Origin of the sequence: Methylovulum sp., assembly GCF_028687615.1 — a bacterium.
Classification (GTDB): domain Bacteria; phylum Pseudomonadota; class Gammaproteobacteria; order Methylococcales; family Methylomonadaceae; genus Methylovulum.
This window is the reverse complement of sequence record NZ_JAQTZU010000006.1, coordinates 1-57,671: the sequence shown is the minus strand read 5'-3', so window position 1 is coordinate 57,671 and position 57,671 is coordinate 1. Positions and strand designations below refer to the sequence as shown.

Below are 57,671 nucleotides of genomic sequence, written 5' to 3'. Positions count from 1 at the left end.
GCCAGTAACGGGTGTAGATTAGAAAAATCCACGCGTTTTTTTCCTGGCGGGCGCAGGACTATCGTTTTTTTTACGCCTTGATAGTACATATTGTTCAAAAAAATTGCCCGCATTTAATGGTCAAACCGCAAGACTTTATGCCACTTATAGCTGCCAATCGCATGGCAAGCGGCAAAACCGGCCTGTTGGGCAAATGTTTGCAAGGTCGATAGCGTTTCAGGAAAGTCATTATCAACAATCATGAGTACAGGGGCTAAATTTGCCGCATCCCCGCAACCTAAATCCAACAAGGTAAAATCCTGGCGGGCGGTTTGCAAAACGTTGGCAACATCTGCGTAAATTTCGCGATGGAACATATTATTAAAACTGACGATTTTTCGATAAAGCTCCCAGGTATCAAAAATATTTTCGGCTTCTTTATCCAGGTTTTCTTTCATGGCCCTTTATTCCGTATTGCAAAGACTGTGTAAAAATGCGCCTTACCATAACATAATTATGGGCTTACTTTCTTCAATCTCGTGCTGGATGTGCATTTGTCATAAATGATAGGGCTTGACTTAGTGTAAAATAGCTTCATATCTGACCACATAACAAAACACACCAGCTTTATAATTGAGATTATTACTAATCATGTTGGCTGTGGATGGTGGCGTAACCGGCGGTTGAGCTGACAACTGGATAACTTATGAAATTGAATACATTAATAAATATTGATTATTATGGCCCGTTGCGGCTGACTGGCAAGACTCCCATGCCACTGAAAAAATCCGGCCCCTTCACTAGCTGGCTAAATCGCGTGACTGCCCGTTTATTCATGTTTATTTGCCTGGGCTTATCGGCAGAAACCCTGTTGGCAGAACAGACTATTGCCGGGGAACCCTCCCCCATCGCCAAAGAAATTAGTGCGATTATTGCCAGCAAACAGCATCCTTTTTTACAACCCGGCAATTTCTCGAACCGTTCAGAAGATTTGGACGCACTTTATAAACTGGGAAACTATCAATTGTTGTGGCTAGGTACGGAAGCTTCTGAAAACAATATCGCCGCAATGCTGGAATTACTGGAAAATGCCGGTGTACATGGTTTGCAAAAAAACCATTACGATGCCGATGCCTTGCAAAATAAACTGCCCGCAATCTTGCATTCGGACACGAGTGCGTACCGTGAACTTGCCAGTTATGACACGGCATTGAGCCTGTCCCTGCTTCGGTTTTTACATGATTTACATTATGGGCGTGTCAGCCCGCAAGTGATCAATTTCAATCTCAAGCTTCGTGAAAAAAAGCTGCTTGACTTGCCCGCTTTAATCAAAACCAGTATCGAACGCCAAACTGTCAAGCAACTACCCGACCTGGTCGAACCGCAATTAAGGCAATATCAATTATTGAAAACAGCATTAGCCAATTACCGCGAACTGGCTCAAACAATCCAGCCTTTTTCTTTGGTGTTCAAAAAAACCATACGCCCAGGCGAAACGCTCCCCGAAATTAATGCCTTGCGTGATTACTTAATGGCCTTGGGCGACATGGCGAAGGCACAAAAGCCAGCAAACGATGCTAAATCAACCCGCTACGGGGATGAAACCGTTGCCGCCATGAAAAAATTCCAACGTCGGCACGGTTTATCGGCCGATGGCGTTATCGGCAAATCGACGGTAGTGGAACTCAACACAGGTATACCCAAACGGGCCGCGCAAATTGAACTGGCGATGGAAAGGCTGCGCTGGCTGCCTGAACTGAGTTCGGACCCTTCTATCATCGTCAATATCCCGGCTTTCCATTTGTGGGCGCTTAACGATGTCAATAACCTGGGTTCAAATATTACCCAAATGCGGGTTGTCGTCGGCAAGGCCATGAAAAACCAGACTCCTGTATTAATGGCGAACATGAGCTTTATTGATTTTTCACCGTACTGGAATGTGCCCTACAACATAGTCAAAGATGAAATCATCCCCAAACTCAGTTATGGTCCGGGTTATCTCGCTAAAGAAAATATGGAGCTGGTCGGTAAAAATGGGGTGGTGGGTTTTTCTGAGTCCACGATGGGGCAACTGAAACAGGGCACACTAAGGGTACGCCAAAAACCAGGCAAGAAAAATGCTTTAGGACGGGTGAAATTTCTCTTTCCCAATAAAGATGATGTGTATCTGCATGACACCCCGGCCAACGCCTTATTCAGCCGCTCACGGCGGGATTTCAGCCACGGTTGTGTGCGTGTCGATGATCCTGAAGCATTGGCTGAATTCGCCTTGAGAAATCAGCCAGGTTGGGATAAGGCGAAAATACAGTTGGCTATGAAATCACCGAAAATGCAACGCGTCATCTTAAAAAAACCGATACCGGTATTGTTTTTTTATTCCACCGCATTTTTTGATCATGATGATCAGTTGGTGTTTTATGCTGATATTTACGATCATGATACGGTTTTGCAGGAAGCGTTGAAAAATACCGAGGATTTGTCTGACCAAATGCTGTTTGTCAATGCCAACAATCAGTACAAAATTCAGGAATTGCCTGCTTTACCTGCCGTCGAGCCGATAAAAACAGTTGGCATCAGTAAATAAAGCTTACCAAGTCCTCACCTCCCCAGTGTCCAAATGCACAAAATCGGCACGGGGATAGTAACCCACCCCTCCGCGTTGCATCGCCAACGCGGCTCTTTTCAGCGTGGCGGTTGACACGCCGTCAATGCGGATATCTATCGCCCGACCCTCCATGTGCAAACTGTGTTTTGCCACGCGATGGCTTTGATGCCGTAAATTCGCATTGGTGAAGGGGGAGCGGTAACCGGAAACGACTTGGATGGGCTGACGGACACCCAATAATTGTTTCAAATCATGAAGCTGGTCGAGCAACGCCGGATCAATAGGATGCACATCGCCGGTATGGAAATCCCGTAGCAGGTGGTCAATTTCGTGCAAGGCATCTTTAAGGTATCTGCCATGTTCAAAATAGGTCAAGCTGAGCTGGTCGCCCGTTTGTGGATGGAGCAAAGCAATGGTTTTATGGGCAATAGCGTGGCTTTTTTGAACGGCTGCATTGGCGATTCCAGCATTCATTGCCAACATGGAAGCACAGAACATTTGTTTTAAAAACCGACGTCTTGCTAACACAGTGGATTGTCGGGCATTTATTGTGTGTCTGTTCATCATCAATCTCCGGGATTTATGGCTATTTTGCCCGGCATTGCCTTAACACAATCTTAAATACCCGCTTGCAAAGCAAGGTTTAGTTTCCAATAGCTAGCGTATTTATGACACGGTATTGATGGCTGACAATTTCGCTGGAAGCCAATTCTAATCCTTGCTTATAACATTGGCTGGCTTCAATTTGCTCGCCTTCGGCGGACAGCAAATCCCCCAAGAGCTGATAGGCCAGAACAGTTGGCTCAACCGCGATGCTTTGGCTTAAATAATGCCGCGCTTTTTCAATGTCAGCACATTTGATGCTTAATTTACCTAAAACGGTCAACAACACCGGATCATTTTCATGCAGGCTCAACCAGCGTTCAGCCATAGCAAGCTGCTTCAAGACATCATTCGATTGGACACTGCCAAATAACACCAGCAAGGTGGTGTCCCAGTCGATTGACAAGGCCAATGCCAGCTCATCTTCAATATCCGCCCCTGCACCGGCGTTAATCATGGCGGCAAAATAAATCGCCGAAATACCAGATATTTTTCTGATGTAATTGGGGACTTCCGCCCAGCGTTGCTGGATTTTTTCAACATCACCAGTCTCTGCCGATTGTCGTAACAGCTTGCTAAACGCTTCGGTTTCCAACAACTTGATTTCGGCTTCCATCAACACTTTATTGCTATGCAGGGAAGGCAATAATTTACGGACACTGTCCCAATCACCTATTGTTTGATAGGTCTGGTGTAACAACTTCAAGACGCTGGCATGGCTAGGCTCGATGGAATGCAATTGGGTCAGTGTTTGCAGGGCTTGGTCAAACTCGTTGCCTGATAAATGCAATTCTGCCTGGGTCAAACCGATGGCGATGGTTGAATTAGGGGATTGGGCACTGGCTTTTTTGAGATACTCATCGCGTTTGTCTATCGCACCGCGTGATTGCGCGGCTTTTGCAGCCGTCAAATAATGCAGTAAGGGGGCGCCGCTATGGGAGGCGTGTTTGATCAAGACGTTTTCGGCTTTTTCCCAATTACCTTCCGCAGAATCGACAAGACCGGCGATTAACGCTTCTTGGGAGCGGTTGAATTTTACGGATCTGGAGCGTTGCTTAAGTTGTCCAGGCAATCTGATCAGGCAACCTAGTCCTCTGAAGACAAAATATAAGATGAAAAAACCCATGATTTGGGTAACGGCAAAAACTGACAAGGTTGTTTCCAATGACCAGTGACCGATGCCCATCAGCACATAGCCAGGGGTATCAAATCCTTGTAGCCAGTTATTGGTTACAAACGCGGCAACAATAGCAGCAATAAGAGCGATTAGAAAATAAAGTATTTTTTTCATTGGAATGCTTTGGTTATTGTGCTTCCGGCGAATGTTCACCGCTAGGCTTCACTGGTCTTTTGAGCGGTGGGGCTTGGACTGGTTTGGCTAAAGGTGGCGGCGTAGGCGATACTGGCTGGGCGACGGGAGCAGGTGCTCCTTCCGTGTCCATGCCTTTATCATTTTCCAATCTCAGTTTAGTAACATCCCTCAGCATTTTAAATGATTGGCTAATATCGGGAAATTGGCCACGAATTTTAGTTGCCATCAGCCGGTCCAGCTCAGCCAGCAAAGTCCGGCTCTCATCATTTTGGGTAAAATGTTGCCCTATCCAGCCTTTTGTGTCATTCAGGCTGGCCTGATAAATAGCTTCATTACGTTCAACTAAAGCGATCTTGACTATTTCCAATTTTACCCTGAGTTGTTCACGGATAAATTCGGCTTGCTCAGGCGTTAAAATGGCTTTAATAGGTTGGTCGCTATGTCTGATCGTGACAATGCCTTCCAATTGGTCAATGGCTGATTGCAACAGATCATGCTCTTGTTCGGATTTATCTGCATGGCTGTGTATTTCTGTTGAAGGCGTCAACGCTTTTCCTGAATACGGCAATAGTAAAGAAAGCTTCTCCGCAAGACTTTCCAAGCCTTGTATTGACGCATAAAGACCGACTATATCGGGCATGTCAACGCTACGGATAACGGCAAGATCTTTAGCGATTTGCTCACGGACTTTAATGACCCCGACATCACCACTTTCACGCAAACGCTGGTCAGCCGCCTCCAAGGCTTCGCGCGTGGTATTTACATCCCCGATCAAATGCAGCCTTTCATTCGCTACGCTTAACAAATATTCGGCATCGGCGACCAGCCAATCACCACGCGTTTTACCCAATTGCCGTTGAAGATGCTGGATGGATTCGTTTAATTCTTTGCGGGTGCTATCGAGCTTTTCATTATGTAATTGGGAGAAATCGGCCAAGGTTTGGGTGAAATGGTTATCCTTGCCGCTAATCTCCGTTTCCAATGCCGCCAACTGGTTTTGAATGGCGGTCAACTGGCTTTGGTAATCGGCGAGCTGTTTGGACATCTCCCCTTTCACTTCCCCGCCCAAACCTTCCTGCCTATCCCGCAACTGCGTAAATAAGAAAAAACCGGCACCAGCAACACTGGCAATTATCAGTAATATAAAAATGCCAAACCAGAATCCATTTCGTGACCGGTGGGGTTTTATGGTTGCGCCCACTTCTTGTTCTTGTTGTCCGCTCAATTCTGCCACGCTATTTCCCCGTTAAAGATATAGTTACCGCCACCATAATTGCTATGTCGGCAGGATACTCCGCCGCCACAATTTGTTTAAATCCCAGATCACCCGCCATTTGTGCAATCCTGCCGCTCACCACGATAATGGGTATCGCCAACAACATCGGGTGATACGGTTGCGGGATCATTATCAAAAGATTCTGCAAGGCTTCACCGCTAGTGATAGTGATTGCGTCAAGCTTCCGTTGCCCTAACAACCTCAGCACTTCAGAATTATCAACCGTAGGGACGACTCTTTTGTATACATTTAGATAACCTACCTCAGCCCCCCTACCCCGCAACACCGATGCCAGCTCTTCGCGTCCGCCTTCCCCCCGCACAATCAAAAAACGCAGGCCGTTGACTTGTTGTAACTGTGGCGTCGCCAGCAGGGCTTCACTGCTATATCCATCAGACACCAAATCGACTGATACCCCCGCATCTGCCAATGCCCTGGCGGTGGATTGGCCGACGGCGGCAAAACGCACTGAATTTGATCTGGGTATTTTGCCACCATTCGCCTTGAGCGCAAAATTTACCGCATTGGCACTAATAAAAATAAGCCATTGAATTTTTCGTGAATTCGCCAAGATATTTTGCACATGCCCAGGGTCAAGGACCGCTTGAATATCCAGCGTAGGAAATCGGATAGCCTTACCACCCTGGATTTCAATCAACCTGCATAAATTTTCTGCCTGATGTGCAGGCCGCGTCACTAAAATATGGGCGTTGTTTAGATTATTCATCCCGCGAACAACGCCTGCAGAATTTTATCTGCACCTTGGCTTAACAAATCTTCGGCTATCCATTGTCCGAGTGCTTCCGCCTGGTCCAATCCCGCTGTGCGTTCGCTACGGTACAACACACTGCCGTCAGGGTCGCCGACCAAGCCGCGCATAAATAATCGCCCGTCTTGTATGACGGCAAACCCGGCAATAGGCACTTGACAGCCGCCTTGCAAACGGGCGTTCATCGCGCGTTCCGCCATGACACATAGGCCGGTTTCCCTATCGTGCAAGGCCGCCAGCATCGCGTTGATTTGGGTGTCATCAACTCGGCATTCTATGCCTATTGCACCCTGCCCAATGGCTGGCAGGCTAATGCAAACATCCAAAGATTGGCTGATACGCCCCGCCAAACCTAATCGTTTTAAACCCGCAGCAGCCAAAATGATGGCGTCATAATCACCAGCATCGAGTTTCGCTAGGCGCGTATTGACATTGCCTCTAAGCGGAATAATTTCGGCATCAGGAAAGCGTTGTTTTATTTGGCATTGCCTACGAAGGCTGGAGGTGCCGATGCGGGCATTGCCAGGTAATTGGTCAATGCTTGGATAGCGATGGGAAACCCAAGCATCCGCCGGGTCTTCACGCAGCAAAATGGCCGCTAAATGCAGGCCTTCAGGAAAATCGATCGGGACATCTTTCATCGAATGCACGGCAATATCCGCAATCCCCTCCAACATGCCTTGCTCCAGTTCCTTTACAAACAAGCCCTTGCCGCCAATTTTAGCCAATGGCGCATCGAGGATTTTATCTCCCCGAGTGACCATTTTCACCAGTTCCGTGCATATTTCAGGAAACAGTTGTTCCAAGCGGAAGGCGACATGTTCTGCTTGCCATACTGCCAAAGGACTTTGCCGCGTGGCGATACGGATGATTTTTTTAGCCAAGAGTCAAAACTCACAATTTTAAAAATAAATGCCGCTATTGTAACCTGCTTGTATTAATTGTCCCATTTGTTCTTGCACAGTACATACGATACTACTGTGCAAGAACAAACGGGACAATTAATACGCCTATTCAATAAGTTATTAATCGTTGCATAAGTGCTTGCCGAAATGGTTTTGGCGTGAATTTGCACATCTTTTACGCAAGCACTTATGCAACGATTAATAGTGAACTCTTAAATGCAATTGGCACTATCTGCCCTCGATATTTTTCGAGGGGACATTAAACGACCTGCAAGATCCAATACTTCCCCACCTATCCGTCTATAGGCCAGGGTAATCAGATTCATCGTAAATAAGTTGGGGGGAAGAAGTTGAGAGACTGTGAAAGTATTTGGTTTTGGAGTAAAAAAACATGTTTTTTTACTCCGCTGACTAATAAAAATCAATGCCTTACAATATGGCATTCGGGAAATTTCTGAATACTTTCACAGTCTCTTAAGGTTATCAATCAGCAGGCTTGCTCAGCAATTTGCTGACAGTATTGAAGTACAATTGAATATTTTTCGTAAGCCATTTACTTTATTGCATGATTTTTCAACCGACTTGACCGGAATGGCAGATCACTTGCTATAAACTATCGGCATTTATCCAAGCAGGAATACTAAACCCAACAGGTATTTGGCGAAGCCTTAAGCAAGTTGCACAGGAATGGACGAAGCAGAGCGCAACACTTCGTTTTTTTCGTTGAAATAGACCAACACCGGTTTATGCTGATCGGCTTCTTGTTGGTCCAAGCCGGCATACGCACAAACAATGATCAAATCACCAGGACAAGCCAAGCGCGCAGCCGCGCCATTGACGGAAAAAATCCCGGAACCGGCTTCGGCTCGTATGGCATAAGTAGTGAAACGTGCGCCATTATTGATGTTGTAAATCTGGATCTGCTCATATTCCCTGATGCCCGACAAGTCAAGAATGGCACCGTCAATCGCGCATGATCCTTCATAACCCAGTTCCGAACGGGTCACTGTCGCTCTATGTAACTTCGCCTTAAGCATCGTAATTTGCATAATAAAATACTATAAAATACGTTAAAAAAACGGGAAATTATCCCTTAATTTAAAAACTGCATCAACTTTTTGACTGGCATTACTGTAGTTGCCGCATAAAACTGATGTTGTCAATTAAGCGCGTCTTACCCAACTTTGCTGCGGCGAGGATCACCAATTCGGCATCTTCCGGTGCCGCCGCCCGTAAATCCTGGCGGCGGCAAATGCTAAAATAATCCGGTTGAAAACCGGCTCCTTGTAAAAAGCACATGGCTTGCCGTTCTATCTCCGAATTCGCTTGATTGCCTGTCAAAACGGCATCACGGGCGGTACACAACGATTGATACAACAAAGCGGCAAGGTTTTTTTCTTCTGCGCCCAGGTAATTGTTTCTGGAACTCATTGCCAGACCGCTGGCTTCCCGCACCGTGGCGACGCTACGAATATCAACGGGCATGTTCAAATCCCTGACCATTTCACGTATCACCGCCAATTGCTGGAAATCCTTTTCACCGAACACGGCTATATCCGGTTGCACGATATTGAACAGCTTGCACACTATGGTGGCAACACCTGAAAAATGCCCTGGCCTGGAAGCACCACAATATTGGTCGGAAATGCCGGTAACTGAAACGACAGTTTGTGCATTGGGGCGGTACATTTCCGCAATAGTCGGCATAAACAGCAAATCAGTGTCGATTTCCTGAAGTTTTTGCTGATCTTCCTGTTCGGTACGCGGATAGCTATCGAAATCTTCACCTGCACCAAACTGGGACGGGTTGACAAAGATACTGACGACAACCCGATTGGCGCGGTTTTTCGCGTCTTCAACCAACTTCAAATGACCGTCATGCAAATTCCCCATAGTCGGTACAAAAGCGATGATTTCACCCGCCTGCCGCCATATTTTCAGTGCGGCTTGCAAAGCGGGGATGGTTTTAACAATCTGCATAAATTAAAAACTGTGTTCAGCAGCCGGAAACTGGCCTTGTTTGACTGCTTGGTGGTAATTTTGAAGCGCGGCTAAAATACTGCCCGCATCCTGCATAAAATTTTTCGCAAATCGTGGAATTTTACCGATGCTGATGTCCAGCATATCCTGCAAAACCAACACTTGCCCATCACAATCAACACCCGCGCCTATGCCGATAACGGGAATTTGTAACTGGACAGAAATGGCTTTCGCCAGTTGCGCAGGCACACACTCTAACACCAAAAGTGCCGCTCCTGCCGATTCCAAGCTCAGCGCGTCAGCCATGATTTTATCGGCGGCAACAGGTTCTTTGCCTTGTACAGCATAACTACCCAGTTGGTTGATAGATTGGGGCAATAATCCCAAATGCCCGCACACGGGAATGCCTTGTGCGGCCAAAAAACTGACAATTTCAGTCCTGGCGCCTTCCAGCTTGACCATTTGCACACCGTTTTGCATCAATTTTGCCGCATTATCAGCGGCCTTAGCGATAGTGCTGTAAGTCATGAACGGCAAATCGGCGACCACAAACGCCCGTTGCCGCGCTTGGCTGACACAACGGGCATGATAGGCCATATCGTTTATAGTCACTGGCAAGGTGCTGACGTGGCCTTGAATGGTCATGCCCAAGGAGTCGCCGACCAGCATGATGTCGATGCCCGCCTTGTCAATCAACGCGCTAAAACTGGCATCATAAGCCGTCAGGCAAGTGATTTTTTCACCGCGCTGTTTCATTGCCGCCAAGTCATTGATAGACAGTGGTTTTATTAAAGATTGGGTCATTTCAGTCCAGGCGTTGAAGTCCGGTCATAGGACAGTTTACCAGCAAATCATCAATACGGCCCTTACCTGGAATAATCAAATGAGGGGCTATTTCCGATAAAGGCATCAGCACAAAAGGCCGCTCGGCAATGCCGTTATGGGGCACCACCAATTCCGGCAAATCAATAAAAAGTTCGCCATAGAGCAATATATCCAAATCCAGGGTCCTAGCTCCCCAGCGTTGCCCTTTGCGTTCACGTCCATGCGCTTTTTCAATGGCTTGCAGATTCTGCAACAAGGCTTGGGGCGATAAACGGGTGCTTATCGCCATCACGGCATTGATATAATCCGGCTGGTTTTGTGGGCCCATAGGCAAACTGCGGTATAAACTGGAGCAGGCAAGCTCATTTACACCGCTAATCCGCGCTATGGCATGTCGGGCGGATTTGACCTGCTCGACCGGTTCGGCAAGATTGCTGCCCAACCCCAAATAAACTAGGGTCGTTTCAGAATTGGGTTGGTTCATGATTCAACATAATGGGATCTACGGTGGCTTGCAACAATATGCAGTGATTCATATACAAGACTTTTTAGCCTTGCACTTCAGTGCCAGTGGAGATAGTGGTGGATTTTTTCCGGTAACTTCTTTTGCGTCCCGACTTGCTATTGGGGTTTTTGCGGGATGGCTGGGTCATTTTTCTTTGTTCGGTTTCACTGGCATTTTGGTAAATGTCCCACCACTGTGCCAATTCAGGATCAGCCCCGCCAGTTGCAGCGCGTAACAACAGAAAATCATAGCCCGCCCGAAAGCGCGGATGCAATATCAGACGGCTAGGTTTGGAACCAGTACAGTTATTGAATTTAGGTTGCAGGCTCCAAACTTCACGGATCGCCAGGCTAATATGCCGGGGCAAGGCAGTATATCTAAGCTGCCTGGCAATAATTTCGCTCGCGGCATCTTGGTAGGCCATGTATTCGACCTGCCCTTCGGTCATTTTTTGGGTCGCCAGCAAACGTACCGGTTCCCATAAAAACGCCGCAAACAGAAAATAAGCGGTCACCGATTTGCCATCGGCGATACGGTTGTCAGAATTCTCCAGGGCCTTGATCAAAAGCAAGCGGGGGAAGCCGTTGTCTTCATTGGCAAGGCTGCGCTCAGTATCAGGGAACAATATCTGGAACAAACCATAATGCCTTAAGCTTTCAAAAGTTTGTAAGGCATATCCATACAAAAACAATTTCAGCACTTCATCATAAAGCCGTGCGGCAGGGATGCTTGCCAACAACTCTGCGGCCCCGTGCAATGCTTTTTCACAATCAGGTTCTAGTTTAAAGCCTAGCTTTACGGAAAAACGCACCGCCCGCAACATCCTCACCGGATCTTCACGGAAACGGGTATGCGGGTCACCGATGAGCCTGAGCGTGGCATTTCTGTGGTCTTCCATACCCCGCACATAATCCACGACAGAAAAATCTTTGATATTGTAGTAAAGGGCGTTGACGGTAAAATCCCGGCGCCAAACATCTTCTTCAATCGTGCCATAGACATTGTCACGCAATAAACGACCTTCGTTGTTCAGCACCTGGCCGTCGTTTTGTGACTCGCCAGCACCACGGAACGTCGCCACCTCTATCACTTCCCTGCCAAAATGGACATGTGCCAGACGGAACCGCCGCCCGATAATCCGGCAATTGCGGAACACTTTACGGACTTGTTCTGGATCGGCGTTGGTCACCACATCAAAATCTTTAGGTTCACGTCCCAGTAATAAATCCCGTACACAGCCACCCACCAAATAAGCATCGAAACCTTCTTTCTGTAGGCGATACAGGACTTTTAACGCATTTTCACTAATTTGGGCGCGAGAAATAGTATGCTCCGAACGTGCATAAACCCTAACTTTCCCAATCTCTGGAGGCGAAATCTGGCCTATAGCCGATTGAATTATTTTTTTGAACAGATTTAAAATGAGTGTTACACCAATGTTAATTTTTCTAATTATATTAATCATACCATTTGAACGGATTCTAGCCCACCATAGCAAGTTTCTTTTCTTTTACATTCCCCTTTTGATTATAGTAGAATCATTGTTCTGGTTTTTTATCAAGCCCGCTGATTTTTTAAAGCCTAGCGTGCATTTAACCAGATAAAAGATCAGCGAACCATTTTTTTACACACTCGCACCCTTCAATGTGCTTGACGGAATTATTATGTTTAAGAAAATTATTTGTGGTTTTATTGACCACCCAGTTCTCACCAGTATTTTTGCAGCAGATTTTTTTATCCTTCTGTTCCACAGGCCGCCTTTCCTGTTTTCTTTGGCGATGCTCGCCGGATTAATGGCTATGTGCCTATATTTTGGTCAGAAACTCGCTTTGTTTAAGAACTGATTGTCCCTTCAACAAGAAACTCAAACCTCCCTGTCAGGCTCAAATCCTCAGCCTGTCCCAGGTTTTTGGCGCAGATTAGCAGCAGTTATTTACGATCTTATCCTACTGATTGCTGTTTTTTTTGTCGCCACTGCATTGTTATTGCCGCTAAACTCAGGCGAAGCTTTCACCCGCCAACAATTTCTCTACCCCCTATACCTGCTGGCCATCAGTTTTATTTTTTATGGCTGGTTCTGGACCCACGGCGGACAAACCTTAGGTCTAAAAGCCTGGAAAATGAGGGTTTTGACACTTGAGCACAAGCCGTTAAACTGGACGCAAGCATTCATACGTTTTGTTACCTCCTTGCTATCCTGGGGGATTTTCGGGCTGGGTTTTTTGTGGATACTTTTCGATAAAAACCAGCGTGGCTGGCACGATCACCTATCCAAGACAGCAGTGTTTTTTGACGCTCAAAAAAAATAATAACAACGATTCCGTTATCATCACCTTAACGTAACCATGAGCCTATTCCTTTAACCATGAAAAATCCATTACTCACCGACAGCCTTTTACCGTTATTTTCAGAAATAAAACCGGAACACGTTGAACCCGCTATCGACCAGTTACTAGCCGAAGCCCGCACCGTTGTTGAGGCTTGCCTGCAAAGCAAACAGAATTTCACCTGGGATAAACTGGTCGCACCGATAGCGGATGCCGAAGACCGCCTGAACAAAGCCTGGTCCCCCGTCAGCCATCTGAACTCTGTCTGCAACAACGAAGAACTGCGTGCCGCCTATAACGCCTGCCTGCCTAAACTCAGCGCGTATGCAACCGAAATGGGGCAAAACAAGCGGCTGTTCTATGCATATCGGCTAATCGCCAAACATTCCGAATTTTCTACATTCGACAGCGCACAACAAAAAATCATCCGCAACGCCTTGCGTGACTTCCGCTTGTCCGGCGTCGCCTTAAGCGAAGAAAAAAAGCAACGCTACAAAGAAATTTGCCAGGAATTAAGCCGGCACACCAGCCATTTTGAAGAAAATGTCCTCGATGCCACCAATGCCTGGAACAAGGTCATCAGCAACAAACGCGACCTGGTCGGCCTGCCCGAATCCGCCATCGCGGGGGCGAAACAAGCCGCCGTACAGGCAGGTGAAGAAGGCTATTTATTGACCTTGCAATTCCCATCTTACATCGCGGTCATGACGTATGCCGACAGCCGCGAATTGCGCCGCGAAATCTACGAGGCCAACGCAACCCGCGCATCCGAAATCGGCCCGTATGCCGGATATTTTGACAACGGCCTGTTGATGGAACAGATTTTGTCGTTGCGCCATGAAAAAGCCAGGCTCTTAGGTTTCAATAACTACGCGGAATTGTCGCTGACCACCAAAATGGCGAAGAAACCCGAAGATGTGGTCAACTTCCTCGAAGATTTGGCGACCAAATCCTGGCGGCAAGCGCGTAATGACCTGATCGAACTACAAGAATACGCCAAAGAACATCATGCCTTCATTGAAATGGAAGCTTGGGACATCAGCTATTTTTCTGAAAAAATGCGCCAGCATTTCTACCAACTCTCACAAGAAGAAGTTAAAAGCTATTTTCCTGTCACCCGCGTCCTGCCTGGTTTGTTCGCCGTCGTCGAGCGTCTGTATGGTTTAAAAATCACCGAACTACTCGAATTTGATACATGGCATCCTGACGTACAGTTTTTCCAGATCCACGATAAAGACGGTAATCTGCGCGGACAGTTTTATATCGACCTCTACGCCCGCCCCAAAAAACGCGGCGGCGCATGGATGGACGATTGCGTAGGCCGCAAAAAATCCGGTGACAGCATCCAAATTCCGGTCGCTTACCTGACCTGCAATTTCACGCCACCCACCGCCGACACCCCCGCCTTGTTGACCCACGACGAAGTCACCACGCTGTTTCACGAATTCGGCCACGGCCTGCACCACATGCTGACCCAAGTCGATCACTTGGGCGTGTCCGGCATCAATGGCGTGGAATGGGATGCGGTGGAATTGCCCAGCCAATTCATGGAAAACTGGTGCTGGGAAAAGGACGCGCTGGCGTTAATGTCCGGCCATTACCAAACTGGCGAGCCCTTGCCCGATAGCTTATTTGAAAAAATGCTCGCGGCAAAAAACTTCCAGGCCGGCATGTTCATGGTCAGGCAATTGGAATTCAGCCTGTTCGATTTTCGGATGCACCTGGAATACGACCCGAACAAAGGCGGGCGCATCTACGAAATCCTCGAACAAGTCAGAAACCAAGTCGCCGTCATCCATCCCCCCAAATTCAACCGCTTCCCGCACAGCTTCACGCATATTTTCGCAGGCGGCTACGCGGCGGGATATTACAGTTACAAATGGGCGGAAGTGTTATCCAGCGACGCCTATTCCTTGTTTGAAGAACAGGGCATTTTCGACCAACAAACCGGCTTGTCATTCCTGAACAATATCCTAGAAAAAGGCGGCAGCCAAAACGCGATGGACTTGTTCATCAACTTTCGTGGGCGCGAGCCGAATATTGACGCATTGCTCCGCCACAATGGCATAGAAGCTTAATTTTCTTTTCTATCGGCATGAAAAAAATCAATCCATCTCCAAAAAATCGCGTTAGCTTACTAGACCGTCTGGCAGTTGCATGGCTCTCAGGTGTAACATCTGCGATTACTGGAGGAATATTTTATGCTGGATGGATAAATTTTAATGCAGATAATGAGAATTCCGACGTTGCCACTAACACTCTAATTGGTTTCGTTTTAATTATGACGGTACTTGGTTTTTTCTTGCTGGAAAATCTGCTTGCCAGAATTCTGGGTTGGTTATGGTCTTTATTGGCAACAAATGGCTGAAATTTAGTTAGTGCCAATCTCTTAACTATCTAGGATATTTAATTTTAATAAGCTCATGAAATATAGAGACTTGCGTGACTTTATCGCGCAACTGGAAAAACAGGGCGAGCTAAAACGCATCACCATTGAAGTCGATCCCTACTTGGAAATGACTGAAATCTGTGACCGTGTCTTAAAGCAAGGCGGCCCCGCCCTGCTTTTTGAAAACCCCAAAGGCTCGCACACGCCCGTGCTGGCGAACCTGTTCGGCACACCACGCCGCGTCGCGATGGGCATGGGCGCGGAAGATGTCAGCGAATTGCGCGGCATCGGCGAATTGCTGGCTTATTTGAAAGAGCCGGAACCGCCCAAAGGCATGAAAGATGCGTTTGAAAAAATCCCGGTGTTCAAACAAGTGCTGAACATGGCCCCGAAACTGGTCAAATCGCCACCGTGCCAGGAAATCAGCCGTATTGGCAATGAAGTCGATTTGGGCGATTATCCCATCCAAACCTGTTGGCCCGAAGATGCCGGGCCGTTGATCACTTGGCCCTTGGTCATCACCAAAGGCCCGCACAAAGAGCGGCAAAACCTCGGCATTTACCGCCAGCAAGTCATCGCCAAAAACAAAGTCATCATGCGTTGGCTCGCGCACCGTGGTGGCGCCTTGGATTTTAAGGAATGGCAAACCGCCCACCCTGGCGAGCCGTTTCCGGTGGCGGTCGCACTGGGTGCCGACCCAGCGACGATTCTTGCCGCCGTCACGCCCGTACCCGATAGCTTGTCGGAATATGCGTTTGCAGGTCTATTGCGCGGCGGCAAGACTGAAGTCGCCAAATGCCTGACACATGATTTGCAAGTGCCCGCCAGCGCGGAAATTGTCCTGGAAGGCTTTATCTACCCAGGCGAAACCGCCCTCGAAGGCCCGTTCGGCGACCACACCGGTTACTACAACGAAGTCGATGAATTCCCTGTTTTCACGATAGAGCGCATCACCCAACGCACCGCGCCGATTTACCACAGCACGTTCACGGGCAGACCACCGGATGAACCGGCTATCTTGGGCGTGGCCTTAAATGAAGTGTTTGTGCCGATCTTGCAAAAGCAATTTCCTGAAATCACTGATTTTTACCTGCCGCCGGAAGGCTGCTCCTACCGCATGGCGGTCATCAGCATGAAAAAGCAATACGCCGGACACGCCAAACGCGTCATGCTCGGCACATGGTCGTATTTGCGCCAGTTCATGTACACCAAGTTTGTGATTGTCGTTGACGATGACGTGGATGTCCGCAACTGGCAAGATGTGATCTGGGCCATCACCACGCGCATGGATCCGGCACGGGATTTGACGATACTGGAAAACACGCCGATTGATTATCTGGATTTTGCCTCGCCCGTGTCCGGTTTAGGTTCCAAAGTCGGTTTTGACGCCACCAACAAATGGCCCGGCGAAACCCACCGCGAATGGGGACGGACCATTGCCATGAACCCTGATGTAATCAAAAAAGTTGACGGACTTTGGGCGACATTGTTTTGATGGGCGGGTAAAAAGACAATCGTGGAGAAGTTGCAGCTTTTATGAGTTATAGATTTGGATTTCTTTAACCATTGATGCAGAGCTTGCAATGCCACATCCCTACCCCCATAAATAGCATTATGAAAAGATTCTTCTTACTGATGCTGTCGCTTTGGAAACAGCAGCTCAAACTCTACGCCGCCGCCGCGTTGATCGGTGCGGCAATCGGCGTGTTCATCCTCGCCCCCAGCTACAATTTCGTTTATTCGCGGGAAAACACCAACAACAAGCTCTCTTCTTTGGAATATGTGTTCAGCGAGTTGGTCTCGATTTTTGATGGCAATATCGCCGAAGACAATCTGATCTTATTTTATGCTGAAATCGGCGCGATGCTGGGCCTGTTTTCGGTGGGCATTTATGGAGTTTTACACAAACGGCTGACCCGTATCGAATCTTTAAAAGCCGAATTGCAAAAAGATTTGGCGCCGATTATCGCCCAAGGCGAGGGCCCGCATCTGGAATTCAAATCGTCGTTCCGTTGGGATTTGGAACAATCCCGTATCAACCGCACCCTGGAAGGGGTCGTGCTAAAAACCTTGGCGGGTTTTTTAAACAGCAGCTATGGCGGCACCTTACTGATAGGCGTGTCCGACAACGGCACGGTTTTAGGATTGGAAAAAGATTACCAATCGCTGAAAAAATCCAATCAGGACGGTTTTGAACAAGCCATCATGACCGCCATCTCCACCAACCTAGGCGCGGACTTGTGCAGCTCCGTGCATGTGTTGTTCCATGTCATCGAGCAAAAAGACATTTGCCGGCTCATCATCAGCCCCGCCCATCGCCCCGTGTTTTTCACCCAAAACGGCACACCAAAATTATTTGTCAGGACTGGCGGTGCAACGCGGGATTTGAATATCCAGGAAGCCTTGGAGTTTGTACAGATCCGCTGGAAACGCGAGGCATGAATCAGGCGGACAACAAGCATTCCATCCACAATACAGTCATCCCTAATTTCTCAGCTCTGGTCAACAAGCCCTAACAACTCGGCGAATCCTGCAACCTGGTCATCCACGGCTCTTTTGCACAGGGATCGACATGGAAGGACAAGGCTTCGGGTTTATGCAGCAAACCCTCTTCTCCCGACGCATTCGGATTCAACTGCCGTTTCTCGACAAAATCCACCATCCGCCTCGTGTTATAAATCACTAAAACGCGGTAACCGTGGCTGCTATGATAAATTTGATAAGCCACATTGCTTTCAACAAAGGCAGGATTGCGGTTGATCAAAGCCGAAACCGCATCAATGTCGTTGTTGGCCAGGTTTTTCAACACCGAATCATTGTGTTCATACATCATTAAACGCAGATGCTCCGCTAAAGAACCGGCGCATTGATGGCGTTGCAAAGCCCGCACTTCGTCATCGTCGCAAGCGTAACTTTCCGCGACCAGATAATGCTTGTCGCGCTCGCCATCATTGGCAAACAGCGACAATTTTTCCAACGATCTATGTTGCAAAGCAGCCAGAAATGATCCTGGCGCACGGATGTGTTTGTCCACCGTCACGACCCACGGCAACGCCCTTCCGGTTTTGGCAAAGCGGTCTTTGACGCTTTTGATCACCGCCGAACGTGGCAATTCATCTTCACGGCCTTCGGGTTTGACGAGAAAAGCATCCACCGCCGTAATTTGGGTGTGGAAACCGGCGGATTTGAAATTATCAATAATATCGGCGTAACGTGGTTTATAAGGAATCCCCGTACCGTCATATAAAATATTGATCCGCCCCGCTATGGCATGTTGTGCGACCAATCCCCGTAAACGGTTGGCAAACGGTTCGACGAACACATAATCGTCACTGTGATGGCTGGCGGCGGTCAAGACCGTGTATAAATCGCTGAGCTTACGGAATTCATCCAGCGAAGCGATCACGAAATTCTCCCCGCAGCGGGCGGCGGCAATCTCTTCCACCGCCGTCTTGCCAGAACCCGCCCCGCCCATGCTCATAAACAATTTGGGATATTCATCGACCGTTTTACCTTCAAAAATAGCATTTCTGGCATTTTCCAGTTTTTGCGTCATCCGGCTGACGCGCTCGTAAGCGATTTCGACACCACGGCACAAACGCAGATCCCCTTCCGCCACCTGCAATAACTGATTTTTTAACGCGTCATTATTCGCCAAATGGTAGATGGTCACCCCTTCCCCGGCGCATTGTTTGATCAGCTCGACCAATTCCGTATGCCCTGGCGCACGTAAGCCGGTCAGAATATTGACATCCAAACAAAACAGCGGGGCGAGGCCGTTTTCAGCGACACTGATGCCGTCGATTTCGGTGTCCCGTCCCGGACGCAGGGCTTCAGTGCCCGGAAGATAGCCTATGATAGGCTCGGATAGGCCGGGCGGATAATCGGCGAATTGTTTGCCGGGCAAAAACAACTCTTCATGTATGCTGCTCATCGGCACCAGCCCGCCGTTGACCGTCACCAAACACTCGATGCCATCGGTGGTTTTATGCGATAAAAACGGGATGCCTAAAACAAATTTCTTGTTTTCCGGCCATTTGCCATAACCGTTGGCGATATTCTGCAAACTTTTGCAACGCGCCGCTTCCAAGGCATGTTGAAAAGCCAAGGTGATGTCCTCGATGCTGCTGTCTTGATGATGCAAGGCCAGCGGGTCATTTTTTTCCAGCCGCCGAAAATCAATGCCCTGTTCATAAACGGCTTTGAAAGCGGGCAGCTTGCCCAAGGCGACCATAAACAAATCCAGCGTGATGCGGTTGCCATAAGCAAATGGCCTGACTGAGCGCATTTTCTGGTAAAACACGCTCAAGCGTTCGGCGATGTTTCCGGTTTGGATGACAAAACCGTTGTTATCGAAAATCGCGGTGTCTTTGTTGTCATCACCATCCAACACCAGCCGTTCTATGGTTTCCCGAAACTGTTTACGCCTGGCGGCTTCCGGCATGTTGCCCGGACGATGGCTGACCGTAGCCTGGTCTTTCCAATCAAAAAAAATTTCCCGGTGGATACGTGAGAACAACTCGGTCAGATAAGTCACCCGTTTCGCCTGGTCTTGGGACACGGTGTTTTCTATTTCGCGTTGTAATGTGCTTAACATCACACAGCCTTGCGCAATCGCCAGGGCGGTACGCAATTTTTTCAGTTGTTGATAGCCGAGTATCGAGTGGGACGAGTTGTCATTCATGGTATCTTCATATCCTTCGGAAAACCGTTTTTGAATTGCAATTTAAACGATTTTGACCTAAAAGCATAGGTATGGGACACAAAGCATTTTTCCCTGAAAATTACTGTGGTCGGGCTGATAGGCTAATATTGGTATAAGGGGAATACGTAACATCAGATATTCAATAAATATTTTTGCCCCGAAACCATAGCTCACTTGAAATGCCTCATATCTGCACCATATTAGCTATCATTAAAACACTTTACACAGGTCACACCTATGCGCATGGATAAATTAACCAGCAAGTTCCAATCTGCACTTGCCGATGCCCAAAGCTTGGCTTTGGGAAAAGACCATCAATTTATAGAACCCACCCACGTCATGAGCGCGTTGCTAGACCAGGAAGGCGGCAGCATCAAACCCTTGTTGGCACAACTCAATGTCAACACCAACCAGTTCCGACAAGAACTGGGCAAAATCATCGACCGTATCGCCACCGTCAGCGGTTCTGGCGGCGATGTGCAACTGTCCAATGAATCGACAAGATTGCTGAACCTCACCGACAAACTGGCGCAAAAACGCCAAGACCAGTTCATTTCCAGCGAACTGTTCCTGCTTGCCGCGTGTGAAGAAAAAGGCGTTCTGAATGAACTGCTGAAAAAATTTGGCGTGGCTAAAGCCGCCTTGGAAAAAGCCATAGACACTATGCGCGGCGGCGCGGCGGTCAACGATGCCAATGCCGAAGACCAACGCCAGGCCTTGAAAAAATACACCATTGACCTGACCGAACGCGCCGAATCAGGCAAACTCGACCCGGTCATCGGGCGTGACGATGAAATCCGCCGCACCATCCAAGTCTTGCAACGCCGCACCAAGAACAACCCGGTGCTGATAGGCGAACCGGGCGTGGGCAAAACCGCGATAGTCGAAGGTTTGGCGCAACGCATCGTCAACGGCGAAGTCCCCGAAGGCATGAAACACAAACAAGTCTTGGCCTTGGACATGGCTGCCCTGATTGCCGGCGCAAAATTCCGTGGCGAATTTGAAGAGCGTCTGAAAGGCGTCTTGAACGATTTGGCAAAACAAGAAGGCCAAGTGATTTTATTCATCGACGAATTGCACACGATGGTCGGGGCAGGCAAAGCGGAAGGCGCGATGGACGCGGGCAATATGCTCAAACCCGCCTTGGCGCGTGGCGAACTGCATTGCGTGGGCGCGACCACGCTGGATGAATACCGTCGGTATGTCGAAAAAGACGCCGCCCTTGAACGCCGTTTCCAAAAAGTCTTGGTCGATGAGCCATCAGTGGAAGACACCATCGCCATTTTGCGCGGCCTGAAAGAAAAATACGAAGTCCATCACGGCGTGGAAATCACCGACCCCGCCATCGTCGCCGCCGCCACTTTGTCGTACCGCTATATCGCCGACCGCCAATTGCCGGACAAAGCCATTGATTTGATCGACGAAGCCGCCAGCCGTATCCGTATGGAAATTGATTCCAAACCGGAAGCGATGGACAGGTTGCACCGCCGTTTAATCCAATTAAAAATCGAACAAGTCGCGCTGAAAAAAGAAAAAGACAGCGCGTCGAAAAAACGCCTGGAAATTCTCGAAGATGAAATTGCTGATCTGGAAAAAGAATATTCGGATTTGGAAGAAATCTGGAAAGCCGAAAAAGCTTCACTGCAAGGTTCGGCTTCGGTGAAAGAAAAATTGGAACACGCCAAAACCGATTTGGAAGCCGCCCGCCGTGCTAACGATTTGGCACGGCAAGCCGAATTGCAATACGGCATTATTCCGGCTCTGGAACAACAACTAAATCACGCCGTACCTGCCGAAGCCCCGAAAATGACCTTGTTGCGCAATAAAGTCACCGATGAGGAAATCGCCGAAGTGGTTTCCAAATGGACAGGCATTCCGGCCTCGAAAATGCTCGAAGGCGAGCGTGACAAATTGTTGCGGATGGAAGAGTCGCTCGGCCAGCGCGTGGTCGGCCAGCAAGAAGCCCTGAAAGCGGTCAGCAACGCGATACGCCGCTCCCGTGCCGGATTGTCCGACCCCAACCGCCCGAACGGCTCGTTCATGTTCTTGGGCCCTACGGGTGTGGGTAAAACCGAATTATGCAAGGCCTTGGCGGAATTCATGTTCGACACCACCGACGCGATGGTGCGTATCGACATGTCCGAATTCATGGAAAAACATTCGGTGGCGCGTTTGATTGGCGCCCCTCCGGGCTATGTCGGTTATGAAGAAGGCGGTTATCTGACCGAACTGGTGCGGCGCAAACCGTACTCGGTGATCCTGATGGACGAAATCGAAAAAGCCCATCCCGATGTCTTTAACGTGCTGTTGCAAGTCTTGGATGACGGACGCTTGACCGACGGGCAAGGCCGCACGGTCGATTTCCGTAACACCGTCATCGTCATGACTTCCAACTTAGGTTCCGACATCATCCAGGAACTGGCGGGCGAGGCCTTGTATCCGGTCATGAAAGCGGCGGTGATGGAAAAAGTCAGCCAACACTTCCGCCCCGAATTCATCAACCGTATTGATGAGGCCGTGGTGTTCCATCCGCTGGGACGCGAACAAATCCGCGCCATTTCCAACATCCAGATCGAGCACTTGCGCCAACGTTTGCAAGACCGCGACATTGGCTTCGTCATCAGCGATGCGGCCTTGGATTTATTGGGTGAAGCGGGCTTTGATCCGGTTTATGGCGCAAGGCCAATGAAACGGGCGATACAACAACACCTGGAAAATCCGCTGGCGCAGGAGATTTTGTCAGGGCATTTTGCCGGTGGGGATGTGATTAACGTGAAGGTTAATGACGTAGGGGATTTGGTTTTTTCCAGAACCTAATAGGGGGCGGGCCTCTAGCCAGTGACTTAAGGGCGGGACGGGGTTTGCTTACCCCGTCCTTAACGTTTCACAATAACCTTAGGCACTCAAAACAGACACTCAAAACGTTACGGAACGGGTCGCTTAAGGTGCCTACTGTTGGAGCAAACCCGTTCCAACCATAAGGAGCAACGACAAAAAAGATGGCTACAAGGGTGAACCCAAATGCAAGCTCAAATATATTGTTTCCACACTTGCGCCACCATTTCAAGCAAATTTACGCAAACGCATAATCCGCTAGAGCAGTTTGTGCCGTACCTTGCAGTGTCCCAATTAGCGTCAATTCCGATGCTTCAACTTGAGCATTGGTATTGGCTGATTGGAACAAATAAACGGCACTATCGGCATTATTGCTAACCGTAAACAAGCTAGTATCGCCCGCACCATAAGCCGCCGTTGCTGAGCCTATAATAGCAGCCGCTGATGTCGTGTTGATCTTTCCGGTGATAGTCGAACTAATAATCACCAGCTCCGCAGTATTAGAAAATCCACCAGTAGCGGTTATCATGCCGTTGTCGATGATATGGTCCCCATTACCAATCTTTAATATCCCCAGTGTATTGTCTGGGATTCGCAGATGGTCAATGCCTGTGACGAAATCTTTAACAATATCAGCACTCTTGATTGTCGCCAGCACAAAAGTATCGGCACCGCCCCCGCCTTTAAGCGTGTCGTCACCATTACCACCCGCCAAAATATTGGCGGCACTATTTCCCGTCAATTGATTATTAGCCCCGTTACCTTTACCGTCAATTGCCGCTGTTCCGGTCAATATCAGATTTTCAACATTACTCGCCAAATCATAGCTGACAGAGCTTTTGACCGTGTCAACATCCCCTTTCACGCCAATATCTTCAATGACCAGATCACCGGCATCGTCAACAAAATACAGGTCACTGCCTGAGCCGCCGGTCATTTTGTCAGCTTTCGCCAGACCGCTTAACACATCATTTCCTGCACCGCCTTTCAGATTGTCTTTAGCCGAAGTACCCACCAAGAAATTACTGACACTGATGCCATCTGCGAACTGAAATTGCCCCACCCGGTAATTTACATCGCCGCTAAAATAATAGTCTACGGTCAACGAACTGCTGCTTCCATACTGGATTAGCAAATGGTTGGTATTAACGGGACTTGTCAGCACAGCGGAAATATCGATGGAAGCCAAATCTGTAAATTTAACAAGGTCGGCACTGCCATCCGTATCGTAATTATTCAATTCATCGCGGCCATCGGCTTGGCTGAATACATAGATATCCGCACCCTCATCACCTTGCAAATAATCATTACCAATCCCGCCAGTTAGCGTATCACCACCATCCCCTCCATACAGAGTATCGTAACCAGAACCGCCGTTCAAAATATCAACGCCCGTTCCGCCGTATAGTGTATCTTTGCCTGCCAGGCCATTGAGCGTGTTCGCCATGCCATCAAACGCGTACAAGGCTTCGCTATAAGAGGTGCCATTGTGTTGTTGGGCAATGTTGGCTATGTCCCAGGCCTTATCGGTAAATTGGAACTTATCGACGCGGTAATTGGCACCACCAGAAAAATAAGACTCGATGGTCAACTGCCCACCGGCATACTGCAAGACTAGGTTATCGGTATTGAATTGCTCGAACACCGCCAACACTTTAGTTGAGGCAACATCGGTGAAAGTGACCAGATCCGCCTTGCTGTCATCATCATAGTTGTTAATATAATCAACGCCGTCACCTTTACTGAACAGGTAGTTGTCGGAACCGTTATTGCCGTACAGATTATCGTTACCCGCCCCACCGTTCAGGGTGTCGGCATTATTACCGCCGTACAGATTATCGTTACCCGCCCCACCGTTCAGGGTGTCGGCATTATTACCGCCGTTCAGGGTATCGTCCCCTGCCAAGCCATTGATTGTGTTCGCCATGCCATCGAACGCGGACAAGGCTTCGCCATAAGAAGTGCCATTATGCTGCTGGGCAATGTTGGCTATGTCCCAGGCCTTATCGGTAAATTGGAACTTATCGACGCGGTAATTTGCATCACCAGAAAAATAAGACTCGATGGTCAACTGCCCACCGGCATACTGCAAGACTAGGTTATCGGTATTGAATTGCTCGAACACAGCCAACACTTTAGTTGAGGCAACATCGGTGAAAGTGACCAGATCCGCCTTGCTGTCATCATCATAGTTGTTAATATAATCAACGCCGTCACCTTTACTGAACAGGTAGTTGTCGGAACCGTTATTGCCTTCCAGGGTGTCGCTACCCGTGCCGCCGTTCAGGGTATCGTTACCCACTCCCCCATATAGAACATCATTATCTGCGCCCCCCGTCAGGATATCGTTGCCATCATTTCCCGACAAAGTATCGTTGCCTATCCCACCGTTTAGGGTGTCGGCATTATTACCGCCGTTCAGGGTATCGTCCCCTGCCAAGCCGTTGAGCGTGTTCGCCATGCCATCGAACGCGGACAAGGCTTCGCTATAAGAGGTTCCATTGTGTTGTTGGGCAATGCTGGTTATGTCCCAGGCCTTATCGGTAAATTGGAACTTATCGACGCGGTAATTTGCATCACCAGAAAAATATCCTTGTAGGGTTACCTCACCCCCCGCATATTGCAGAATCAGGTCATCGGTATTGAATTGCTCGAAAACTGCCAAGACTTCTGTGGAAGCCACATCGGTGAATTTAACAATGTCCTTGCTATTGTCAGTATCGTAGTTATTGATGTAATCCAGACCGTCGCCTTTACTAAACTGGTAGGTATCCACCCCCGCATCACCTTGTAGGTAGTCGTTGCCCAAACCGCCAATTAAAGTATCGCCCCCCGCATCGCCATAGATACTGTCATTGCCATCAAAGCCATTGAGGATGTCATTTTTTATCGAACCATTGAGGGTGTTGTCGTCGTCATCACCATTAAAAGTCGCCATGAATTTTCTCCAAATAAAAGTTAAATTATGAATGAACAAACAGCCTTCCAATAACAAGCAAGCAACATAAATCTTGTTAAACGGGCTACTCTTTCATTCTAGCGATTATTTACGGAAAAGATAGTGAATAACTCACACTTAAGGTTTCAAAATTGCTATAGGCACTAAAAACGTTACGGAACGGGTCGCTTAAGACGCCTACTGTTGGAACACACTCGTTCCGGCTCGGCCTTTAAAATCACCAACGTGGCCAATATAAACCCTAGCATCTAACTTAAGGACAGGACTAAAAAGGCTCTAACCGAAACCAAGGCGGAGCTAATTCGTTAGAGTCTCTATATGGGTTTCTGGGTCTTTTTAACCAAAACAGCCAGTAACGAAGACAGCAAACTTTTGCCGCGTTTTCTGACGTTATGGACAAACTCAAAAAAGCTCAGTTACAGCGGCACAAGGCTTGGGATATGCCCTGGGTGCGGGCGCAGCCAGACACGCCAGCGACCAGAAACCCTCCATCGTATTCGAATGGACTTCGCAGAAGCCGTCGCCGTCCCTTCGACAAGCTCAGGACAGGCTTCGTCACGGGCGTATTCCCCCGCCGAGTGGTTGACGGTCTTGTGTGGATAGCCCCACGCCTCCAAGCGGCTGTACCCTCCGGGGCATAAATAAATTATGAGTGGGGCTTCCATTGATCTTACTAAAATAACAGTGCCTGAATATTAGGCATTTTAGCAAAAGACCCCAAAACCCATATAGAGCTAAACTCAATTTGCCAAACGCCCAATCACTATATGGCGGGTAGATTGTAAGCTGTAAAAAACGGAAGTTTTGACTGTGCTCCAAGCGTAACCGACTACCGTACCGGCATTATCGGCATATAAACGTAATTTCCCCCTACCGACGCCGGAATCCCATGTATTGTCCGGCATCATGCGGGTATCGGCCGGACCATGACCCGTTTTTGAAGAGTCAATGATGCTAAGTTCAAACTGTTGGGTATTGGCAATGATGGGGGCGGTCGCCGTGCGCGGTTTGGCAATATCGTCCGCCATCATCACATGGCCTGTCACCGTGGCATCCTCTTCGTTATACTCAACCGCCAAAATATCGCCTTTTTGAATATCATTGATGTTGGTAAGCATCGTGAAACCATTTTGGGCTTCAATGGCATCATGATAAAGGTTTGCCGTAGGGCTAGTTGAACCAAACCATTGGCTAAAATCGCTATCAGTCCAGTTATAGGCTTGTTTAAGCAAACGTGTGACAAATGAGCTACATTGGGTGCGGTTTTCATACGTTGTCCAACCATTGAACCCCGCCCAATAGACATACGTTGGGTTGTTGGCATACTCATTTTTGTCCGGGGTGATATTAATGACCAAATTGTCGGCCCAAGCGACATGGGCAGGGTCTGCATAAGCAATGGAAGCGGAAAAAAAACTGGCGGCTAAAATGACACGGGTAAAGGTTGATAAAGTTTTCACGATTGGCTCCTAAGTGCGTGTTTTAAAAGTCTCGATTTAGTAAAAATTGGTCACAATCAAGTGGGTTGCCCGAACGTAACATTGGAAAATTGGATGAAATCACCTTGTTTCAAGATGAATTTGATCTAAAAAAACCTCAGTTTTCACCACCGCCGTACTTTTAAAACACGCACTAAGTAAATTGATTAACTAACATGATGGTTAGTTTATAGGTTCACGCCTGAAATGACTGCGAGTGATTTACATAGTTTATTGTGGACTATTTACCTGGAAACTCGTAGGCGTGGTTGAAGCGGCAACAAATGCTTACAGCCTACCGCTTCATCCCCGCATGTAAATCACGCAAACTGAATTTAATCTAGGTTAAACCCTATACAATGGTAATCACCGCAAGATAAGCATTGCGCTCGGATGCCGGATCAACATCACCAACCTGTCCTTATTTTTGCTTAGCCACCCCCGTACTTCCAGATTTTTGCCACGATAAGCTTGCACATCGGGAAACAACGGCAAATTGTCTTTTTCGATACGCGCTGCAAAAGCATCAGAAAACTTCAGATACACCGACTTGCCCGTCGTATAAACATCCTGCACTTTTCCGCTCACGCGTTGCCAGTGGTGTTTGTCATAAACGCCTTCGTCCACTTGGCTGGCGGCAATCGGGGCGTATTCAGGATTACCCCAAATCCCTAATTTAGCTTGTTCGGCGTGTTGTTCCGCTGCAAGCAATTCACGGACGTATCCCAAATTGGGCGGGAAAATATTCATCGTCCCCAAGCCCAATGCCACCAGTTGCACATTGATATGCTCCTTGTTTTCGGTAATCAGATGCGCCAGTGTCCTGCCGTATTTGTCGGTTTTTTCTACACCCATTTCCAGCCGCACACGGGTGTTTCGCAATTTTTCCTGCAACCATTGTTTTGCCGCGTCGCCCCCGGCATCGGCTTTATTGCCGCGATGGGCCACTTCTGGCGTGTTGACGCCCAGAAAACGGATTCTGCGTCCATCCTGTAAAAGCACCGTATCGCCATCGTAAACTGTTTTCACATGAAAGAAATCATAGCCCGGTTTAATGTCCAGCTTTTGGGCGACAGGATCGATGGGTTTATCCGCAAAATGCTTGCGGCCTTCGACATCTTGCCATTGGTAAACGTCGGCATGGGCGTTTAGCCACACGGCCAACCATAACATCAATAAAATCTTCATAAATGAGCCGGTCTGCTAAAATTGATCAAATTTTCCTCTTTAACCATGCTGGGCACGTTAGTAAAACTCCGCGTCCTTCGTGTCTTTCGTGGTTAGTTTTCAATAGGCTTAGGTTTTTTCAACCCTAACAACACACGAGACTTACATGAAAAACGCCGAAACACCCGTCGTCAAACTGCCTTATTTCGATTATCTGCTCGACTTGCTAAAAGGCGGCGATGAGTCCGTGACCAAAAGTTTTGGCCGGCATGTCCACTGGGGCTACTGGGAAAATCCCCAGAGTGCAGATTTAACCACGGAAGATTTTGGACAAGCCGCCGAAGCGCTTTCTGCACAAGTCTGCCTGGCGGGCCATATCCAAAACGGCTTGAAAGTCCTGGATGTTGGTTGCGGCTTTGGCGGTACTATCGCACACATCAACGAGCGTTATTTAAACATGGATTTGGTCGGCTTAAACTTGGATGAACGCCAATTGGAACGCGCCCGTGCCACGGTCATCGCCGCCGGACAAAACCGCATCGAATTCCACCAAGGCAATGCCTGCACCCTCCCCTATCCTGACGAATCGTTTGACGTGGTGCTTGCCGTGGAATGTATTTTTCATTTCCCTGATCGTACCCAGTTTTTCAAAGAAGCTTACCGCGTCCTCAAACCCGGTGGTTATTTGGCCTTGTCCGATTTTGTCGCCGATAAAAAATTGTTGCCGTTCACGCGTCTGAAACTACCCGATTGGACGTTTTACGGCAAATGCAACCTGCAATTCTCCACGGAGCATTACCACAAACTCGCCAGGCAAACGCAATTTGAATGCGTCACTGAGCGCGACATCACCGTCAACACCTTGCCGACTTACCGTTATTTAAGAAGATTGGCCCGGCAACAGGGCAAGATCATCAGCAAAAGCGCCGTTATTGAAACGCTGGGGGCAGAAATCGCCAGCCGTTTGGCCTTGTTGAATTATGTGATTTATGGATTTAGGAAGTAATTTTTTTACAAGTGTTGACGCTCTAATTTGACAAGTTCATCCAAGGTGTTGATGTTCATGAACAGCCCAGGTTGGGAGCTAAAGTCAACGGGTAAGGTTTTATATTGCATCAACCACGTTTCGACTTTGCGATGACCCCCTGCCAGATACGCTTGTAAATCCGTTTTTAGTGCGGTTTTTATCGCCAGAAACACCGGATGCCAACGCCCCCCAACAACAGCAACGGCGGCATCGGCATTTTGTTCATAACGGCGGTCTATCAGTGTTTGCAACTGGGCGGATCGCATCAACGGCGAATCGCAAGGCATGACCAGCAGCACCTCGGTTTGGCAATAATCCATTGCCGTCAATATGCCTGCCAAAGGGCCATCGAAGTTATCGGACTGGTCGCTAATGACAGGCAGGCCGAATTGCCGATAATCGCCGATGTTGCGGTTGGCGTTGATAATCAGCTCATCGACCACAGGCTGCATCGCGGTGATGGCGTAATTAATGAGCGGCAACCCTTTGAAATTTACCAAACCCTTGTCCTGATGGTCCATGCGTCTGGCTAACCCGCCCGCCAGGATCACGCCGGTGATTGATTCTTTGTTTTTCATAAAAACAGCTTATAACCCCCAAAAAGCCTAAGCAGGTTTGGCCTTATCACTTAATGCCACAAATTCGGATATTTGCCAGCCTATCAGAGAAACCCAAAAGGTTTTCAGTTAAAATAACACTTAGCCTACAGCTATTTCCCGCTCCCTACGGAGCTGTATATTTTTGAATAGAGCATCATTTATGAAAGCATCACCTTTATTATCTATGTTGACGATGGCCTTAATGACTATCAGCGCGGGCTGTTCGACCACGCCAGAACAAACACCCGTGACTACACCCGTTGCTGGACAAACGCTTGTCAATGATTTCCCCACCCGCGACCGCGTTGAATATGTTTTGAACTGCGTGGCGCAACACGGTGGCTTGAATTACATCAACCAATATGCTTGTGGTTGCAAAATCGATAAAATCGCCGAAAAACTGTCTTTCAGCGATTATGAAGCAGCGAAAACTTTCAATTATTTAAAAAGCACCCCGGGTGAAAGCGGCGGGGTTTTCCGTGATCCTAAGCAATCCAAAGACTTGCGGGCGCAGCTTAAAGAAGCCGACGCCTATGCCGAAAAAAGCTGTTTTGTAAAATAAACTGGCTTAGCGATGGATTAGTTTGTGCTAATCAGCTTAAGTTTTAAGCTGGGGTTTGCCTTGCAAATACGACGCGGTGGGGGCGATGATAAAGCGTTTGTCCATCGCGGTGCGCCCGATTAGCAACCGAAACAACATACTATCGCGGTTAGTCAGCGTCATTTCGGCGGTGATCAGTGATTGGCCTATCATCAATTGGGTGTCAATTACATAGCGAAGTTGCTTGTGACCGCCGGAATCTGAAACCACACGCTGGTCTTTAACAGCGGCATGGCACTCTATCGAAATGTCGGTGTTTTTCTGGATAGGATGAATGGCGAACATCACCCAAGGTTCACCACCTTTTCGATAAGGCTCTATAGCAAAAGCATGTAACGCAGATGAACGCGCGCCGGTATCGATTTTGGCTTTAATCTGCACGATGTTGAAATCTGGCAACGCCACCCATTCGCGCCACCCCAGCATGGGCATACCTGTTAATAATTCCGGCATTATCCTATCTATCTCCTTACCCGCTGACAATGAATTGGTCTGTTTATATTATTTTATGTACTGATGAATCGCTTTATACCGGCATTTCGACCAATGTATCCAAGCGTTTTGCCCAACATGCCAGCCAGCAAGGTGCGAAATATTTTCGTGGACGGCAACCCAAACAATTGCTTTATGTAGAAAACAACCATAACCGCAGTTCTGCTAGCCAACGTGAAAGTATGATCAAGAAATTAACTCGAATGGAGAAATGGCGGCTGGTTGATTCTGATTGCAACCAATTGTAAACAATTCTATGTATAAAAAACTACCACAATAGGAATGAAAAAACGACACTTAACTGTCTGGAAAATGAAAACATATAACGCAAAGTCTTTAAATACTAGATGTTGGATATTATTGCGCCAGAACTTCCATACCGCTATCTAACCTATCCAATTCTTGTGAAAATAGCTCCCGCCCAAGTTTTAGATTGGTAAAATCGAATAATCGGGGATCGGCGAGTTGCGAGGGGGCGACATTTTGCAGGCTGGTGAAAATAGTTTCCAAACGCCCAGGAAATTGTTTATCCCAGCTTTTTAACATCACTTTCATGGCTTTTCTTTGCAGATTCTCTTGTGAACCACACAAATTACAGGGAATGATCGGGAAATTTTTAAACGCACAATAGCGTTCAATGTCTTTTTCGCGGCAGTACGCTAAGGGCCTGATGACGATGTTTTTCTTATCGTCGCTCAACAGCTTGGGCGGCATGGCCTTAAGTTTGCCACCGTAGAAAATGTTCAGGAAGAACGTCTCCAGAATATCGTCGCGATGGTGGCCCAAGGCGATTTTGGTCACGCCGTTGGCCTCCGCATAGCCGTATAAAGTCCCTCGCCGTAAACGTGAGCAAAGGCTACAAGTAGTCTGGCCTTCGGGTATCACCCGTTTGACGACGCTGTAAGTGTCTTTTTCGATGATGTGGTAAGGCACACCTAGGGATTGCAGATAGTCAGGCAAGACATGTTCGGGAAATCCCGGTTGTTTTTGGTCAAGATTGACGGCAATCACTTCAAAGCTGACCGGCGCGGTTTTTTGCAAATTCAACAAAATATCCAGCAAGGTGTAAGAGTCTTTGCCACCGGACAGGCACACCATCACCTTGTCGCCGTCTTCAATCATTTTGTAATCGGCAATGGCATCGCCGACATAATGACGTAAACGTTTTTGTAATTTATTGAACTGGGTACGGGATTTTTGTGGGAGATTGTCGTCTGACATGGTCAGCAAAATAATAGTATGGAAGGAACTGCGGAATGGGTTCTTAGCGTTACGGAGTTGGCATTGCCGCCAAACCCCGTGGCTGAGGGTTTTTTAGCCGTGGTAGCGTTCGAAAATCAACGTGGCGTTAGTGCCGCCGAAGCCGAAGCTGTTGGACATGACAGTGTTGAGGGTGATGTTATCCTGGCGTTCACGGACGATGGGGATACCAATGGCATCGGCATCCAAGTCCGTGATATTGGCAGACGCGCTCAAGAAATTTTCTTGCATCATCAATAAAGAATAAATCGCTTCGTTGACACCTGCCGCACCTAGCGCATGTCCGGTCAAGGACTTGGTGGAACTGACCCACGGCATGTTTTCTTCAGCAAACACGGTGCGTAACGCGCCCAATTCTTTGGTGTCGCCGACTGGTGTGCTGGTACCGTGGGCATTGATGTAGTCAATTTTATTGTGGACAGTCGCCATCGCTTGCTGCATACAACGCACGGCACCTTCGCCAGAGGGTTGCACCATGTCGTACCCATCGGAAGTTGCGCCATAGCCGGTCAATTCGGCGTAGATTTTCGCGCCACGGGCTTTGGCATGTTCCAATTCTTCAATGACCAGCACCCCGCCGCCGCCGGAAATGACAAAACCGTCGCGGCTGTGGTCATAAGGCCTGGACGCTGTAGTTGGCGTGTCGTTATATTTGGAAGACATCGCCCCCATCGCGTCAAACAAGACCGACATAGTCCAATGCACTTCTTCGCCGCCGCCGGCAAAGACAATGTCTTGTTTGCCCATTTGGATCAATTCCATCGCATGGCCGATACAATGCGCACTGGTCGCACAGGCCGAGGTGATCGAATAATTGACGCCTTTGATTTTATAGGGGGTCGCCAAGCAAGCGGTGTTGGTGCTGGACATGGCACGGGGAACCATATAAGGCCCGACTTTTTTTACGCCCTTGCTACGCAAAATATCGGCGGCTTCAACCAAATTGGAAGTGGACGGCCCGCCGGAACCCATCACCAAGCCCGTCCTGACATTGGAAACGTCAGAGTCTTCCAAGCCTGAATCGGCAATCGCCTGCTGCATGGCGATGTAATTGAATGCCGCGCCATCACCCATGAAGCGTTTGATCTTACGGTCGATAAACGCATCGCAATCTATGGATATAGCACCGTGGATTTGGCAACGGAAGCCCAATTCCTTGTAAATTTCTGCAAATACGATTCCTGAACGGCCCTCCCGTAGGGAACCGATAACCTCTGTTTGGTTGTTGCCGATGCTGGAAACAATTCCTAAACCGGTTACCACGACTCTTCTCATTGCTATAGCCTCTAGAAATCTTCAGTAGATGTAAATAAACCAACCCGTAAATCAGTTGCTTCATAAATGACTTTGCCGTCAACATCCATCGTCGCATCGGCAATGCCCATGACCAGCTTGCGCATGATGACACGCTTGAGGTTGACGCGATAGGTGACTTTTTTCGCTGTCGGCAACACTTGGCCGGTAAACTTGACTTCCCCAACGCCCAAGGCCCGGCCTTTACCCGGCCCGCCCATCCAACAGAGGTAAAAACCGACCAATTGCCACATGGCATCTAAGCCCAAACAACCTGGCATTACCGGATCGCCTTGAAAATGACAGGCAAAAAACCATAAGTCCGGCGTAATGTCGAGTTCCGCAATGATTTCGCCTTTGCCATATAGACCGCCTTCATCAGTAATAAGAGTAATCCTATCCATCATAAGCATATTGGGTAAAGGCAATTGCGCGTTTTTAGGGCCGTATAATTCCCCTCTTCCCGACATTAACAATTCTTCACGCGTAAAACTATGCTTTTTCCCCATTTTGTATCCTTATGCCATCAGTGGTTATACTTATTATATAACCGCATATTATCTAACATAGCTTGCAAAAAATCAGCTCTAATTTTATTTTCCCCGTAATTCCGCCAGCATATTTTTTATTTTTAACGCGTCAGTTTGTAGTCGTTGTTGATAAATAATGGCGTATGCCAATACTGACGTGACATATTTGCGGGTTTCTTTAAATGGAATGGTTTCCACCCAAATATCTGCAGGCATATTCCGATTGACTGGCAACCATTTCGCCACCCGGTTTGGCCCGGCATTATAGGCCGCCGCCGCCAGCGCGACATGCCCGTTAAAACGCTGCAAGAGTTCTGCAAAATAATGGCTACCGTAGCGGATATTCACTTCAGGATTGAACAATTGGCTGTCCGTATGCCAGGTTTCATCCAGTTTACCTGCTATTTGCCCTGCCGTGGCGGGCATAAGCTGCATTAAACCTTTCGCCCCGACCGGCGACACCGCATTGCTGTCGAGCAGGCTTTCCTGCCGCATCAAGCCAAAAATAATGGCCGGATCCAGGCTTTGCTGTGTGGCGTTACGCCGCACTTCATCGACATAGCGCAATGGAAAGCGCAGACCTAAATCATCCCAATAATCGGCTTTGACTAAGGTCATAATGGCAACCTGGTCCCATTGCCATTGTTGGGCGAGTTTAGCGGCAACCCTGAGTTGCTGCTTGTCAAGACGCTCTATTGCAAACCACCATTGCCGACGCGCCTCCAAATCCCGGTTCAACGACCGCCATTCTTGTATCGCCTTAAAATTGGTTTGCTTAAGCAATGCTTCCATTTTCCCGTCGGCAATCAAAACAGGTTTATCGCTAATAGTATAGCCGTTACCCAGCTTATCTGCGGCTAAAAAACCATAAAAACTTCTGTCATCTGCCAATTGCAAGTAAATTTTCTTGGCTTCTTCGGCATTCCCCATCATTTCCAAAACCCGCGCCCGCCAATATTGCCAAGTTGGTTCATGCTGCTGCTCCCAAGGCAAAGACGCGAGCGCGTCACCGACATGCTGCCAATCCCCTTCCAACAAAGCCGCCCTCACCTTGGCCTCGCGCACTTTCCCGTCAGGCCCGGACACTTGTTGCAAACGCCGGTAAGCGCGGCTGTCCTGATGGTTGAACAATATCATCGCCAGCTTATTATCGGTCTTATCCAGCGTTTGCTTGTCAATTGCCAAATAGTGTTTGCGCCCGTCCCAAAGCAGCAATGCCAAATCCACATCGATTTGTGCCAGTCTTGCGATACCTTCGGCAAAAATGCGTCCGGTCATCGCATCGGCCCCCATCCACAAACCGCTGTCCTTGACAAGATACGGTTTTTTATAAACTTGCAGCCAAAAATCAGCGTTTTTTTGACCCGGCTTATCCAGCATACGCCGCAAATACTCGACCAACGGCCAATTTTCCTGATTCACCGCCAAGCTAAAACGTTGCCAAACCCAATCCTGATTGAATTCCGGTGATTTAATAAACTCAGCCAACAAGTCATCACAGGCTGGCGGTTGGCTCGCACCTGTCAGCCACAATCGTTTGGCCTCATGCAAGGCCTGCTCTTTTTTGCCCGTTTCGTGCAAAGCCCAGTAGTAATAGCATTCGCGGGAAGGGTTTTCAGTACCCTGATAATAGTCGACAAATTCCTGCCAACGCCCATGTTTCGCCAAATAATCCAACCATTTCGCACGTAGCAACGGCGCGTGGCGCGTCTGTGCATAGCGCGTCAAAAACTCCGTGACCTTATCGGTTTTCTGCAAATGTTTTTTAAGCCACTCGTATTGCAAATAAGGATATAGCGGATAATCGGCCAGTGTTTCCCCCAATTCCAAAAATGCCGCATCATTCCCCTGCTCCAGCAATTTTTCAGCCCGCAAAAAGACCGTCCGCTGTTCGTCAAGCGATTGGCTAGGAAGCCATTTTGTCAAAAAAAACAATCCGGCAACCAATGCTAATTGATAAAAATGTTTAATAGCCATATTGCTTCCAAGCGTTTATTCGCATAAGTCACTGATGATAATTTTTGGGTGTTTCAAGGCATTCAAATCCACCAATTCCCTTTCATTAGAGGTGGAAACAATTTACCTTTTTGAAAAAATGGTAATGCTGGTAATTTAACTGTTGCGGATTACAAACTTAAGTTCGTACTCCACAAACACAATGCTCTGACCCGCTTCCTAACACCCTGAAATCAGTTTTAATTCAAACACTACCTGAAAAAGCTGGCCTGGGTGTGTAGGGTTAGGGCGTTTTTACATGCTTTGTGTCTGATCACGTAATTAAAAAGGAGTGGGCCAGATAAGAAATGACGGGTATTTTGGCAGGAAAAAATTAAAGGTGCATTAGAAAATGCCAATTTAACAGCATGGGATATGCGTCGCTTGACATCGTACTGGCCGCCAACACGATGGGGTAATTGACGAAAAACTTCTTGGCAAAAACTTCGGCTTCGTTGGCTCCTGATTCATCGCCGCACCGATGAAACAATTAATAACAAATCCCAAGTAAAACCTGGCAGGTTTCAAAAACCTGCCAGGTTGAGGCTTTCAATGATATTAAAGGCAGTTATTTTTAGCTCTTTCCTTAGGCAAATTTCGCCGGTGCAGAACTTTGCCACGCGGGGATTTGTTCGATAGCCTTGTACCAACGGCTAATTTCGACGTAACCGTCGAGTGGATAATGCGCCATTTGGGCCAAATCCAAAAACGAGCCGACTGAAAAATCAGCCAGGGTAAACGTCTCGCCAACCAACCACTTACGGCCTGTTAGATGGTCTTCCAAAATTTTTGCAAAACGGTGGAAACTGTCGGCCCCTTTCGCCAATTCTTGGGCGTCAGGTTCACCCAAATTTAACGCGCCTTTAAGGATGTTTTCAAAAATAAATACGCCGCAAGCCCTGCCAAAATGTGCGGTTTGCCAAAACTGCCAGCGGCTGACATCTGCATGTAGCTTAGGGTCGGCCGGCAACAGAGAATTGTCTGGTACTTTGGAACACAGGTACTGCATAATGGCGTTGGATTCCCAAAGTACAAAATCCCCATCGACCAGCGTTGGTATCATGTGGTTAGGGTTTAAATTCAGGAATTCCGCTTGCAATTGCTCGCCTTTTATCAAATCGACCGCCTGTAGTTCACAGGCCAAATTTAACTGGTGCAGGACTGCAATGACACGGCGGGAATTGGGGGATAGAGGAAAATAGTACAGTTTCATTTGGGGGCTCCCGGGGTTAAATGATTTATCACTTGCTTATTGCAAGTGATAGGATTTTTACATATAAACTTGTTTTTTACAAGTGTCTATTCATATTGGAAGTACTACGTTAATAATGAAAACGGAAACACAAAATTACCGCTCAAAATGCCCGCTTTCCATTGCCCTTGAATTCATTGGGGATAAATGGAGCCTGATCATTATCCGCGACATGTGTTTGGGTAAAAGCAAGTATTGCGATTTTCAGGCTTCTTCGGAAGGGATACCTACCAACATCCTCGCCAACCGCCTGCGTGAATTGGAAGAAAACGGCCTGTTGGTGAAACGGCCTTATCAGGATAAACCGGTGCGTTATGAATATTTTTTAACGCCTAAAGGGGCTGACTTATTGCCCGTCCTTCAACAATTGGTCATCTGGACGCAAAAATATGTATCCGAGTGCATGGCGCCGCCAGAAGATTTTTTCACGATAAAACCAGAAGATTTATTGAACCGTATAAACCGCGTTGGTAAGTAAATTTAGCAGGGCTGGCGTTCTTCGCAAGAAAAACCCAGCCGCCGGCACTCGTTCCATGCCGCAGTTAAAACCGCCTTAATTTCAAAATGTTACGACCTCCCTATCCAGGGGGATTAGCCAAAGTGCCGGAAACGCCTATCCTGCGCGAGTGCGCGGATAGGCTTATTCCGGCCTACTCCTACCCAAGGGGGATTAGACGCTCTCCCAAGCCTGGCTCCCGAACTTACGGGTAGGTTTTGCACGGTAATTGACACGGCAGAAACCGTGTCCACGCTGTGTCGCCATCGACCTGATTGGCTTTAGGCAAAGCTGCTGTCTGCCAGCCGCCACCTAAGGCTTTGATCAGTTGGACGCTGGCGGTCAAACGCTGGCCTTGCAAATCCACGGCGGTTTGCTCATTGCTCAAGGCATTGGCTTGCGCGGTCATGACATTGACATAGCTGACCGTACCGGCTTTGTATTGGTTGACCGTCAATTCGACCGCTTGCCGTGCGGATGCCACCGCCTTGTTTTGCACGTCAATTTCTTGCGCCAAAATCCGCAATGCCGACAAGCCATCTTCGACTTCCTGGAACCCCACCAACACCGCTTGCCGATAAGCGGCGGCAGCGGCCTGATGGTTATTGACGGCGGCGGTCACTTGGGCGCTACGTGAGCCACCATCCAGCAGCGGCAACGCCAAGGCCGCCGGGCCTAACGCCCAGTAATTGGCGGCGGTGGTGAACAAATTATTGACATCATTCGCTTGCGTCCCGTCCGTGGTGGCAAGGTTCAGACGCGGGAAATAAGCCGCCCGCGCCACGCCGATTTGGGCGTTGGCGGCGGCGGTCAGGCGTTCGGCGGCGGCAATGTCAGGACGCCGCTCCAATAATTGTGACGGTAAATACAACGGCACGGACGGCACGGTTTTGCTGGGCGGACCGGCGGCAATCGTCAGTTGTGCGGGCGTTTTGCCGACCAACAAGGCGATGGCATGTTCCAATTGCGAACGTTGGATGCCTAAATCCAACCCTTGGGCGCGGGTCGATTCCAGTTGCGTTTGCGCCTGCACGACATCGGCTTTGGCGACCACCCCGGCGTTGTAGCGGTTTTGGATAATGGCCAGGGTTTTCTGATAGGCCGTGACGGTATCATTGAGCAATTTTATTTGTGCATCCAAGGCCCGCAATTGGAAATAATTTTGCGCCAGGGCTGCTTGCGTGGACAGTTTCAAGGCTTGCAAGGTCGCCGCATTGGCCTGGGCTGTGCTGGTGCTGGCTTCCACTTGGCGGCGCACCCTGCCCCATAAATCCGGCTCCCACGCGACGCTTAACGCACCGCCGAACAAATTCCGCACCCCTGAAACCACCAGGTTCTGCCCGCCAGCGGCACGAAAACGGTTGGCGGTGGCGGTGGCGTTAAGCGTCGGGAAATAAGCCGAACGGGCCGTTTGCACCAAGGCCTGCGCCTGTCGATATTGGGCTTCGGCTTGGGCAATGGTTTGGTTGGCGACGGTGACTTGCCGCTCCAAACCGTTTAAATACGGGTCGGCAAACAACTCCCACCATTGCCCGGACAATTCATGGTCGCGCGGCTGTGCCTGCGTCCAGCCTTTCAGCTCTTTGAACTGCTTGGATACGGTGCTGGCTGGACGCCGGTAATCCGGGCCTAGCGTGCAGGCCGCCAGCAGCAAGGGCGTGAGGCGCAGCCAATGGAACAGGTTGAAATATTTACTCACAAGCTTTCTAAGATGTTGGTTTTTCGGGATTTTCGCGTATGCCACCCAGACTGGCAACGATCCAGATACAGATAAATGACCGGCGTGGAATATAAGGTCAACAATTGGCTGGTCACTAAACCGCCAATAATCGCTATCCCCAAAGGTTGCAGCAATTCCGAACCATAACCGCTGCCAAAAGCCAGCGGTATTGCCGCCAGCAACGCGCCGAACGTGGTCATCAAGATCGGCCTGAAACGCAGATGGCAGGCTTCGCGGATGGCTGCTTCGGCACTGATGCCGCTGTTGCGTTCGGCAGTGATGGCAAAATCTATCATCATGATGGCGTTCTTTTGGACGATGCCGATCAGCAGGATCACGCCGATCAAGGCAATGATGCTGAATTCTGTGCCGAACAACCACAACGCCAATATCGCCCCGACCCCCGCTGATGGCAGGGTCGATAAAATGGTCAACGGATGGATGTAACTTTCGTAAAGTATGCCCAAAACAATATAAATCGCCACTATCGCCGATAACACCAGCCACGGCTGGTTTGCCAAGGTTTTCTCAAATTCTTTCGCCGAACCTTGGAAACTGCCATGCACCGAAGACGGCACGCCTAAGGTGTCCAAGGCTTCATGTATCGCTGCCCTAGCCTTTGACAATGACACGCCGGGGGCCAAGTTGAAAGAGATGGTCGCGGTCGGGAACTGATCCTGATGGTTGACCGACAAAGCCCGGTTGCCCAACTGATAGCTGCTGACCGCCGACAACGGCACTTTAGCTCCGGTGGGTTGGGCTACGCCGGAAGGCACACTCAAGTAAATACGGTTCAAGGCTTCGGGATTTTGTGCATATTCCGGTGAGGCTTCCATGACGACGTGGTACTGGTTGAACGGCATATAAACCACCGATACCTGCCGTTGCCCAAAGGCATCGTTGAGCGTTGAATCAATCAAGGTCTGGCTGACACCGAAGCGGGCAGCGGCGGCCTTGTCAATTTGCAGCGACACTTGTTGGCCTTTATCCTGCTGGTCGGTATTGACATCCGTGAGTTCAGGCAATAGTTGCAAGGTCTTGACAATTTTCGGTGTCCAAATTTTAAGCTCATCCAGGTCATCCGCTTGCAGGGCATATTCGTAAGTTGCGGGTGATGGCCTGCCACCGATCCGCAATTCTTGTGCGGGCCGTAAATACACGCTTACGCCCGGCAAATCGGCGAATTGTTTACGGAATTTCGCCATCAGGGCGGCGGCTGACAGACCACGCTCCGATAATGGTTTGAGCATCACGAACAACCGCCCGTTGTTGGCGCGGTCGCCTTCGGTCGAACCGAACACCGAAACCACATTCGGGTCTTTTCTGATGATGCCGACAATCGTCGCGAGCTTGTCCTGCATCGCCCGTGAAGAGATGGTCTGCTCGCCCTGGATGCCGCCCAGCAACCTACCTGTATCCTGTTCGGGAAAAAAGCCTTTGGGGATAATCGAATACAAATGCACGTTCAACGCCACAACCAGGCCCAGCAGCACCAAAACACTGCGCCGATTCTGCAACGCCCATGCCAAGGATTTATCGTAAGCTACCAAAATTCGATTAAATCCCCCTGCACCATCCGGCTCAACATCAGGTTTTTGACTTAATGGCTTGAGCCAATGGGCGCACAGCATAGGCGTGGTCGTGAACGACACCCATAAGGACACCAGCACGGCGGCGGATAAGGTCAGGCCAAATTCCCTAAACAAGCGTCCGACAATGCCATCCATCAATAAGATGGGGATGAACACGGCAATCAACGACAAACTCATGGTCAGCACGGTAAAACCGACTTCGCCTATCGCCAACAAAGCCGCTTGTTTCGGCGCCACGCCCCGTCCGATATGGCGGTTGGTGTTTTCCACCACAACAATGGCATCGTCCACGACAAACCCTGTCGCCACCGTCAAGGCCATCATCGACAACAAATTCAGGCTGAAATGGGCCAAGTGCATGAGTCCAAACGTAGCTATCAAGGACACCGGCACGGTGACCATCGGGATCATCGCCGAGCGCACATTGCGTAAAAACACAAACACCACCGCGATCACCAAAACCACGGCGATCATTAACGTCAGTTCCACCTCGTGCAAAGCGGAGCGGATGAATTCCGAGCGGTCCATCGCCACCGTCAAATCCACCGACGGCGGCAGCGAAGCCTGCAAGTACGGCAAAACCGCTTTGACTTTCGCCACCGTTTCGATGACATTGCCCCGGTCTTGCTTGAACAACGCCAGCATCACGCCGGGTTTGCCGTCCAAAAAACCGGAGTTGCCCAGATTTTCCGCAGAATCCATCACCTTGCCCACATCCGTGAGCCGTATCGGTGCACCGTTTTGGTAAGTGATGATGAGCGGCAAATAATCGACGGCGGTTTGCGCCTGGTCATTGACGGCGATTTGCCAATGCCGTTCGTCATCTTCCAGTGTCCCTTTCGGACGGTTGACATTAGTGGCGGCTATCGCCGCACGGACATCGGCAAAACTGACCCCGTATTTTGCCAACGCGTCGGGATTGAGTTCTATCCTGACGGCAGGCAAGGAACTGCCGCGTACCGTCACCTGCCCCATGCCGTCAATTTGCGAGACTTTTTGGGCGATCACCGTCGATGCCACATCAAACAATTGCGGACGATCCAGGACATCGGAGGTCAAGGCCAGGATCATCAACGGCGTGTCGCTGGGGTTGTTGCGGCGATAACTGGGCCGTGACGGCAAGGCACCGGGCAACAAACTGCTGGCGGCATTGATGGCGGCCTGGACATCACGCGATGCGCCATCAAAATCACGGTCCAAAGCAAATTGCAGGTTAATTTCCGTAGAGCCGAAACCGCTGGACGAGACCATTTCGGTGATCCCGGCGATATGCCCCAATGTCCGCTCCAACGGGGTCGCCACGCTGGAGGCCATCGTTTCCGGGCTGGCCCCCGGCAAAGTGGCGCGCACGGAAATGGACGGAAAGTCCACCTGCGGCAAGGCCGCGACGGGCAATTGGAAAAACGCCAATGCACCCGCCAACGCCATCCCTAAGGTCAACAACGTAGTGGCGACCGGACGGCTGATAAAATAAGCGGAAAATGGCATGGTTAAACCTTTGGGTATTACCTATTAAAACGCCGCCTCAAGCGGTCAAACGCCAGATAAATCACCGGCGTGGTGAACAAAGTCAACACTTGGCTGAACACCAAACCGCCCACCATCGTAATGCCTAAAGGATGGCGCAGCTCCGAACCCACACCGCTGCCGAGCATCAACGGCAAGGCGCTGAGCAAGGCCGCCATCGTGGTCATCATGATGGGCCGAAAACGCAGCAAACAGGCCTGATAAATCGCCTCATACGGTGCTTTGCCTTCCTTGCGTTCGGCTTCCAAGGCAAAATCTATCATCATGATGGCGTTTTTCTTGACGATGCCGATCAACAAAATGATGCCGATAATGCCGATGATGCCCAAATCATTACCGGACACCCACAATGCCAACAACGCACCGACACCCGCCGAGGGCAGGGTTGACAGGATCGTGACCGGATGGATATAGCTTTCATAAAGCACGCCCAACACGATATACACCGTGACTATCGCGGCGACAATCAACCATACGGTGCCGGACAATGACGCGCTGAAGGCTTCGGTCGCACCTTGGAATCCGGTTTGCACGCTGACTGGCAAGGCAATGTCCTGTTTAGCCTGTGTTATCGCCGCCACGGCGCCACTCAAAAAGGCGCCTGGAGCCAGATTAAAAGAAAGGGTTGCCGCCGGAAATTGCGCCAAATGGTTCACCACCAACGGTGCGAGACGTTCGGACACCGTGGCTATCGCCGATAATGGCACTTGTGTGCCGTTGCCGGACGGAATATGCAGGTCATTGAGCGCGGCGATGCTATTGCGGAATTCCGGTTTGGTTTCAAGCACTACGCGGTATTGGTTGGATTGCGTGAACAGCGTTGACACCTGCCGCTGCCCGAACGCGTTGTAAAGCACGTTGTCGATGGTCGCCATCGAAATCCCCAAACTACTGGCCCGGCTACGGTCAACGTCCACAAAAGCTTGCAAGCCTTGGTCTTGGACATCGCTGGCGACATCGGCAAAAATCGGCGATGTTTGCAGCTTGCCAACCAGCAACCCGGCCCAGCGGTTCAGTTCTTGTTGGTCAACGGCTTGCAAGGTGAATTGGTATTGGGTGCGGCTGATGCGGTTTTCGATGGTCAAATCCTGCACGGGTTGCAAGTAGGTGCTGATGCCCGGCACGGCCTGCAAGGCTTGTTGCAGACGCTGGATAACCGCCGTGGCACTGAGCTTGCGTTCTGCCAAAGGTTTCAGGTTGATTTGCAAACGGGCGGTGTTCAAGGTCGGATTGACCCCATCGACACCGATCAGCGAGGTGACACTAGCCACTGCCGGGTCTTGCAGCACCGCCGCAACCACTGCTTGTTGGCGCTCCGCCATCGCTTTGAACGCGATGCTTTGCGGGGCTTCGGTGATGCCTTGGATGGCCCCGGTGTCCTGGACAGGGAAAAAACCTTTGGGAATGCCGACATACAACACCACCGTCAGCACCAAAGTCAACGCCGCCCCGATTAGCGTCAAACCCTGATGGCGCAACACCACCCGCAACAAAGCCCCATAAGCGTGGCTCATGGCATCCAGCCAACTCCCGCTGACGCGATAAAACCGCCCTGCCCGCCTTTCATCGACAGGGCGGAGCATTTTCGCGCACATCATCGGGGTCAGCGTCAAGGAAATGACCGCCGACAACAAAATCGCCACCGCCAGGGTCACGGCAAATTCACGGAACAAACGCCCGACCACATCGCCCATGAACAACAATGGAATCAGCACCGCCACCAAAGAAAAAGTCAGCGAGATGATCGTGAAGCCGATTTGCGCCGAGCCTTTCAAGGCCGCTTGCAAAGGTGGCTCGCCTTCTTCCAGATAGCGGCTTATGTTTTCGATGACCACAATCGCATCATCGACCACAAAGCCGGCGGCGATGGTCAAGGCCATCAAGGTCAGGTTGTTGACGCTGAACCCTGCCAGATACATGAACGCGAACGTCCCCACCAACGACAATGGCACCACCACGCTGGGGATGGCGGTGGCGGAGACATTACGCAAAAACAGGAAAATCACCGCTATCACTAAAACCAAAGCCAGCAACAACTCGCTTTGCACATCCGCCACCGACGCCCGGATGGTGGTGGTGCGGTCACTCATGACGGCGACATCCAAGCCATTGGGCAAGGATTCCTGCAATTGTGGCAACAAGGCTTTGATCCTATCGACCACCGCTATGACGTTGCTGCCCGGTTGGCGTTGGATATTGACAATCACCGCCGCCGTTTGGTTGGCCCAGGCCGCCAAACGGACATTTTCGGCATCTTCCTTAATCTCGGCGACATCGGACAGCAACACGGGCCTGCCGTCCCGATAAGCGATGACCAATGATTGGTAGTCGGCGACGGTTTTTAATTGGTCATTGGCATCTATCGTCACCGAACGGGACGCACCGTCGAACATGCCTTTAGGTTGGTTGGCGTTGGCGGCGGTGATGCTTAGGCGCAGGTTTTCCAGGCTCAGGCCGTAAGCCGACAGGGCTTTGGGATTGGCCTGGATACGCATCGCCGGACGTTGCCCGCCACTGATGCTGACCAAACCCACGCCGGACAATTGCGACAATTTCTGCGCCAAACGGGTGTCCACCAAATCTTCCACTTTGGTCAAGGGCAGGGTTTTGGAACTGACCGCCAAGGTCATGATCGGCGCATCGGCCGGATTGACTTTGCTGTAAATCGGCGGCATCGGCAAATCATTGGGCAGGAAACTGGCGGCGGCGTTCAAGGCGGCCTGCACTTGTTGCTCGGCGATGTCGATGTCCAAAGCCAAAATGAATTTCAAGACCACCACCGATGCGCCGGACGAACTGGTCGAGGACATCTGTGCCAAACCTGGCAATTGCCCCAATTGCCGCTCCAGCGGCGCGGTGACTAGGGAAGACATCACGTCCTGGCTGGCTCCAGGGTATAAAGTAACCACCTGGATGGTCGGGTATTCCACTTGCGGCAAGGCCGAAATGGGGAGTTCCCGATACGCCAACAAGCCCACCAGCAACAACGCCAGCATCAATAAGGAGGTGGCAATCGGACGTAAGATAAACGGCCTGGAAGGGTTCATCGCACAACAGCTTCTGGGGCAGCACGGTCTATTAATTTGACCTGGGCATTTTCGCGCAATTTGTCGGCCCCTTCGACCACCACCAACTCCCCGGCTTGCAAACCTTCCAGCACCGCCACCGTTTCCCCATGCACCGCGCCCAGCTTGACCGGACGCACGGTGGCGGTTTCGCTGTCCTTGACCACATACACAAACGGGCCGGCATTGCCCGATTGGATGGCCGCACTGGAAACAATGATGGCTTTGTGCAAAGTTTCCACTTGCATTTTAATGTTGACAAACTGATTGGCGAATAAACCGCTGTTTTCATTGGCGAATTGCGCTTTCAATTTCACCGTGCCCGAATTCACGTCAATTTGGTTATCAACCGCCAGCAGTTCCCCCTGGGCCAACAGGATTTTGCCGCTACGGTCGTAGGCTTCAACCACCAAAGCCTTGCCCGTTTGAGGGTGTTTCATCACCGCCGGAATTTGGTCTTCGGGCAGCGTAAACACCACCGCTATCGGTTGGGTTTGGGTGATGACGACCAGGCCGTTCGGGTCGGCGGCCTTGACAACATTGCCTTGATCGACGCCGCGCAAGCCCAAACGCCCGCTGATCGGCGCGATGATTTTGGCATAATTCAATTGGAGTTTGGCATTGGCCACCAAGCCTTTATCGGTGGCGACAATGCCCTGGTATTGTTCGACCAAGGCCGCTTGGGTCGCCACTTGTTGCGCGGCGATGGAATCTTGCGCCAACAAGGTTTGGTAACGCTGCGAATCCAGTTGGGCATTTTTCAACAAGGCTTCATCGCGCATGAGCTGGCCTTCGGCTTGCATAAGCTGGACCTGGAACGGGCGCGGGTCGATTTCCGCCAACAAATCCCCCGCCTTGACAAACGTCCCTTCCTTAAAATGGACGCGGATCAATTCACCATCAACGCGCGGTTTTACCGTGACCGTGCGCAAACCCGTGACCGTGCCTAAACCGCTCAAATAAACGGGCAATTCACCTTGCCAAGCCGTTTTTACAACGACTGCCGCTGGGTTTTTGCCCTGTTTGTCAATTTTTATCTGCGCTTCTTGCGTTTGAAAATAACGGGATATAAAAAAAACCGCCATAGCACAGCACAGCAAAAATACCCAAATTAACCAACGGGATGATGTTTGTACCGACGTGTTTTGTTGATGTCCCAACGGGTTTTCTACCTTCATTTATTTATGTTGACAATTTTTTGTTGGATATGGGTGTTGATCTTACGCGTTGACCACACAAACCCCAAATATACACGGTTAATCGGCATGAAAAAAGGCTTAGGATATGGCAAAAAAATAACTTCCGCTTTATGCCCTGCGGGTACGTTCTGCGTGGGAACCCAGTTGGGGACGCTCCGCGTCCCGAACCGCAGAGCGGTTCAGGCTGCATTCCCACGCAGAGCGTGGGAAAGATAAAATAACTTCCGCAGGGAATAAATTCGCGGATCAAGACCTGTCAGGTTTCTTGTGCCCCAGTTTTCAATCGTAGGTCGGGTTAGCGATAGCGTAACCCGACGTAATCAGCACAAAATGTCGGGTTACGCTGACGCTAACCCGACCTACGAATTCATAATACCTTGTTTAAATTACATTAAATCCATTAACTTAATGGCAGTGACGCAGAGCGTGGGAAAGATAAAATAAAATAAAAAAAAGCGTCCTTGCTTAAGCGAGGTACTAACATGAAACAGTTGAATTAAGACAGCCCTACAATAATACGGGCTTAGGTATTGGGTTTTAGATAAAACGAAAAACGGACTCCCGCCTGTTAATTCGCCTTATGGAGCTTTTCGATAAGCTCCAGCGTTTTATCAACGTTTTCCTTGGCCTTAAGGCCGCCGATACTGGCGGCAATTTTGCCGTCGGGCGTGACCACAAACGTGGTGCGTTCGGCAAAACCGTGGTTGATGTCTTGTCCCCGGCTGTCTTTTTTGCCGGGCGTCGCGTCGCGGATACTCAGGCCATAGGCTTTGCTGATTTTGCCATCGGCATCGGAGGCCACCGGAAATTTGCCTGCGCAAAATTCAGGGTCGGCAGAAAAATCATTCAGCCGCTTTATATCATCTAGCGAGACACCGACAATGCTGGTGCCAAGAGCGGCGAATTTGTCGTGATTGACGGCAAAGGTATGCGCCTGCAGATTGCAGCCATTGGTATATGCCGATGGGTAGAAATAAACGACCACCGGGCCTTTTTTCAGGGCGGCTTGCAATGAGTAATCCAAGGTTTTGCCTGCCAGTGAGGCTTGGGCATTAAAATCAGGGGCGGTGTCCCCTACTTGCAACGCCGCCTGAACCGATAAGGCCATACCTGCCAAAAGAGCGATCAAGAAGATTTTTTTCATGGCTTGCTATCCTTTTAAAGTGGTTTGTAAGTGTCATGGCAGGCCGTGTCGCAAGCCTTGGAAATTTCGATGGCTTTGTTGGAAGCGGCTTCAAAATCATTGGCTTCGACAAATTTGACGATTTCCGCCGCCATGTTTTCATAGCGTTTCGCATCGGTCACGGCATCGGCGGCATCGCCTCGTTTTTCAAAATAACCCTCAACCAACTTGAAGGAGTTTTGCATCTCTTTGGCAAGGGCAACCGTACCCTCGGTATTTTTGTTGCTGATGTTGTCTTGCAGGTTATGGGAGTTTGTATCTATTGTTTCCATCAGCTCCTCAAAATCGAATTCGGCTTCGGCGTACACAATACCCGTTACCAATACAAGCATAATTCCGCAGAGCTTAATCGTCTTACGCATATTTTCTGATCCTTAAAAAGGCGGCTTCCACCCCGCCATAAATTCTGTATTTATCCATTCCCAAATCTAGGCCGTCACTGCCATTAAGTTAAGGATTTAATGTAATTTAAACAAGGTATTACGAATTCGTAGGTCGGGTTAGCGTCAGCGTAACCCGACATTTGGGTGCTGATACGTCGGGTTACGCTATCGCTAACCCGACCTACGATTGAAAACCATATTGTAACCACATGAATATTAATGCTTATTCCTTAAGTTAATGGTTTTAATCAAAATAAAACAATTGCTTACGAATGAATTTGTAGGTCTGGTCGCCTAATGCGCCTACTGTTGGTAGCGATGGCGTAACCTGACGAGCACCCAAATGTCGGGTTACGCTGACGCTAACCCTACCTACGCTCTTTTGTTTGGGAATCAACGGAACCTAAGCAATAAGCTCTTTAATAACCTTACCATAAACCACGGTCGGACGTTCGGAGCGGCCTTGGTATTTGTAGACCAGTTTCAAATGGTCCAAACCCATTTGGTGCAAGACGGTCGCATGCAAATCGTAGGTGTCAACCGCCTGGGATTTGTCCGCCACTTGCAAACCAATCTCATCGGTTGCACCGTAAGTTGTCCCGGCCTTGACACCGCCGCCTGCCAGCCACTGTGTGTAGCCCCAGGCATTATGGTCACGTCCCGTACCGCTTTCACCCCAAGAGGTGCGACCAAATTCAGATGTCCACACCACCAGTGTTGAATCCAGCAGACCCAAGGCTTTAAGGTCAGCCAGCAAACCGGCAATCGGTTTATCGACGATGCGGGCATGTTTGCCGTGGTTTTCTTCCAGCTTGGTGTGGGCATCCCAGTTCCTTTCGTCACCGTCCACATCCACCGGGCCGCTGACCACCTGGATAAAACGTACACCGCGTTCCACCAAACGCCGGGCGCGTAGCAAGTTGGTGCCGTATTCTTTGGTGGTTTCATCGTTCAAGCCATACAGGGCTTTCGTCGCGTCTGACTCTTTGCTCAAATCAACCGCTTCCGGTGCCGAAGTTTGCATACGTTCGGCCAATTCGTAGGCGCGGACACGGGCTTGCAACTCGGTGTCTTGAGGATAAGCTTGGTCTTTTAGTTCATTTAATTGCTTTAACAAACCCAGATTTTCATGCTGTTGTGATGCGGCAACCAATTCGGGACGCTCCAAATGCAGGATGGGCGATTTACCCGAACGGAACGCGGTACCTTGGTAAACGGCAGGCAAAAAACCTGAACTCCAGTTAATTGACCCGCCAGTCGGTTCTTTTTTGCCGTTGTAAAGGACGACATAAGCAGGGAGATCGTGGTTCGCAGAACCTAAAGCGTATTGTACCCATGCCCCTAGCGTCGGACGACCAGGGTTCAAGCCGCCTGAGTTGAGCTTGAGTATGGAAATATCATGGGTGGCGCCTACGGTAACGCTGGATTTGATAAAGGCGATGTCATCGGCATGTTGCGCCAGATTCGGCAACAAATCGGAAAACCACGCGCCACTTTGTCCATACTGTTTCCAGGTACGGTTCGAGGCGAACAATTTACCCAATCCCCCTTGGGTACTGGTTTTGATGCCTTTCAGGAATGAAGCGGGGACTTCTTGCCCTGCCAACTTGACCAGTTCCGGCTTGTAATCATACAAATCCAAGGTGCTGGGCGCGCCGTGCTGATGCAGCCAAATGACGGATTTAACTTTGCCTGGAAAATGCGCCTGTTTGGGGGCTAGCGGGTCAAGCAAATCTGCCGCCAGGGCACTGGAAACAAAGCCCCCGCCAATGCCAGGGACTAAGCCGCTTAATGCCAGCCCACCTAGTCCATAGCCTGCTTTCAATAAAAAATCTCTACGTGGTTGGTTGTTCATGTCAGTTTCCTCTTAATAAAGTGATATATCGTTAGAAGCGGTAGATAAATTCGTTGGAATTGGCAATCGTGTGCACCAAATCTACAAACGCGGCGGCACGGATAGGATCAAGTTTCTGATTGTCTTTCAGTCCAGTCGGTATGCTGACCGCAAACTTACCTTCCGAGGTTTTTTCCCTGACGGTTTTTTCGTGATGGTCTAAAAACTTTTGCAACAACGTTTTTTCGGAATCGGAGGCTTTGCGGGCGAACAAGATTTGATACAGCCTATCCAATTGCGCGGCCTCATCCTTGCCCGCTTCGTTGATCACCCTGCCCGCCAATGCTTGCGACCACCCAAACACCACGTCGCTATTGAACAAAGCCAAGGATTGCAATGGCGATGTGGTCACATCACGTTTGCTGTGCGCTTCCTGTGCGGAAGCCATGTTGAAAGTTTCCAGCAAGGGATATGGCACGCTGCGGCGGGTGAAAATGTATAAGCTACGGCGGTTTTGGTCTTGGGCGTCTTTAGAGACTTGCCACAGATTGCCGGCACCCAAATTGGCAGGGACGGGCGGGAACACACTAGGCCCGCCGATTTTATCTTCAAGTTTTCCAGAAGCCACCAATAAGGAGTCGCGGATTTGTTCGGCTTCCAAACGTTTTCTGGGGAAAACCGCCAATAATTTATTTTCAGGATCGGCTTTGGCGATGTCTTCACGATAGGCCGATGCCTGGCGATAAACGCCGGATAACAGAATATCGCGGTGCAATTTCTTAACACTCCAACCTTGCTTGATAAAGTTATCTGCCAAATAGTCGAGCAATTCAGGATTGCTGGGTTTTTGCCCCGCTTTACCGAAATCACTGACCGTTTCGACGATGCCACGGTCAAAATATTCTTCCCATACCCGGTTGACGAACACTCGTGCCGTCAAAGGATTTTTCTCGCTGGCGATCCAATTTGCCAGCGCGGCGCGTCTGCCGGATGAAAATGGCGTGGGTTTAATATCCGGTTTCTCGTCGGTAATCGCTTCCGGGAATGCGGGCTTGACTTCTTCCAAAGGTTTTTCATGGTCGCCGCCAAAAAATACATAACTAGGCGGAGCGTCGGGATAACCCAGTTCGGTCATCGCGGATATTTCAGTCGAACCGGATTTAGGCTTAAGATCGTTAAACTTCTTCAGCTCCTCAGCCAGCTTGTCATATTGCGCCCATTTATCGACAATTTCCTTGCTGTAATTTTTGTCATTGCCTTTGCTGTCTGCTGTGTCCCTAAGAAAAGCCGCCAGGCTTTGCTCGTCCGAAACCAAGGCCAGACGATGGTTCACCCAACGGTCCTGTGCGTTCCACTGATCTTTGGGTTTGAAAATCGCTTCCCGGCTATCGGTCAAATAACGTTCTTTATGATGCTGGACGGCTTTTTCCCTGACGGTATCGAGGATCGTTTTTTGTTTGGCGCGAATATCTTTGGTCGCCTCTTCCCACTTGGCTAATGCCGCTTCATAGTTGTGCTCAACATCCCCTTTCTTGGCGGCAGGAATGTTGTCAACCGCACTGAGGTTGGCAAAAAATGATTGCAGCGAGAAATAGTCTTTTTGGCTGATCTTGTCGAATTTGTGGTTGTGGCAACGTGCGCATTCCACCGTCTGCGCCAAAAACACCTTGCCGACGGTATCGGTGATGTCGGTGGTGATTTGATACTTTCTCTGGATCAAATCGCGTGAGTTGTGGTTGTCCGGGAAATTCGCCATATAGCCGGTGGCGATCAGGGCTTCCTGATTGTCAGGCCAAAGTTCATCACCTGCCAATTGTTCCCGGATGAAACGGGAATAGGGCTTGTCCTGGTTGAAGGAATTAATCACATAATCCCGGTAACGCCATAAATTAGGCCGGGTTTCATCATTTTGGAAACCGGTGCTGTCGGCATATCGGGCCAAATCCAACCAACGCCGCGCTTGGCGCTCGCCGTATTTAGGCGATGACAACAAACGGTCAGCCAGCTTTTCGTAAGCGTTTGCCGCAGTATCTTCGACGAAATCCTTAACTTGCTCAGGCGTTGGGATAATGCCCCAGGCATCCAAGGTTGCGCGACGGATAAAAGCGGCACGGTCGGCATCAGGCGAGGGTTTCAAGCCTTTGGCTTCCAATTTTGCCAAGACAAAGGCATCAATGGGATTGCGCACCCAACTTTTATCAGTTACTGATGGCTCTGAAGGACTGCTCACTGGCTTGTAAGCCCAATGGTTGGATTTTGTGGCGACTGGCGGCTTGGCATCGCCAGCCTTATTTTCAGCAAGCGTTTCAGTTTTAGCTTTTTCAGCATTGGCACCAATGACTCCAACGGGGGTATTGAACAAATCCACTGGCTTGGTTGCCCCAATGACACCCACGGGATTATTGAAAAAATCTGCGGCAGCCCAGGCTTGCGGTGCTATCGGCGTGGCAAGCCCCAACAAAATGGCAAGATACAATTTATTTTTCATTTTATTTTTCATTTTATTTTTCATTGATAAGCTCCAAATATAAAGGCGGTTAGGACTTGGGTTTGATTTCCGTGCTGGCTTTGGGGGCTGGCGGAATAATCTTGACCAGTTTGCCACCTTCTTCTTCATAGTTTTGCGCCCCCACCGCACCGACTACGTTAAAGCCTTTTGCCGCCAACAAATCCGCCGCCTTACCGGCACGTCCGGCGTGGTTGGACACGGTGATAATGGCCCGGTCTTTAGGGATGGACGCCAAGCTTTGTTCTATGCTATTGGCTTGGACGCTCAAATACGCGGCAAAACCGCCAATTGCGGAAATTTCTTCAGGACGGCGCACATCAATCAGCAGCAATTGCCCCGGTTTTGCCAACCAAGCGTCCAATTCGGTTTTATTGAGCTTAGGGGTTTTGGCTGTGTAGGGCCGTGGGGCGGCGGCCTGGCTTTCTTGTGCTTTAGCGGCATGATTGGCGTGCGGGCTGTTTGCGCCCAAGGCCACCGGCACCGTGAGGACCAGCAGGGTCAAAAGCAGTTTGGGGGAATTTTTCATGGTCGGTTTCCTTTATGATGGCTGGAATGCTTGGGACGCTTATACCTAATGGCATAGCGGCCTTCATTAGGGATTAAGCAGCTACCGTGCCACTATTTACAAATCTTCGGAATAACAATATAACCTTATGATTTATATAAAAATTAAAATCTAATTGTGATTGTAATGGACGTTAATTTTAGTGTAGAAAAAGACCGGGCTAGCTAGGTACTGTTGATATTCATATAGGCAAGCAACAGTTTTGTTAATAAATAAGCAGATAAATCAATGCCCTGATCTAAACAGCTAAGCAAACGGGGGCTTCGTAACTTGCGGTTGCAAAACAATAGTTATTTGCTGAAAAAAGAAGTGGGTTTGATGGTTTTATCAAGGCAATCGGCAAAAACCTATGGATTAGGATTCTGCCGACGTTTTCGTGACGGGATGTTAGGATCGCTATCTTCGTGCGGAGGGCGGCAATTGATGCGGCTTTAATGCTTCTCGGCCGGTGTACTGGTCGCAGGGCCGATGCCGGACACCTGGATAATGGTTTCTTCGTTTTTGGCACCGTCATAATGGACCTGACCGGCATGATGGACCACATAACTTCCGGCTGGTACGGGAACCGTCTGTTCAGGGTCAAACTTATCGCCAGTCCCTATCCACCAAGTACCTGAAATGACCACAAAGAAACGGTCGTTAGGATGGAAATGCGGGCGGCTCATGTGGCCGGGCAACCATTTAATGCGCACCACATAAGGCCCTGGCTTATTCGGATCGCCAAACAGGACGGCCTGCTCGTTAGTGCCTGCTGCGTTCCTGACCCATTTGACCTGTGCCGGAGTTTGGAATTCCACTGAAGCGGGATCCAGTTGCGCGGCAATAACCGATGTTGCCACGGCAAGCCATCCGCTTATTGCCAAGGCCAGTAATCTAGGGGCTTTCAACATGTTTTCATCTCCCCTTTAGCTCAGCGGGATGCCCTTGCCAAGCCGATAACCGCCCGAAGATCGGATAACGCCACCACTCGCGGCCCATGTAAGGCGGCAATTTTATCGACATCCAGCCCCAGTTTTTGGATATTTTCGTACAGATTTACCGAATAAGGATTGGGCGATGCAGGAGCTGGCACATTCGCGGCGGCAGGCGTGTAAGCATCCGCTTCGATCAGGATTTTTTCAGCGGGGAGATAAACCAATGCGAAAGCATCATTGTGCCCGTTACCGGCAATAGAATGGATTTCAATCGAACGCCCGCCATTAGACAAAACGTGTTTATCAGTAAAGATTTCAAAGCTGGCTGTTTTGTTTGACCTTGCCAAACGGTCAGGATTGATTGTCCGTGCCGCTGTCCATGCCCGTGCGTAATAAGGCTGGTTTTGCCGGGCCGTCACGATGGTCGCGCCTTCATCGACATAAGTGCGCAAACCGCCGGAATGATCGAAATGCGCGTGGGTGTTTATCAAATACTTGATTGGCTTGTTGGGGATGATTTCTTTGACTTTGGCGATGACCGCCAACGAACGGCCTTCATTCAGCGGGGCTTCGACAACCACGACATGGTCTTGCTGTTCAATGGCGACGCTATGGTGGGTGCCGCCCGTCAGGTAAAATACGCCATCGGCAAGGGCGGTGGCTTTGACAGGTGGAAACGTAAAGTTTTTGACATCGCCAGGCACAGATAAAGCTACCGCAGGGTTCAACTTTACGTCCGCCACGTTCAAATCCAGCACCGGATAACCACCTTGGCTACGTTCGATATGGGCAGGAAACTGCACCCCGCCAAAATCCTGGTAATCGGAAAACTTCGTTTCCATCAAAGTATCGCCTAAAATCGGATTATCGATCCATGTCTGCACCCGCTCGACTTGATTCTTGGCGTTGATCCTGCCGATATAACGATATTTGTCGCCGATGGTAAATGCCACCTCCGTACCACCGTTAGCCGCTTGTGAAGCCGCGTGATGGGCAACAGCGGCTTTCAAAAAACCTTGCGGCGTCGCCCAGATTTCGGCAACGCGTTCTTCAACCGCCAGTGGTTGGGCTGTTGCAACCAGCGCAGCTTGTGGCGCATTGGCAGGAGGCGCGAGATTCCACGCATAACCGCCGCTTACATACTGGTCGGGCTTTTGTTCAACCGGAACCGGACGCAACCGCCCTGCTTCAACCGTTTGCTTGCGCGTGATCTGCACTCGTGCGCTGGTCGTTTCATAATTGATGTCGGCGGTATAACGGCTGACATCAAACTGAGGCCAAGGCAAATCCGGATTCGGTGCCTGGCCAAACTGAAACCATCGTCCAGTCCCTGAAAATTCAATGGATTTCAGCTTGGTGGCATCCAGCGCATCAGCGGCGGATTGCAAAGCCTGTGGCTGCAAACTGGCACAACCGGTCAACACGACAGCCAGTCCAGCGATGGGAAACCCTAATTTACGCATGTAAAACCTCTTAAGCGATGTGAATTTGAAATGATAAAAATAAACAGATGACAAAACCGCTTAAGCAAGGGTCGTACCACCAAGTTTTTTATTAAAAATAAATCATTGTTTTTATTTGTTTTTATAGACTTGTGTGCTGGTTAGTGTTTTATAATTTAGCTATCATTAATGCGGCGATGTTGAATCGCCAACAGCTTTTGCTGTTACGCTGTCTGTGCTGATGCAGATTTATACGGCTCTATGCGAAGCGGCGGGTATCGACCCGTTACTGGCCGTCGCCAGGCAAGAACCCCATCCGCACCGGAAAGGCCGTTTCGAAGCACCCGGGCCGTTGCCGCAGGAGTCCGCGCCGTTGCAAAAAATGGCCCATAAATTGACAACAAAAGCCGGGCGCGGGGCCTATGCACACCGGAAACACACCGTTGAGCCGTTGTGCGGCATCATTGAATCGGCGCGGGGTTTCAGGCGGTTTTTCTTGCGTGGTCTGGCACAGGCCACCAGAGAATGGCGCGTGGCCTGTCCCGCCTGGAATTTAAAGCGTATGGCGAAACTACGCCAGAATTGCGTCTATTTTGGGTAAAAACCAGGAAAAACGGGGGGGGATTTAGCTATAAAACCGCGTTAGTAACCTTGAAATCCGTATTTTTTGTTTTTGAAAGCACATTATCCAATCAAGCTTGCCATGACATTGATTGACAGGCCGATGATAGCGACATTAAATAAAAAACTGAGTATCGACTGGGCAAGCACCACTTTACGGAGGGAGCGGCCCATGACGGACACATCGGCTGTTTGCGCCGCCACCGCGATGGTAAAGGCGAAATACAAGAAATCCCAGTAATCAGGTGATTGTTCACCATCAGGAAATTGCAAAGCCCGGTGCGAGGTAGGGGACAGGTAATACATGCGTGAATAATGGAACGTAAACAACACGCCAATGAACAACCACGAGCCCATAATGGTCGCGCCGGTGAGTAGATAATGGAATAAACGAAGCCCTGGGGTTAATTCTTGCGTGGACAACTCCAGCATAATCGCCACCAAACTGGCTACCGTCGCAATCGAAAACATCGCCAGAATTGTTGCCCCGTGTTCATCTTCCTGATTGGCTATTTTGATCACCCGCACATGGTCCGCCCTCAACATCAACCAAGCCATCAATGATAAATAAGACCACACCATGATATTCCAGCCCATCAAGATTTGGGTCACTAACCGCCAGTGTTCGGGGAGCAAAAAGCCGGAGATTAAGCCTAATGAGACGGCAACCAGCAGGCGCGGATGGGGATGGGTGCGGAAAAATTGGATGATGGAAGACATATTGGATAGGGCTAAAAAATGTAATGTTTTTTTACTAAATTAGCACAAGCACTACAATTGAAGGAAGTTGGGCCAGTTTAGGCTAAAGTAGGCGTTTGGCTAAAAAAATATAGCTAATCCGATATAAAAAGATGTCCTGTAACTGCCTCAGTGAAGAGGTCGTCAACGGAACATCGGAACTTATTACGGATGGATTTAAGTTGCGCCCATTTGTGTTCGATAGGGTTAAGGTC

Annotated in this window: 48 protein-coding genes (1 of these 48 running past the window's edge); 13 read left to right on the top strand and 35 right to left on the bottom strand. The window is 49.5% G+C overall.

The genetic code is table 11. The features are described from left to right. Both recJ and PHH59_RS04945 read right to left on the bottom strand, forming a co-directional pair. Positions 1-89: the 5' portion of a single-stranded-DNA-specific exonuclease RecJ gene (gene recJ / locus PHH59_RS04950; RefSeq protein WP_300012391.1), read on the bottom strand. The gene continues 1,657 nt to the left of window position 1, outside the view; 89 of the gene's 1,746 nt are visible here — the first part of the coding sequence; the start codon lies at positions 87-89; the stop codon falls past the left edge of the window. A gap of 24 nt (positions 90-113) precedes the next feature. After that, positions 114-437 carry a hypothetical protein gene (locus tag PHH59_RS04945; RefSeq protein WP_300012143.1) on the bottom strand — a complete coding sequence of 108 codons (324 nt, stop codon included), beginning with the start codon at positions 435-437 and terminating at the stop codon, positions 114-116. A gap of 248 nt (positions 438-685) precedes the next feature. On the opposite strand from PHH59_RS04945, the gene PHH59_RS04940 reads away from it, so the two are divergent. Beyond that, positions 686-2,563: a L,D-transpeptidase family protein gene (locus PHH59_RS04940; protein ID WP_300012140.1), complete on the top strand. Its 1,878-nt coding sequence runs from the start codon at positions 686-688 to the stop codon at positions 2,561-2,563. Positions 2,564-2,566: 3 nt separating this feature from the next. Here the strand turns inward: PHH59_RS04940 and PHH59_RS04935 are convergent, their stop codons facing one another. The 10 genes from PHH59_RS04935 to pcnB form a co-directional block, all read right to left on the bottom strand. Continuing rightward, complete coding sequence (locus PHH59_RS04935; protein WP_300012137.1) at positions 2,567-3,148, bottom strand: DUF882 domain-containing protein; 582 nt, start codon at positions 3,146-3,148, stop codon at positions 2,567-2,569. Between the two features lie 79 nt (positions 3,149-3,227). Next, entirely contained in the window at positions 3,228-4,478 is a 1,251-nt protein-coding gene (locus tag PHH59_RS04930; RefSeq protein ID WP_300012134.1) for a heme biosynthesis HemY N-terminal domain-containing protein, read from the bottom strand. 13 nt (positions 4,479-4,491) lie between these two features. Then, complete coding sequence (locus PHH59_RS04925) at positions 4,492-5,733, bottom strand: uroporphyrinogen-III C-methyltransferase (RefSeq protein WP_300012130.1); 1,242 nt, start codon at positions 5,731-5,733, stop codon at positions 4,492-4,494. A 1-nt stretch (position 5,734) separates the two neighbouring features. Continuing rightward, complete coding sequence (locus tag PHH59_RS04920; RefSeq protein ID WP_300012127.1) at positions 5,735-6,502, bottom strand: uroporphyrinogen-III synthase; 768 nt, start codon at positions 6,500-6,502, stop codon at positions 5,735-5,737. Further along, positions 6,499-7,428, bottom strand: a complete 930-nt coding sequence (gene hemC, locus PHH59_RS04915) for a hydroxymethylbilane synthase (protein ID WP_300012125.1) — start codon at positions 7,426-7,428, stop codon at positions 6,499-6,501. The genes PHH59_RS04920 and hemC overlap by 4 nt, the downstream gene beginning before the upstream one ends. Positions 7,429-8,117: 689 nt before the next feature. Further along, positions 8,118-8,498, bottom strand: coding sequence for an aspartate 1-decarboxylase (panD, locus tag PHH59_RS04910; RefSeq protein ID WP_300012122.1), 381 nt, complete (start codon positions 8,496-8,498; stop codon positions 8,118-8,120). A 79-nt stretch (positions 8,499-8,577) separates the two neighbouring features. After that, positions 8,578-9,429 carry a pantoate--beta-alanine ligase gene (gene panC / locus PHH59_RS04905; protein WP_300012119.1) on the bottom strand — a complete coding sequence of 284 codons (852 nt, stop codon included), beginning with the start codon at positions 9,427-9,429 and terminating at the stop codon, positions 8,578-8,580. Positions 9,430-9,432: 3 nt separating this feature from the next. Further along, positions 9,433-10,233: a 3-methyl-2-oxobutanoate hydroxymethyltransferase gene (gene panB, locus PHH59_RS04900; protein WP_300012116.1), complete on the bottom strand. Its 801-nt coding sequence runs from the start codon at positions 10,231-10,233 to the stop codon at positions 9,433-9,435. Between the two features lies 1 nt (position 10,234). Further along, complete coding sequence (gene folK, locus PHH59_RS04895) at positions 10,235-10,738, bottom strand: 2-amino-4-hydroxy-6-hydroxymethyldihydropteridine diphosphokinase (RefSeq protein ID WP_300012113.1); 504 nt, start codon at positions 10,736-10,738, stop codon at positions 10,235-10,237. Positions 10,739-10,802: 64 nt separating this feature from the next. Then, the gene (gene pcnB, locus PHH59_RS04890; RefSeq protein ID WP_300012110.1) at positions 10,803-12,224 is read right to left on the bottom strand and encodes a polynucleotide adenylyltransferase PcnB; all 1,422 of its coding nucleotides are present in this window, start codon (positions 12,222-12,224) and stop codon (positions 10,803-10,805) included. Between the two features lie 199 nt (positions 12,225-12,423). Here pcnB and PHH59_RS04885 point away from each other — a divergent pair, with 199 nt between their 5' ends. The 6 genes from PHH59_RS04885 (at position 12,424) to PHH59_RS04860 (ending at position 17,917) form a co-directional block, all read left to right on the top strand. After that, positions 12,424-12,603 (top strand): hypothetical protein, encoded by a 180-nt coding sequence (locus PHH59_RS04885; protein WP_300012107.1) that lies wholly within the window; start codon positions 12,424-12,426, stop codon positions 12,601-12,603. Next, positions 12,604-13,068 (top strand): RDD family protein, encoded by a 465-nt coding sequence (locus tag PHH59_RS04880; protein ID WP_300247501.1) that lies wholly within the window; start codon positions 12,604-12,606, stop codon positions 13,066-13,068. 56 nt (positions 13,069-13,124) lie between these two features. Beyond that, a complete protein-coding gene (prlC, locus tag PHH59_RS04875; RefSeq protein ID WP_300012104.1) occupies positions 13,125-15,164 on the top strand; it encodes an oligopeptidase A in 2,040 nt (679 codons plus the stop codon). A 17-nt stretch (positions 15,165-15,181) separates the two neighbouring features. Beyond that, a complete protein-coding gene (locus tag PHH59_RS04870; protein ID WP_300012101.1) occupies positions 15,182-15,454 on the top strand; it encodes a hypothetical protein in 273 nt (90 codons plus the stop codon). Between the two features lie 55 nt (positions 15,455-15,509). After that, positions 15,510-16,970, top strand: a complete 1,461-nt coding sequence (gene ubiD, locus PHH59_RS04865) for a 4-hydroxy-3-polyprenylbenzoate decarboxylase (protein ID WP_300012098.1) — start codon at positions 15,510-15,512, stop codon at positions 16,968-16,970. A gap of 119 nt (positions 16,971-17,089) precedes the next feature. Further along, a complete protein-coding gene (locus PHH59_RS04860; protein WP_300012095.1) occupies positions 17,090-17,917 on the top strand; it encodes an ATP-binding protein in 828 nt (275 codons plus the stop codon). A gap of 70 nt (positions 17,918-17,987) precedes the next feature. Here PHH59_RS04860 and PHH59_RS04855 read toward each other — a convergent pair whose 3' ends face one another. Continuing rightward, positions 17,988-20,159, bottom strand: coding sequence for a zeta toxin family protein (locus tag PHH59_RS04855; protein ID WP_300012092.1), 2,172 nt, complete (start codon positions 20,157-20,159; stop codon positions 17,988-17,990). A gap of 258 nt (positions 20,160-20,417) precedes the next feature. Here PHH59_RS04855 and clpB point away from each other — a divergent pair, with 258 nt between their 5' ends. Then, complete coding sequence (gene clpB, locus PHH59_RS04850; RefSeq protein ID WP_300012089.1) at positions 20,418-22,997, top strand: ATP-dependent chaperone ClpB; 2,580 nt, start codon at positions 20,418-20,420, stop codon at positions 22,995-22,997. A gap of 256 nt (positions 22,998-23,253) precedes the next feature. Here the strand turns inward: clpB and PHH59_RS04845 are convergent, their stop codons facing one another. The 3 genes from PHH59_RS04845 to PHH59_RS04835 form a co-directional block, all read right to left on the bottom strand. Next, positions 23,254-25,953 carry a calcium-binding protein gene (locus PHH59_RS04845; protein ID WP_300012086.1) on the bottom strand — a complete coding sequence of 900 codons (2,700 nt, stop codon included), beginning with the start codon at positions 25,951-25,953 and terminating at the stop codon, positions 23,254-23,256. A gap of 761 nt (positions 25,954-26,714) precedes the next feature. After that, entirely contained in the window at positions 26,715-27,434 is a 720-nt protein-coding gene (locus PHH59_RS04840) for a hypothetical protein (protein WP_300012083.1), read from the bottom strand. A gap of 384 nt (positions 27,435-27,818) precedes the next feature. Then, a complete protein-coding gene (locus tag PHH59_RS04835; protein ID WP_300012080.1) occupies positions 27,819-28,640 on the bottom strand; it encodes a thermonuclease family protein in 822 nt (273 codons plus the stop codon). A 145-nt stretch (positions 28,641-28,785) separates the two neighbouring features. On the opposite strand from PHH59_RS04835, the gene PHH59_RS04830 reads away from it, so the two are divergent. Beyond that, a complete protein-coding gene (locus tag PHH59_RS04830) occupies positions 28,786-29,625 on the top strand; it encodes a class I SAM-dependent methyltransferase (protein ID WP_300012077.1) in 840 nt (279 codons plus the stop codon). A gap of 5 nt (positions 29,626-29,630) precedes the next feature. On the opposite strand, the gene mobA is transcribed toward PHH59_RS04830, so the two are convergent. After that, complete coding sequence (mobA, locus tag PHH59_RS04825; protein ID WP_300012074.1) at positions 29,631-30,224, bottom strand: molybdenum cofactor guanylyltransferase MobA; 594 nt, start codon at positions 30,222-30,224, stop codon at positions 29,631-29,633. Positions 30,225-30,405: 181 nt separating this feature from the next. On the opposite strand from mobA, the gene PHH59_RS04820 reads away from it, so the two are divergent. Next, positions 30,406-30,807, top strand: coding sequence for a hypothetical protein (locus PHH59_RS04820; protein WP_300012071.1), 402 nt, complete (start codon positions 30,406-30,408; stop codon positions 30,805-30,807). Positions 30,808-30,843: 36 nt separating this feature from the next. Here PHH59_RS04820 and PHH59_RS04815 read toward each other — a convergent pair whose 3' ends face one another. Further along, a complete protein-coding gene (locus PHH59_RS04815) occupies positions 30,844-31,299 on the bottom strand; it encodes an ATP-dependent zinc protease (protein WP_300012068.1) in 456 nt (151 codons plus the stop codon). Between the two features lie 29 nt (positions 31,300-31,328). Between PHH59_RS04815 and PHH59_RS04810 the strand changes: the two genes are divergently transcribed. Continuing rightward, a complete protein-coding gene (locus PHH59_RS04810; protein ID WP_300012065.1) occupies positions 31,329-31,586 on the top strand; it encodes a GIY-YIG nuclease family protein in 258 nt (85 codons plus the stop codon). Positions 31,587-31,695: 109 nt separating this feature from the next. Here the strand turns inward: PHH59_RS04810 and ttcA are convergent, their stop codons facing one another. The 5 genes from ttcA to PHH59_RS04785 form a co-directional block, all read right to left on the bottom strand. Beyond that, positions 31,696-32,559: a tRNA 2-thiocytidine(32) synthetase TtcA gene (gene ttcA, locus PHH59_RS04805; RefSeq protein ID WP_300012062.1), complete on the bottom strand. Its 864-nt coding sequence runs from the start codon at positions 32,557-32,559 to the stop codon at positions 31,696-31,698. A 93-nt stretch (positions 32,560-32,652) separates the two neighbouring features. After that, positions 32,653-33,873: a beta-ketoacyl-ACP synthase I gene (gene fabB / locus PHH59_RS04800; RefSeq protein ID WP_300012059.1), complete on the bottom strand. Its 1,221-nt coding sequence runs from the start codon at positions 33,871-33,873 to the stop codon at positions 32,653-32,655. 11 nt (positions 33,874-33,884) lie between these two features. Then, a complete protein-coding gene (fabA, locus tag PHH59_RS04795) occupies positions 33,885-34,400 on the bottom strand; it encodes a 3-hydroxyacyl-[acyl-carrier-protein] dehydratase FabA (RefSeq protein ID WP_300012056.1) in 516 nt (171 codons plus the stop codon). 84 nt (positions 34,401-34,484) lie between these two features. Then, positions 34,485-36,398, bottom strand: coding sequence for a transglycosylase SLT domain-containing protein (locus tag PHH59_RS04790; RefSeq protein ID WP_300012053.1), 1,914 nt, complete (start codon positions 36,396-36,398; stop codon positions 34,485-34,487). A gap of 604 nt (positions 36,399-37,002) precedes the next feature. After that, the gene (locus PHH59_RS04785; RefSeq protein ID WP_300012050.1) at positions 37,003-37,629 is read right to left on the bottom strand and encodes a glutathione S-transferase family protein; all 627 of its coding nucleotides are present in this window, start codon (positions 37,627-37,629) and stop codon (positions 37,003-37,005) included. A 115-nt stretch (positions 37,630-37,744) separates the two neighbouring features. On the opposite strand from PHH59_RS04785, the gene PHH59_RS04780 reads away from it, so the two are divergent. Beyond that, positions 37,745-38,146, top strand: coding sequence for a helix-turn-helix domain-containing protein (locus tag PHH59_RS04780; RefSeq protein ID WP_300012047.1), 402 nt, complete (start codon positions 37,745-37,747; stop codon positions 38,144-38,146). A gap of 223 nt (positions 38,147-38,369) precedes the next feature. On the opposite strand, the gene PHH59_RS04775 is transcribed toward PHH59_RS04780, so the two are convergent. The 11 genes from PHH59_RS04775 to PHH59_RS04725 form a co-directional block, all read right to left on the bottom strand. Further along, positions 38,370-39,863: an efflux transporter outer membrane subunit gene (locus tag PHH59_RS04775; protein ID WP_300012044.1), complete on the bottom strand. Its 1,494-nt coding sequence runs from the start codon at positions 39,861-39,863 to the stop codon at positions 38,370-38,372. Further along, positions 39,860-42,964: an efflux RND transporter permease subunit gene (locus tag PHH59_RS04770; protein ID WP_300012041.1), complete on the bottom strand. Its 3,105-nt coding sequence runs from the start codon at positions 42,962-42,964 to the stop codon at positions 39,860-39,862. Before PHH59_RS04770 ends, PHH59_RS04775 begins: the two co-directional genes overlap by 4 nt. Before the next feature lie 17 nt (positions 42,965-42,981). Continuing rightward, positions 42,982-46,050 carry an MdtB/MuxB family multidrug efflux RND transporter permease subunit gene (locus PHH59_RS04765; protein WP_300012038.1) on the bottom strand — a complete coding sequence of 1,023 codons (3,069 nt, stop codon included), beginning with the start codon at positions 46,048-46,050 and terminating at the stop codon, positions 42,982-42,984. Then, entirely contained in the window at positions 46,047-47,246 is a 1,200-nt protein-coding gene (locus tag PHH59_RS04760) for an MdtA/MuxA family multidrug efflux RND transporter periplasmic adaptor subunit (protein WP_300012035.1), read from the bottom strand. The genes PHH59_RS04765 and PHH59_RS04760 overlap by 4 nt, the downstream gene beginning before the upstream one ends. Positions 47,247-47,835: 589 nt before the next feature. Then, positions 47,836-48,411 carry a peroxiredoxin gene (locus PHH59_RS04755; protein WP_300012032.1) on the bottom strand — a complete coding sequence of 192 codons (576 nt, stop codon included), beginning with the start codon at positions 48,409-48,411 and terminating at the stop codon, positions 47,836-47,838. Positions 48,412-48,425: 14 nt separating this feature from the next. Continuing rightward, on the bottom strand, positions 48,426-48,782 hold the full coding sequence (locus tag PHH59_RS04750; RefSeq protein WP_300012029.1) for a hypothetical protein: 357 nt from the start codon (positions 48,780-48,782) through the stop codon (positions 48,426-48,428). A gap of 454 nt (positions 48,783-49,236) precedes the next feature. Next, a complete protein-coding gene (locus PHH59_RS04745) occupies positions 49,237-50,688 on the bottom strand; it encodes a DUF1501 domain-containing protein (protein ID WP_300012026.1) in 1,452 nt (483 codons plus the stop codon). Positions 50,689-50,719: 31 nt separating this feature from the next. Continuing rightward, the gene (locus PHH59_RS04740; protein WP_300012024.1) at positions 50,720-53,155 is read right to left on the bottom strand and encodes a DUF1549 and DUF1553 domain-containing protein; all 2,436 of its coding nucleotides are present in this window, start codon (positions 53,153-53,155) and stop codon (positions 50,720-50,722) included. A 49-nt stretch (positions 53,156-53,204) separates the two neighbouring features. Continuing rightward, entirely contained in the window at positions 53,205-53,702 is a 498-nt protein-coding gene (locus PHH59_RS04735) for a rhodanese-like domain-containing protein (RefSeq protein ID WP_300012021.1), read from the bottom strand. A 470-nt stretch (positions 53,703-54,172) separates the two neighbouring features. Beyond that, positions 54,173-54,631, bottom strand: a complete 459-nt coding sequence (locus tag PHH59_RS04730; RefSeq protein WP_300012018.1) for a cupin domain-containing protein — start codon at positions 54,629-54,631, stop codon at positions 54,173-54,175. A 20-nt stretch (positions 54,632-54,651) separates the two neighbouring features. Continuing rightward, entirely contained in the window at positions 54,652-56,118 is a 1,467-nt protein-coding gene (locus PHH59_RS04725; protein ID WP_300012015.1) for an MBL fold metallo-hydrolase, read from the bottom strand. A 220-nt stretch (positions 56,119-56,338) separates the two neighbouring features. Here PHH59_RS04725 and PHH59_RS04720 point away from each other — a divergent pair, with 220 nt between their 5' ends. After that, positions 56,339-56,698: a transposase gene (locus PHH59_RS04720; protein ID WP_300012013.1), complete on the top strand. Its 360-nt coding sequence runs from the start codon at positions 56,339-56,341 to the stop codon at positions 56,696-56,698. 83 nt (positions 56,699-56,781) lie between these two features. Here the strand turns inward: PHH59_RS04720 and PHH59_RS04715 are convergent, their stop codons facing one another. After that, a complete protein-coding gene (locus PHH59_RS04715) occupies positions 56,782-57,438 on the bottom strand; it encodes a DUF1345 domain-containing protein (protein ID WP_300012010.1) in 657 nt (218 codons plus the stop codon). Between the last annotated feature and the right edge of the window lie 233 nt (positions 57,439-57,671).

Bases quoted from the DNA above. Each gene is read 5' to 3' on its own strand.
- prlC (WP_300012104.1), top strand. From the start codon at position 13,125: ATGAAAAATCCATTACTCACCGACAGCCTTTTACCGTTATTTTCAGAA.
- PHH59_RS04930 (WP_300012134.1), bottom strand. From the start codon at position 4,478: ATGAAAAAAATACTTTATTTTCTAATCGCTCTTATTGCTGCTATTGTT.
- PHH59_RS04935 (WP_300012137.1), bottom strand. From the start codon at position 3,148: ATGAACAGACACACAATAAATGCCCGACAATCCACTGTGTTAGCAAGA.
- PHH59_RS04735 (WP_300012021.1), bottom strand. From the start codon at position 53,702: ATGAAAAATTCCCCCAAACTGCTTTTGACCCTGCTGGTCCTCACGGTG.
- PHH59_RS04830 (WP_300012077.1), top strand. From the start codon at position 28,786: ATGAAAAACGCCGAAACACCCGTCGTCAAACTGCCTTATTTCGATTAT.
- PHH59_RS04740 (WP_300012024.1), bottom strand. From the start codon at position 53,155: ATGAAAAATAAATTGTATCTTGCCATTTTGTTGGGGCTTGCCACGCCG.
- clpB (WP_300012089.1), top strand. From the start codon at position 20,418: ATGCGCATGGATAAATTAACCAGCAAGTTCCAATCTGCACTTGCCGAT.
- ttcA (WP_300012062.1), bottom strand. From the start codon at position 32,559: ATGTCAGACGACAATCTCCCACAAAAATCCCGTACCCAGTTCAATAAA.
- PHH59_RS04835 (WP_300012080.1), bottom strand. From the start codon at position 28,640: ATGAAGATTTTATTGATGTTATGGTTGGCCGTGTGGCTAAACGCCCAT.
- PHH59_RS04885 (WP_300012107.1), top strand. From the start codon at position 12,424: ATGTTTAAGAAAATTATTTGTGGTTTTATTGACCACCCAGTTCTCACC.
- PHH59_RS04725 (WP_300012015.1), bottom strand. From the start codon at position 56,118: ATGCGTAAATTAGGGTTTCCCATCGCTGGACTGGCTGTCGTGTTGACC.
- fabB (WP_300012059.1), bottom strand. From the start codon at position 33,873: ATGAGAAGAGTCGTGGTAACCGGTTTAGGAATTGTTTCCAGCATCGGC.
- PHH59_RS04810 (WP_300012065.1), top strand. From the start codon at position 31,329: ATGAATTGGTCTGTTTATATTATTTTATGTACTGATGAATCGCTTTAT.
- panD (WP_300012122.1), bottom strand. From the start codon at position 8,498: ATGCAAATTACGATGCTTAAGGCGAAGTTACATAGAGCGACAGTGACC.
- PHH59_RS04780 (WP_300012047.1), top strand. From the start codon at position 37,745: ATGAAAACGGAAACACAAAATTACCGCTCAAAATGCCCGCTTTCCATT.
- PHH59_RS04730 (WP_300012018.1), bottom strand. From the start codon at position 54,631: ATGTTGAAAGCCCCTAGATTACTGGCCTTGGCAATAAGCGGATGGCTT.
- PHH59_RS04750 (WP_300012029.1), bottom strand. From the start codon at position 48,782: ATGCTTGTATTGGTAACGGGTATTGTGTACGCCGAAGCCGAATTCGAT.
- PHH59_RS04945 (WP_300012143.1), bottom strand. From the start codon at position 437: ATGAAAGAAAACCTGGATAAAGAAGCCGAAAATATTTTTGATACCTGG.
- PHH59_RS04820 (WP_300012071.1), top strand. From the start codon at position 30,406: ATGAAAGCATCACCTTTATTATCTATGTTGACGATGGCCTTAATGACT.
- panC (WP_300012119.1), bottom strand. From the start codon at position 9,429: ATGCAGATTGTTAAAACCATCCCCGCTTTGCAAGCCGCACTGAAAATA.
- PHH59_RS04755 (WP_300012032.1), bottom strand. From the start codon at position 48,411: ATGAAAAAAATCTTCTTGATCGCTCTTTTGGCAGGTATGGCCTTATCG.
- folK (WP_300012113.1), bottom strand. From the start codon at position 10,738: ATGAACCAACCCAATTCTGAAACGACCCTAGTTTATTTGGGGTTGGGC.
- PHH59_RS04745 (WP_300012026.1), bottom strand. From the start codon at position 50,688: ATGAACAACCAACCACGTAGAGATTTTTTATTGAAAGCAGGCTATGGA.
- PHH59_RS04715 (WP_300012010.1), bottom strand. From the start codon at position 57,438: ATGTCTTCCATCATCCAATTTTTCCGCACCCATCCCCATCCGCGCCTG.
- panB (WP_300012116.1), bottom strand. From the start codon at position 10,233: ATGACCCAATCTTTAATAAAACCACTGTCTATCAATGACTTGGCGGCA.
- PHH59_RS04785 (WP_300012050.1), bottom strand. From the start codon at position 37,629: ATGAAACTGTACTATTTTCCTCTATCCCCCAATTCCCGCCGTGTCATT.
- mobA (WP_300012074.1), bottom strand. From the start codon at position 30,224: ATGAAAAACAAAGAATCAATCACCGGCGTGATCCTGGCGGGCGGGTTA.
- PHH59_RS04940 (WP_300012140.1), top strand. From the start codon at position 686: ATGAAATTGAATACATTAATAAATATTGATTATTATGGCCCGTTGCGG.
- PHH59_RS04870 (WP_300012101.1), top strand. From the start codon at position 15,182: ATGAAAAAAATCAATCCATCTCCAAAAAATCGCGTTAGCTTACTAGAC.
- PHH59_RS04855 (WP_300012092.1), bottom strand. From the start codon at position 20,159: ATGAATGACAACTCGTCCCACTCGATACTCGGCTATCAACAACTGAAA.
- PHH59_RS04845 (WP_300012086.1), bottom strand. From the start codon at position 25,953: ATGGCGACTTTTAATGGTGATGACGACGACAACACCCTCAATGGTTCG.
- PHH59_RS04920 (WP_300012127.1), bottom strand. From the start codon at position 6,502: ATGAATAATCTAAACAACGCCCATATTTTAGTGACGCGGCCTGCACAT.
- pcnB (WP_300012110.1), bottom strand. From the start codon at position 12,224: ATGATTAATATAATTAGAAAAATTAACATTGGTGTAACACTCATTTTA.
- ubiD (WP_300012098.1), top strand. From the start codon at position 15,510: ATGAAATATAGAGACTTGCGTGACTTTATCGCGCAACTGGAAAAACAG.
- PHH59_RS04860 (WP_300012095.1), top strand. From the start codon at position 17,090: ATGAAAAGATTCTTCTTACTGATGCTGTCGCTTTGGAAACAGCAGCTC.
- PHH59_RS04815 (WP_300012068.1), bottom strand. From the start codon at position 31,299: ATGCCGGAATTATTAACAGGTATGCCCATGCTGGGGTGGCGCGAATGG.
- fabA (WP_300012056.1), bottom strand. From the start codon at position 34,400: ATGGGGAAAAAGCATAGTTTTACGCGTGAAGAATTGTTAATGTCGGGA.
- PHH59_RS04765 (WP_300012038.1), bottom strand. From the start codon at position 46,050: ATGAACCCTTCCAGGCCGTTTATCTTACGTCCGATTGCCACCTCCTTA.
- PHH59_RS04720 (WP_300012013.1), top strand. From the start codon at position 56,339: ATGCAGATTTATACGGCTCTATGCGAAGCGGCGGGTATCGACCCGTTA.
- PHH59_RS04770 (WP_300012041.1), bottom strand. From the start codon at position 42,964: ATGCCATTTTCCGCTTATTTTATCAGCCGTCCGGTCGCCACTACGTTG.
- PHH59_RS04790 (WP_300012053.1), bottom strand. From the start codon at position 36,398: ATGGCTATTAAACATTTTTATCAATTAGCATTGGTTGCCGGATTGTTT.
- PHH59_RS04760 (WP_300012035.1), bottom strand. From the start codon at position 47,246: ATGAAGGTAGAAAACCCGTTGGGACATCAACAAAACACGTCGGTACAA.